Genomic DNA, 46,932 nt, shown 5'->3' on the forward strand with positions numbered 1-46,932 from the left:
CCCAGCCTCGACGCGTCAAACGGCATCATGCGAAAAATCGCAGGCTTGCTGTCGCCCGCCAGATCTAAAACAAAAACCGCCATGAAAACAACCCGGTCGCTACTGTGCATGGGGTTGTTTTCAAGGTTTGGGGTTGGACGGCTCCGGACTCACGCGGCGCAGACGATCACGCCGTACCAGCCGAGCCCGCGATAGGTCTCGTAGCCGGGCGTCGCATGGAAGGCGATCATCGTGCCTGAGCGGTCCTGGTAGAAGCCGGAGCGCTGGCCGTTGAGCGACAGCGAGATGCGCTCGCTCAAAATGCCCTGGCCGTCGGAGGCGGCGATGACGCGAAAATGCGAGTCGACCAGCAGCACGCGGGCCTTGTCGGCGTCGCCGACGCGCACGCCTTGCACGATGGCGCGCGCCTGCGGCTCCCAGTCGAAATGGATGGCGAGCACGCCGACCGGCGCGCCGTTGGCCTGGCCGCCGGCGCGGACGCTGGCGCAATAGGTTGCGACCTGGGCGTTGCCGAGCAGCGGCTGGTTCTCGATGTCGCCGGCGACATAGTCGTCGCCGGAGCGCAGGGTCTTCGCCTCGCGAAACCATTTGGTGTGGGCGACGTTCTGGCCGACCACACGAAAACGATCCGCGCGGCCGTTGGCGATGACGTTGCCGTCGAGGTCGCAGAGCCAGAGGTCGAGATAGACGGTATAGGCGCCGAGGATGACGCCGAGGCGCTGCGAGGCGTAGGTGACCGCCGCCGGCGCAGGCGAGGCCGCGCAATCGACCATGGCGGAATCGGTCGCCCACCAGCGCACGTCGCAGGTGCGCTCATAGAGGTTGCGGTCGATCAGCTCGACCGCGTTGAGCGACAGATCCATCATGCGCTCGCCGCGCGACCGCTGGCTCATGCGGTCGATCGAGGCGACGAGATCGCCGGTGCGCTTCGTCAGCTGCGTCTCGAGCTCGCGCGCGATCGTCTCGACCTGCTGGCCGACGCCGCGTACCTCCTGCGCCACCACCGCGAAGCCCGCGCCCTGCGCGCCGGCGCGCGAGCTTTCGATCAGCGCGTTCAGCGCCAGCATCTTCATCTGGTTGGTGATCTGCTGGATCGACTTGGTCTTGTCGACCGCGATCTGGTTGACCTCCGCGGTCAGGCGATTGATCAGCGCGGAAATGTCGGAATCGTCGTCGACGGGTTCGGTGGTGGTCGGCTTGGTTTTCAGACCCAGCGCAGCAGACATCGGGTAACTTCCCTTGGCAATGAGGCCTGATCTGCAACGAACCCGGAACAATCAAATCACAGACCGAATACGAGTCTTTTTCTAGGATTCAACCTAACGCCTGCTTAATTTGCTGTTCGGCGGAATGCCCAAATGATAGTCACTCCCGCCAGTTAGGCAGCCGTCCACCGCTTTGTGCGCCCCGGCCGTTGCAAATCCCGAAGGTTTGCCGGCCAATCGCTGTCAGCCCAGCCGCCGGACGTCCGTATTTGTCCGGGACCTCCAGTTCCAACAGTCAGCCTCTCGTCATGACGCCGCCCGCCACCGTCTTGCCCGTCGAAATGCCCCAGGCCTTCCTGGGCGTGGCGCGTTCGCTTACCGACAAGCTCTGGCGCAACCGGCTGGATGCGCGTGGGGCCGCCACGGCGCTTGCCATCGTGCAGCGTCACCAGCTGCCGGAACTGCTGGCGCGGGTGCTTGCGGGGCGCGGCGTCGACATCGACGCGGTGCCCGACTTCCTCGATCCGACCATCCGCAAGCTTATGCCCGACCCGTTCACTGTCACGGAAATGGAGGCCGCGTCGAAGCGCATTGCCGATGCCGCCGTGAAGGGCGAGACGGTCGCGATCTTCGGCGATTACGACGTCGACGGCGCGACCTCGGCGGCGCTGCTCGCCTGGCATCTTCGCCATTGCGGGCTCGACCCGCTGATCCACATTCCCGACCGCATCTTTGAAGGCTACGGTCCCAACGTCGAAGCCGTGCGCGGGCTGGCCGCCAAGGGCGCCACGCTGCTCGTCACCGTCGATTGCGGCACCACCAGCATCGAGCCGCTGGCCGAGGCAAAACGCCTCGGCATGTCCGTCGTCGTGATCGATCATCATCAGGCCGGCACGGAGTTGCCGGAGGTCGACGCGCTGGTCAATCCGAACCGGCTCGACGATCTCTCCGGCCTCGGCCATCTCGCCGCCGTCGGCCTTGTGCTGGTGACCCTGGTCGCGGTCAATCGCGAGCTGCGCCAGCGCGGCTTCTGGAACGCTGAGATGCCCGAGCCCGATCTGCTCGGTATGCTGCATCACGTCGCGCTCGGCACCGTCGCGGACGTCGCGCCGCTGGTCGGCCTGAACCGCGCCTTCGTCGCAAAGGGGCTGATCGCGATGCGGCGGCGCGACCATGTCGGCCACACCGCGCTGATGGACGTGGCGCGGCTCAACGGCCCGCCGGAGGCCTGGCATCTCGGCTTCATGCTGGGCCCGCGCGTCAATGCCGGCGGCCGTATCGGCCGTGCCGATCTCGGCGTTCGGCTTTTGCTCGAGGGCGATAGCGTTGAGGCCGCGCGGATTGCGGCCGAGCTTGACCGTCTCAACGGCGAACGCCGAATCATCGAGCAGGCGGCAGAAGCGCAGGCCGAAGCCGAGGCGCTCGCCTCGATCGGGCTGGAAGACAAGCTCGGCGTCATCGTCACCGCGTCCGAAGGCTGGCATCCCGGCGTGGTCGGCCTGGTCGCCGCGCGCCTGAAAGAGAAGTTCTCGCGGCCCGCGTTTGCGATTGCGCTCGAACCCGGCGGCATCGGCACCGGCTCGGGCCGCTCGATCGCCGGCGTCGATCTCGGCAAGGCGGTGCGGCAGGCGGTCACCGACGGCATTCTGCTCAAGGGCGGTGGCCACGCGATGGCCGCGGGCGTCACGCTGCGGAAAGAGAAGCTGGCCCAATTCCGCGCCTATCTGGAGAACGCGCTGGCTCAGGACGTCGCCGAGGCGCGCCATGTCAACGAGCTCTACATCGACGGCGCGATCTCGGCGCGCGCGGTGACGACGGAGCTTGCGGCCACGCTCAATCGCGCAGGTCCCTTCGGCAGCGGCAATCCGGAAGCCGTGCTGGCGCTGCCAGCGCATCAGCTTGTCTTTGCCGACGAGGTGGGACAGGCGCATTTGAGGCTGCGCTTCAAGTCGGGGGACGGTGCCATCGTCAACGGCATCGCGTTCCGCTCGGTCGGGCAAAAGCTTGGCAACGCGCTTCTCGCCAATCGCGGCCAGCAGCTGAATGTCGCCGGCTCCCTGTCGGTCGATCGCTATCAGGGTGCCGAACGCGTGCAGTTTCGCGTCATCGACGTCGCACTACCGGACCAGGGGCCGTCCGTGATCAGGTAGCGACCTCAAACAACAGACTTCAAACAACAAAAAGAAAGGGAGTGAATATGGCAGGGCAGGTTGAGGGCAAGGTTGCGCTGGTGACAGGTGGCGCATCCGGTATTGGTGAAGCCATCGTCGAGCTGTTCGCGCGCGAGGGCGCCACCGTCATTGCGACAGATATCGATGAGCTCAGAGGCCCTGAGCTCGTCAAGCGCATCACAAAAGCCGGCGGCAAGGCGATCTTCCTGGAGCAGGACGTCACCAGCGAGGAGCGCTGGATCGAGATCGTCGCAGAGGTCGCGAAGCACTACGGCCGGCTCGACATCCTGGTCTCCAATGCCGGCATCGGCATTGCCGTGCCTTCGATCACCGACATGACGCTCTCTGACTGGCGCAAGCAGAACGCGATCAATCTCGATGGCGTGTTTCTCTCGGTCAAGCATTGCCTGCCCTTGATGCGCAAGACCGGCGGTGGCTCGATCGTCATGATGTCCTCGCTCGCGGGCCTGCGCGGCGCGCCGGGGCTGTCGGCCTATTCGGCAACCAAGGGCGGCGTGCGGCTGTTTGCCAAATCGATCGCGATGGAGTGTGCGGCCGCCTCCGACGGCATCCGTGTCAACTCCGTGCATCCCGGCATCATCGACACGCCGATCTGGGGCAAGATCCCGACCGGGGCGACGGGCGCAGGCCAGAACGCGCCGATCGATCCGGAGGAGCGCGCCAAGGTCGCAACCCCGCTTGGCCGCGCCGGACAGGCTGCGGAGATCGCATCCGGCGTGCTGTATCTGGCGTCAGATGCTTCGCGTTACGTCACCGGCAGCGAGCTCGTGATCGATGGCGGCATGAATGCCGGCGGGGTGCCGCGGCGGGCGTGAGACGCGCAGGGCAGGGTGGCGGCCGCAGGGGCTGACGCGCAGGCGTCCGCCCTGTAAAACGCTGCCGTCTCCTGCCCGAAAGAGGTCTCCTTCGCCATGGCGCACAGCCTTCACGCCTCCTCACCCGCGGCCGTCCGCTCGAACCGGCCCGACCTCGCGACCGATGCGATCCGCACTGCGCGCGAGGATCTTGCCGCCTGTTTCCGGATGGCCGCGCGCAATGGTTTCGAGGAGGGCATCTGCAACCACTTCTCGGCCGTGGTGCCCGGCCATGACGATCTCTTCCTGGTCAACCCCTACGGCTACGCCTTTCGCGAGCTGACCGCATCAAAACTCCTGATCTGCGACTTCCACGGCCACGTGCTTGATGGCGAAGGCGAGCCCGAGGCGACAGCGTTCTACATCCATGCCGAGATGCACAAGCGCCTGCCGCGCGCCAAGGTCGCCTTCCACACCCACATGCCTTACGCCACGGCGCTGTCGATGACCGAGGGCGATCCCCTGATCTGGGCCGGGCAGACCGCGCTAAAATTCTACGGTCGCACCGCAGTCGACCGCGATTATAACGGTCTCGCGCTCGACAACCGCGAAGGCGCGCGCATCGCGTCGGCCGTGGGTGATGCCGACATCGTCTTCATGAAGCATCACGGCGTGATGGTTCTGGCGCCGACGATCGCGGAAGCCTGGGATGATCTCTACTATCTCGAACGCGCCGCCGAGGTGCAGGTGCTGGCGATGTCGACGGGACGGAAGGTGCTGCCGGTCGATCCCGCGATCGCAGCCGAAACCTACAAGCAGATGCGCGAAGGCGATTCCGAATCCGCGCGGCTCCATCTCGCCGCGATCCGCCGGCAGCTCGATGCGGAAGAGCCGCAGTACCGGCACTGAGGCCGTCTACGATCCCTGCCGCAACTTCGCCAGCACCTTCAGCCCGCCGTAACCGTCGGCGGGCGTGATTCCGGCGCGCTGCTGAAAATCCTTGATCGCCTTCATGGTGTCGTTGCCGACGCGGCCGTCGGTGCCGCCGGTATCAAAGCCAGCCCTGGTCAGCCGCGTCTGCATCTCCTGCACCTCGGCGAGCGTCAGCACGCGCTCGGAGCCGGGGAAGGGCTGAATGAACGGCGGCGCGCCCAGGCAGCGGTCGCCGAGATGGCAGATCGCGAGCGCATAGTTCATGGAAGGGTTGTAGCTCTTCACCGCGTTGAAATTCGGCCCGAGCAGGAACGTCGGGCCGCCCGCAACCGGTGTCCAGATCTGCGCGGATGCGTTCGGTTGTGGAAAGGCCTGGCCGTCAGCGCGGGTGACGCCCGCCGCCTGCCACGCCGCATAGGTCCTGCTGCCGCTCATTTCGCCGGGGCTGCGGACCTCGTAGCCCCAATGCTCGCCGCGGTGCCATTTGCCCCGATTGACGAGATATTTTGCGGTCGAGCCAAGTGCGTCGTCGGGCTTGCCGAACGGGGAAACCTTGCCGTCGCCGTCATAATCGATGCCGACATTGAGCCAGACCTCCGGCATCCATTGCGAATGCCCCATCGCTCCGGCCCAGGATCCCTGCATCTCCTCCGGCGTGCTCCAGCCCTTGTCGACGATGCGGAGCGCGTTGATCAGCTCGGTCTCCCAATAGGCCTTGCGGCGCGGCTCGTTCCAGGCGAGCGCGGCGAGCGAGGGAAACACGGGCGTCATGTGATTCTGCTGCACCAGCGGATCGCCGTAGGCGGACTCCACGCCCCACAGCGCCAGCAGCGTGCCGCGCTCGACGCCGAAATCGCGTTCGATGCGCGCGAGCAGCGCCTCGTTGTTCTTGAGCGCGATCTTGCCGTTGATGATGCGCCAGTCGGAGACGCGGCGGTTGATGTATTGCCAGACCTGCTCGTGGAATTCGGGCTGGTTGCGCATCTGCTTGAACACGGTCATGTCGGGCTCGACCCGCGCCATCGCGCGCTGCCAGGTCGCAGCCGAAATGCCCTTGGCCATAGCACGCGCGCGAAAACCCTCGCGCCATTCGTCGAAGCCGGGCGGCGACGCGAAGACGCCTGTCGGGACTGCGAGCAGAGCGGCTGCGCCAAGCGTGGATTGGAGGAGCGCGCGGCGGCTGTGATGGGCCGAGGAATCAGCTTGTTTCATGGATGCATAGTAGCGGGAAACAAGGCTGCTGTGAGCAGGTTCCTGGAACAGGAGGAACAGGCTTCAGACGTCACGTTCCCAGGAACAAAGTGTCGCACTCCCGCATTCCCTCCGCACACATTGGAGGAGGATGAGATGAGGAAGTATCTGTTTGCCGCTGCCATGGTCACGGCCATTGCGGCCCCCGCGTTCGCAGATGAAGTCGGCGTTCATGTCGGCCCGGTCGGCGCCGGTGTGACTGTTGGACAGTCCCCCGAGTATCGCGAGCGGGATCGCGATCGTGACCGCACCACGGTGATCAAGGAGCGTGAGCCTGCTGACCGCACCACTGTGATCAAGAAGGAAGATGAGTTCGGCAACCGCAGCAAGACCGTGATTCATCACGACAACGACTGACGGAATAGGGGCCCCGGCTGATCGCCAGGGCCCGCCTTCCCAGAGAATTCGGGGTGGAATGAAGATACGCGCGCATGCGGAAAGCCACGTCGTCGAACTCGATGACGGATCGCAATGGCAGATTTTCCCCGGCGATCTCGCAACTACGTTGAGCTGGAAGCCCGAAACCGATCTGCGCCTGGAGCCGAGCGGCGACCGGGTGAGTTCGCATGTGCTGGTCAATGCCGCCGACGGCAGCCGCGTGCGCGTGATCGCCGCGAGCGAGACCTGGCCGGATGGCGAAGTTAAGAAAGTGTTGAAGGGCGGATAGGCCAGCCTCCGAAATCCCCAACTTTGAGCCAGTTCTTTTACGGTCGGTTCGCTTCCATCTGCGCATCATGCGCACATGCGGGAGCTGTTCGACATCATCCGAGCCAATCCCTGGCCCTTTGGCGCAGGGCTGTTGGTCGTGGTCATGATGATCATCGCAGAAAATTTCGGTCGCGGCATTCAGGGGGACGGCGACTTCGGCTTCGGCGATTCCGGAGATGGTGACGGCGGCGACGGAGGAGGCGATTAGGCCTCGTCCTGCAGATCGGCTGCGATGCCCGCAAGCCAACGGCGGACAGTGACTTCAGCCTTGCCGTCGAGCCCTGTCACCAGGCGCTTCTCCAGTTCGAGCACGCGATCCCGGCAAGCCTTGAGCAGCGTCGCGCCGCGCGGCGTCAGCGTCCATTGCTGGATGCGGCCGTGAACGGGATGCGGTGTCATCAGGATCGCGCCGTCGCGCTCGAGGTTGCGGATGATGACGCCGACGGTCTGCGGCGTCAGGAAGGTGAGGCGGGCGACGTCGGCGCCTGAGAGTCCCGGATAGGCGTTCAGCATGGTCAGCACGGCGAATTGCGGCGAGGTCACCCCCAGATCAGCCAGCGTGCGTTCCATCTTCAGCCGCACCGCGGCGTGGGCCTGACGCAAGAGATAGCCGAGATAGCCTTGCTCGCCGCGCTTGCCTTCGCCGGGGGCGGGCACGCGCACCGTAGCCTCCTGCCTGGATACCCTTTGCTCCAGTTTCGATTTCGTGATGCTCGCCGACTTGCGCATAATGTAAGAGCTCTTATAAGATGTAAGCAGTCTTACAATAACACGAGGTGAGCGGCGATGTCACACGCCCGCAGCGAGTACGAGGATTTCAAGAAGATTGCGCCGGACGCCTATGAGCTGGTGCTTGCACTGGGTCAGGTTGCGGCCAAGGCCGGCCTCGACAAGCAGCTTCTGGAGCTGGTCAAGCTGCGTGCCTCGCAGATCAACGGCTGCGCCTTCTGTGTGCAGCATCATATCCTTCTCTCGGAGCGGCTCGGCCTGCCCGCGGACAAGCTCCATCTGGTCGCGATCTGGCGCGAGGCGCCGATCTTCTCGGCGCGGGAGCGTGCAGCACTAGCCTGGGCCGAGGCATTGACCCTGCTTCCCGACGGTTTCGGCGACGAGGTCTATGCAGAGGTGCAGCGTGAATTCTCCGAGACCGAGTTGATGTACCTGACGTCAGCAATCGCCTCGATCAACGTCTGGAACCGGTTTGGTGCGGCCTATCGCTGGACGCCGGCGAAGCGGCCGGTCGCGGCGAATGCGGCGGCATCCTGATTGCAACGAAGGGAGATTGTCATGACTGCAATGAATTTGGCCACCATGCCGCACCCTGTGCCATTGCGCTCGATGGCGCTGGCCGTCGTCGGCGGGCTCGTCTGCGCGATTGCGATCGGCAAGGTGCTGCCGGCGACGATGGACACCGTATCAGGCGCACTCGCACCGCTCTGCGCCACCGCCGCGGAAAGCTCGCCGCTCGACAAGGTCGAGCCGATCGGCTCCTACGCATTGCCCAACGTACCGGGCAAGCGCGTCACCATCGTGCGCGTGTTCTACGGTCCTGGCGGGTTTTCGCGACCGCATCGGCATGCAGGCTCGGTGACGGCCTACATCACCAAGGGCGAGATCCGTTCCCAGCTCGGGGGCGGCCCGGTCGAGACGTTCGGTGTCGGCCAGTCCTTCTTCGAGCCGCCCGGCGCGACGCATCTGGTCTCTGCCAACGCCAGCACCACGGAGCCGGCCGAACTGATCGCCGTGTTCGTGGCGGACGAGGGCGCGCAACTGACGACGTTTCTGGAGTGAGTTGCAGCCGGATCGAGCTATGCTCCATCCGGGCTACGCCTCAAATCGTCCTCATCCTCCGTAGGACGCAGGATCCGGATTGTCCGACGGGTTCTCGAACGATTTCTTCAGCGAGGCCGGCATCGGGACGTGGAAGTTGAGGCCGCGCGGTGGCACCGGCTCCATGAACCATCTGTTGTAGATCTTCTCGATGTCGGGGCTCTTGTAGAGCTTTGCCGTGGCACGATCGACCACCGCCTTGAAGGGCGTGTCGTCCTTGCGCAGCATGATGCCATAGGGCTCCGGATCCGAGAATGCGCCGTTGCTGATGGCGTAGAGCGACGGGTCCTTTGACGAGGCGATCATCGCGGCAAGCTGGATGTCGTCCATGACGAAGGCTTGTGCGCGGTCGGTCTCGACCATCAGGAACGCTTCGGGGACGTCCTTGGCATTCATCACGGTGATGCCGAGCGAGCGGGCCGCGTTGGCCTTGTTGAGCTGGGTGATGTTGGTCGTGCCCGCGACCGAGACGACAGCCTTGCCCTTGAGGTCATCGACCTGGTCGAGCTTCAGCGCCTTCTTGGAGACGAAGCGGCTCGCCGTGAGGAAATGCGTGTTGGTGAACCACACCTGCTTCTGGCGATCGGCATTGTTGGTCGTCGAGCCGCATTCGAGGTCGATGGTCCCGTTCGCCATCAGCGGAATACGGGTGGACGATGTGACGATGTTTTCAACGACCTCGAGCTTGTCCAGCTTGAGCTCGGCTTTGATCTCATCGACGATCTTCATGCAGATGTCGACGGCATAGCCGACGATCTTCTGCTTGTCGTCGATGAAGCTGAAGGGCACGGCACTGTCGCGTATCCCGAGGGTGATCGCGCCGGTGTCCTTGATCTTCTTCAGCGTGCCGCTCAATTCCTCCGCATGAACCGGTACGGCAAATGCGACGGCGAGTATGGCCGCCGTGGTCAGATAGCGCATGAACTTCCCCTTCATCCTGTTTGGCTGCGGGGGGCCAAGCAAGTCTGGGGCCAGAGATGGTCAGGTCATGCGGGGCGAGTCCGGATTTCGGTCCGGCCAACCCAGGTGCCTGTCATTGGCGTGTCATCAACACACTTGGGCGAACGCCATTGGCGGCGTGAGCGGCCTCAGTTCTCTTCGCTGCTCGATCCCTCGCGCTGATCGGGCTTAACCACATCCTCGGGCAGCGCGTGTGCGACGGGCTGCGGGCTGCTCGCGATCTCCGGGCCGACCTCGCGGCCGCGGGCGCGGATGAGGCGCTCATAGGCCGAGACCAGCGTAACGTAGGGGCTGACCCAGATCCAGCCGTCGCGGGTGAACACCTGGACGTCGAAATGCAGGTGCATCGACGTGCCCGCAGGATGGTCGAGATAGTTCGAGATCACGCCGATCTTCTCGCCTTCGGTGACGATGCGGCCATTGAGCACTCCGTCGGCGTTCAACGCCTGCGGGTTCATGTGCATATAGCGGAAGCGGATGTGCTCGGTGCGGCTGTTGACCTCGAGCGTCGCGGCCTGGTCCTTTGATGCACGGATCACCACGGCGTCGCGCACGGCAACGACGCCGCGCTGCTTGGGATCACAGGGCTCGCGGCCGTCACCGGGCTGTGGGCAGTCGGCGGCGCGGATGTCCTCGCCCTGATGGCCGTAGCCGCCGCCGCACTGCCAGACCTCGAAGCTGCGGGACTCGCAGAAATTGTCGCGCCAGGGATAGGCGGTCGGACCCTCATTGTCGCGTTTGGCGTAGGACTGCGAATGCACGAAGGCGGGCGCCTTGTCGAGCGGAAAGCGGATCTGCGCATAGGCCATCGGGTCGGGATGGCCGCCCTGCTTGCGATAGCCGGTGTTCGGGATGATGTCGCCGCTCGGCCGGTAGCTGAAATCCGTCGAACGTGCGGCCGGGCGATCGAGCAGATCAGAGGCGACGTCCATCAGCGGCCGCGTGCGCTGGCCGCCGGCGACGTGCAGCGCCTTCAGGAAACGCTCGGCAACGGGGTAGGCCTCCTTGCAGGCGAGCCGCCGCGGCTTCGCGACGCTGTCCAGGCACTGGATCGACACCACATAGGCGGCGCCGAAGCGCGTGAAGGCGTAGCGCACGTAACCTTCGCGGATGAATTTGCGCAGGTCCGGGTAGATTGCCGCCAGCGGCTTCACCGGCTCGCCCTTGCCGCCGGCGGGATCGGCGATGTCGTAGACGAGCGCCGATCCGGTGATCTGGATCTCGACCGGCTTTGCGAAGGTGCGCGACGGCATGCCGTCGCCGGCGCCGGGCTCTAACGAGAAACTTGCGCTGTAGCCGGCAGGTCCGGCGTCGAACATGTCAGCGGGACTGAAATCGGCCTGGTAGCGCGGCAGCGCCAGCGGAGCCTGTGCGCCGCTGCGTTGCCCCTCGAGATAGGCGGCGGCATCGAACGGCAGCAGCACGGGAACGGGGCTGCGGGCAATGCCGGTGAAGAATTGCGAGGAGACCGCGTTGAGCTGCACCAGCGCCGGCATTGCGCGCGGATCGAAGCGCGGCACCGAACGGCGCGACACGAAGATGAAATCGCCGGCGACTTGCGGGCGGTTATTGATCTCGGTGCGGAGCTGGTCGAGCGCTGCGCGCCAATCGACGCGCAGGGCTGTGAGTGAGGGGCTGCGGAATTCGTCCGCAGCAAGCGGCGTTGCGAAGGGGGGCGACAGCGACGCCAGAAAAAGCGAGACGAAGCGGAAAGCCTTCCTACCCAATGTCTCGCCCCCCGGCGGCACCTGTTCCGATCCTCGATCCCTTGCCTAGTCCTTGGCGCGCTCGGAGTAGGAGCCGTCTTCGGTCATGACCACGATACGGGTGCCGACGGCGATGTGCGGCGGCACGGTGGTGCGCAGGCCGTTGGAGAGCACCGCCGGCTTGTAGGAGGACGAGGCTGTCTGGCCCTTGGTCACGGGCTCGGTCTCGACCACTTCCAGCGTCACGCGCTGCGGCAACGCGATCGACACCACGTTGACGTCGTGCGTCGACAGCTTGACCGTCATGCTCTCCTGGAGATAGGCCGCCGCGTCGCCGATCACGTCCTTGGACACCTGGACCTGATCATAGGTTTCCGGGTTCATGAAGTGGTAGCCGTCACCATCTTCATAGAGGTAGGTGAAGTTACGCTCTTCGATCGTGGCCTTTTCGACCTGATCGGTGGTCTTGTAGCGCTCGGAGATCTTTACCCCGTCCGAGATTCGGCGCATTTCGATCTGGCTGACCGGAGTGCCCTTGCCGGGATGGATGTTCTCGGCGGTCACGACGACATAGAGCTTGCCGTCTTGCTCGATCACGTTGCCTTTGCGAATAGAACTGGCGATGACTCTCAAAGCTATATTTCCTGCTTGCTTGGCCCGGCTCAGGCCAGGACGTGGTCAAATCGATGGGGGACTTGGGGCCTCAAATCAGACCTCGGCGCCCGTTTCGGGCCGCAACATACGCATTTTGTCGTTGAATGCCAGCATTTTGCTGGCTCAAGGGGCGGTCGGTTGATGGCTGGGGACAAGCCGATTTCGCCGTTCTGGACGCCCGGGCGGCACCTCGACCGGCGGCCGTTCCTCCAGGCGAGGGGGGCCATTACCGGGGCTCTCAGGGGCTTTTTCGCCGAGCAGGGCTTTGTCGAGGTCGAAACCTCGGTCCTCCAGGTCTCCCCGGGCAATGAGACCCATCTGCACGCCCCCCGGACCGAGCTCATCCGGCCCGATGGCAGCCGGGCCAGCCGTTACCTGCGAACCTCGCCAGAATTCGCCTGCAAGAAGCTGCTGGCGGCCGGCGAGGAGCGGATTTTCGAGTTCGCCCGGGTGTTCCGCGACCGCGAGCGCGGCGACCTGCATCTGCCCGAATTCACCATGCTGGAATGGTACCGGGCGGGCGCCCCCTATGATGCCATCATGGCCGACACCGTGGTGGTTATCGCCCGCGCCGCGCAGGCGACCGGAATCGGGACCTTCGCGTTCCGGGGCCGGACCGCCGACCCCTTCGCCGAGCCGGAGCTGCTGACCGTCGCGGGTGCCTTCGAGCGCTTCGCCGGCATCGACCTGCTGTCGACAATCTCGGGCAACGAGGGTAACCGTGCCGCGCTCGCCCAGGCGGCGGCCGGCAAGGTCCGCGTCGCCGAGGACGACACCTGGTCGGACATCTTCAGCAAGGTTCTAGTCGAACATGTCGAGCCGCATCTGGGGCAGGGGCGTTTGACCATTCTGTTCGAATACCCATCTCCAGAGGCGGCATTGGCGCGGGTCAAGGCGGACGATCCCAGAACCGCGGAACGGTTCGAGGTCTATGCCTGCGGCGTCGAGCTCGCCAACGGATTTGGCGAACTCACCGACGCCGAGGAACAACGCAAGCGCTTCACGGAATCCATGGCGGAGAAGCAGCGCCGTTACGGCGAGGCCTATCCGCTGGACGAAGACTTTTTGGCCGCGGTCGCCCAAATGCCGGAGGCGAGCGGTGTCGCACTCGGCTTCGACCGGCTGGTGATGCTGGCGAGCGGCGCAACACGAATTGATCAGGTGGTGTGGACACCGCCTGCAAATGAAACGTTAAGTGAAAAATGACGAAGACCAATCTTGCACGGACATTGCGCGAGCCAGCCGAACTCGTGGCCGCCGACCTCGCGCCTGCGACGGCGCTGCCGGCGCTTGAACGCGTCGCCGCGCGCTATGCGGTGGCGATCACGCCGGCGCTGGTCGAGCTGATCGACAAATCGGATCCTGATGACCCGATCGCGCGGCAGTTCGTTCCGACTGCCGCCGAGCTCGATATGCGACCGGGCGAGAGCGCCGATCCGATCGGCGACCACCCGCATTCGCCGGTATCAGGCATCGTGCATCGTTATCCCGATCGCGTGTTGTTCAAGCTCGTTCACGTCTGCGCGGTCTATTGCCGCTTCTGCTTCCGCCGCGAGATGGTCGGACCAGGCAGGGAGAACTCGCTCTCGGACAGCGCCTATCGCGCCGCGATCGATTACATCCGCGCGCATAGCGAGATCTGGGAGGTGATCCTGACTGGCGGCGATCCGCTGATGCTGTCGCCGCGCCGGCTGAGCGAGATCATGGCCGATCTCGCCGGCATCGATCACGTCAAGATCATCCGCCTTCATACCCGCGTGCCCGTGGCCGACCCCGCACGGATCAGCGACGACATGGTCGCGGCGCTGAAGGTCGAGGGCGCGACCACATGGGTGGCACTGCATGCCAACCATGCGCGCGAGCTGGCGGGACCGGCCCGCGCCGCCTGCGCGCGGCTGGTCGATGCCGGCATTCCCATGGTGAGCCAATCCGTGCTGCTGCGCGGCGTCAATGACGACGTCACCGCCCTGTCGGATTTGATGCGAGCTTTCGTCGAATGCCGGATCAAGCCCTATTACCTGCATCACGGCGATCTCGCGCCAGGCACGGCGCATCTGCGCACGACCCTGGCGCAGGGGCAGGAGTTGATGCGGCAATTACGGGGGCGGGTGTCAGGGCTGTGTCAGCCTGACTACGTCATCGACATACCCGGCGGCGCCGGCAAGTCGCCGGTCGGGCCGAATTATGTGTTGGCGGAGCAAAATACCGCGGCCGATGCACGTGATGCAGCCCCGGAAACGCGCTATCGTATCGTCGACTATTGTGGCGATGTTCATCTCTATCCGCCCGAGACGTAGGCGGTCAGAGAACGCCGGTTTGAGGAATGGAGGAACGGATATGAAGAAGATCATGGTGGCAGCATCGCTCGTGGTCTTGCTCGGTGGCGCGGCGATTGCGCAGACCGGGACCAAGGGATCATCGACGTCAGGCGGCGCCACGTCGGGAACGTTGCCGCAGGCGCCGATCGGTCATCGCCAGCCGCGCGCCGGCGACGTGCCGAACGAGAAGAATCTGAGCGATCCGAACAATCCCGTGAACAAGGAAGACGCTCAGCTCGACAAGAAGATCAAGAGCATCTGCCGCGGCTGCTAGGCCGCAACTGCTGCGCGGTGGGCAGGACGCGAACAGCATCGCCCCGCCCACCTGTTGCCCCGCTTAAGCGGAGCGCTCGTGCAGTCCAGCGCGCGCGGCGTTACGCCGGATCTCGACCGCATCGGCGAGCTGCCCGAGCACGGTTGCCGTCGTTGCCCAATCAATGCATCCGTCGGTGATGCTCTGGCCGTAGGTCAGCGGCTTGCCCGGCACCACGTCCTGGCGGCCGGCGACGAGATTGCTCTCGATCATCACGCCCATGATGCGGTTCTCGCCGCCCGAGATCTGGCCGGCGATATCGGCCGTGACCAGCGGCTGGTTCTCCGGATTCTTGCTCGAATTGGCGTGGCTCGCATCCACCATCACCAGCGGCGCGACGCCGGATTTCGCCAGATCGTTGCAGGCCGACGCGACACTTGCAGCATCGTAGTTCGGCTTGGCACCGCCGCGCAGGATGATGTGGCAGTCCTCGTTGCCCGCGGTCGAGGCGATCGCGGAGCGGCCGAGCTTCGTCACCGCCATGAAATGATGCGGATGCGAGGCCGACTTCACCGCGTCGGCTGCGATGCGCACATTGCCATCGGTACCGTTCTTGAACCCGACCGGGCAGGACAGCCCCGAGGCCAGCTCGCGATGGATCTGGCTCTCGGTCGTGCGCGCGCCGATCGCAGCCCAGGACACGAGATCGGCGATGTATTGCGGCGTCGTCATGTCCAGAAATTCTGCGCCGGCGGGCAGGCCCAGATTGTTGATGGCCGAGAGCACGTTGCGTGCGAGCCGCAGGCCCTTGTTGATGTCGAAGCTGCCGTCCAGATCCGGGTCGTTGATCAGGCCCTTCCAGCCGACCGTGGTGCGCGGCTTCTCGAAATAGACCCGCATCACGATCTCGAGCTGGTCGGAGAGCTCTTCGCGCAAGGCGGCGAGGCGCTCGGCATATTCGAGCGCGGCTTTGGGATCATGCACCGAGCAGGGGCCGACCACCACCAGCAGGCGATCGTCCTGGCCGTTGAGGATGGCATGGATGGCGTTGCGCGCCGCCATCACCACACGGGTGGCCGTGAGGGTGCGCGGGACCTCCCGCATCACGTCCTCAGGCGTGCTCAGCTCTTTCAGTTCGCGGATACGAAGATCGTCGGTCGTGCTCAGCACGGCGGGCTCCTGTCATTTTGAGAACCTGCCGGCCAATAAAAAAGCCGCCAGGTCTGGCGGCTGTTCGGACGTTTGCTTCAATATTTCAGATTGAGCGCGATCCTCCTGCCGCCAGCGAGCTGTCGTAGCTAAAGTACCAATAGAAGCTGGTGGCGACGGTGATCATGGTCGGTCATATAGCGCGCCGTTGGCGGGTTGTCACCCCCCAAAACGGCGCAGAGCGCGACGAGGCGCCTCAGGTGTTGCTTTTGCGCGCCGCCAGGGCCATGCCGATCAGGGTGGCGCCGCCAAACAACAGGTTGATGCCGACCAGCACGCCGATGGCCCATTCCGCCGTGCTCGGCAGTCCCGTGATCACCATGAATGAGATCGCGATGTCGACAAGGCCCGAGATCAGCAGCCACGACCAGCGGCCGCTCAGCTCGCGGCGGTGCTCCAGCGCATACATGATGGTGGTGACGCCCTCGGCGAGGAAGTAGGCGCCGAGCACGATGGTCAGCGTCAGCACGGCCTGCATCGGGCGGGCCAACAGCAGCATGCCGGCGAGCACGGCCAGCGCCGCAGAGATCAGCGACCACCAGAAGCCCGGCGTGGCGCGCGCCCAATAGGTCACGATCAATCCGCCGATGCCGCTGACCAGGAACATCCAGCCGAGAAAGATCGTGATGGCGAGGCTTGCGAGCGGCGGCAGGATCAGCGCGGCGATGCCGAGAACGGCGAGCAAAATGCCTTCGAACAGAAAGGCCTTCCAATGCGCCTTCACCGCCTGGCTCATCGCGGATTGCAGCCGTGAAAACTCTTCGGGCGATGTCATCGGCAAGCTCCGGATCGAAGGATGTGAGCACAATCTAGTACGCACACGCCACGCTTGCCATCCCGCGGATCAACCGCCGCCGTGCGCTGACGAAAAACCCTCGCCACTGGTGCGGATGCGGTTGCGGCCGAGAACGTAGATCGCGGTCGTGACGACCAGCAGCGCAAGGCCGAGCAGGATCGAGACGAAGCCGATCGGGATCAGGGCCAGCGTCAAATTGCGCTCGGGGTTGATCAGCCAGTGGTGGATCGAGGTCAGCACGAAGGCGAGGCCGAGGAAGCCGACGCCGCCGCCGGCAAGCCACAGCGCCCACATCCGGCGCAGCTGGCTGAGCCGCTCCCGCGCGATATCGGTGCGGGGCGCGTGGTGGCGCGCCACGCGCCGCACCAGGCGCATGGCGAAGGCGATCGAGCTGAAGCCGATCAGCAGGCTTGCGCCGCCCAGCCACATCCGGATTGTCGGATCGAGATCCGGCATGCGCTGGAGCGTGAGCAGTGGGAAGTCGAACGCCGAGTGCAGTGCGAGCGGGCCTGCGAAAATCAGGAGCCGGCTGGAGAGACGGGCCCAGTCGCGGTGATGGCGGTTTGCGCCCAGCGCCGTGCCGGCGCGTGCGATCGTGAGATAGGCGCCTGCGATGATGCCGAGCGCGCCGTGGAACGGCACGGTGAGAACGCTGCGCAGCGCCGCCAGCGACCGCCACATCTCGGCGTGCTGGACCAGATAGGCGAGGTTTTCGTAAGCCGCGAAGCCGAGGCCGACGGCGGCGCCATAGACCACGGTGTCCATGGGGTTGGCGAAGGTCCGCCGCTTGGTCGAGGAGATCAGCACGATGGCGATCACCTTCACGGCTTCCTCGGGCAGCGCGACGCCGAAGACCGAATGCATGGCGAGCGCCGCCCAGGGATTGTCGGGCGCCGCGACCATCTTGGCGAATGGGGCCCGGGCGAGACCCAGCAGCGAGATGCTGGCCGCGCCAAGCAGGAACGCGGTCCAGACCTGGGCCGGCGGCCCGGGGCGCTCCTCGGCGGCAATGACAAGCCACAGCATCAGCAGCGCCGGGGCGATGGCGGCCGTTCCGATGACGGTGGGTAACGCTTCAATCAGATACATCGGCGCCGAAAATAGGTTCCCTTGGTCCGCTTATCTACGTGTCCCGACGCGACCATCTGTCATGCGCCTGCTGTCCGGTTGCTTAACAAGCGCGACAGCTGGCGTTCATCAGGACCGCTAAGTGTAGAATACGAGCGCAATCAATTGCATGACAGAGCCACCTCGTCGTCGACTGTAACGGGCTGCGCGCCTGTCAGGGAATCGCGATCGATAAGTCAGATCAAGGCAATGTGCAGGTTTCTTCGATTGACGATGCACGTGCGCTGGCGGCGAGTCCAGAGGCGGGATGAGCCTCGTTCGGACAACGCGCGGGCCAGCTGGACCGCCTAATCACGCTTCGTTGTGCGTCCGCGGGGCGGCGACGCCATTCGTCGGGCTCGCACCTGCTCGAGCTCCCAGATGGCGCGTATGAGGCACGTGCCAAGGCACGAGACGATGAGCAGCATCAGGAAGGCCTGGTCGGCGGGAAGGATATGGATCATGGCGTTGACTAAGCAACGCGCATGCCATGCGTTCCCGGGAAGGCCTGCGCGCTGCGCAACGGCGTCTCACACCGGGCCCTGCTTGCTCCGGTTCGAATCGCCAGTGCCCGCAAGCAGGGCCCGCGCCCCTTCCGCCCTCAATGGGTGGTGAACGGCGGTGGAGCGTCGGGCCTGATGTCGAAGGCCCCAAGGTGGAATTCCTCGCCGACGGCCTCGTCTGGCTCGGAATGGTGGGCGAGCAGCGTGAAGGCGGCTTGCGGGTACTGCTTCCAGATATCGAGATCGCCGGCCGTAATCGTGAGCCAGCCGAACGTGTAGATGTAGCGTCCGGGCTCCGTGACCCGGCCGACCCTGTCCCAGGTGATCTTATCAACTCTGATCTTCTCGACTGCCATCCGGTCCCCCGATCGCAAGTCTGCAAATGGAAAGTCTGCAAATGAAGCCCGGCACGCGGCACGGACCCGCAAAAGCTGATCCCGCAATGGGGCCGAGATAGGGCAGCAATACGGATTGGTTTGGCCGGCTTCAGGCCGGCTGCGGCGCGGCCTGGCGCACAACCAGGCGGACGAGGTCGTCCCGCTGCTGCTTGTCGGTGAACTTCACTGCAAAGCCATTGTCGAACTTGCGGATGACGCGTCCAACGCATGCGCCGACCGCAAGCGGGGTCCCGATCGGCGGGTCGTATTCGCAGGAGATCGCGACGCCGGCCGTGGAGACGTCGATGATGAAGCAGGGATGGGTGCTGCCGTCGGCAACCGTCAGGAATGTGTGCGCGGCCTGCGGAACGAAGCGCGCGTCACGGCGCAGCTCCTGGATGCTGTCGTCCTTCTGCTTCTTTTCGAGCCAGGTCAGCTTTTCCGACATCCAGGCGCGGCGGGCCCGGGTCATGTCGAGCTCCATCAGGAAGCCCGATTTCAGCGTCGCGCTGATGGTGCACTGGAATTCGCCGAAATCCTGGAAGTAGGAGGTTACGCGCTCGCCGATCTTGCCGACGACCGGCACGTCCACGATCATGCGGAAGGGCGAGACGCGCTTGGTGCGGCAGGCGAAGTTTCGCAGCTTGCCATCGCAATCGTACCAGCGATGCAGCGAATAGCTGCCGCTCACGTGCACTTCCACTGCACGCTGCCTGAGGAACTCTGCGACGGACATGGGTGCCAGATCGTGCTTCTGATTGTTTCCGTAATTCCACGGTAGCGATCAAATTCTAAGCAAATGATACCGGCACTCAGGAGCAGGGGTAAATTTCCGGTAAATGGGCAGGTCGGTAATGTGACGGGGCAAGCGGCAAAACGTCCCGGTTGTCGGGCGGGCGCATTCACAACCATGTCATTGCGACCGCGGCCGCTTCAGCCGTTCCGGCACTTGGCGATGATGCCGTCGGCGAGGCGGATGTCATCGAGGGTCCAGTTGCCGAGCAGCGTGATGATCGCCTCGCGCCGGTACTGGTGCCGCTCGTCCCTCGAGGTTTGCCGATAGTCGATGCCGTCCTGTCGTGCCAGCGCGCGCGACACGATCGCGATCTGTCGCAGCTTCGCCTGCTCCAAGGAGCTCATGTCTCACCGCGTGGCAACGCCACCTGCTGGGTCTGTGAATCGGGCGCTTTGAAACTAGCTCGACCGGCTTACGGAGACCTGACGCGGGTTTCTTCACCCGACCGAACGGCGGCGTTCAGGCAGGCCCGTGCAGCGCGAGCAAAGCCAGCGCACCAATGGCCAGGGCGAGCTTGATGACCTTCCAGGTCAGGCTGTCCCACCTGATCTCCAATCCGAGCCATTGCAATGCGCGCCGCATCGCGCGTGTCGCGAGCGCTTCGACGATGACGACTGCGAGGGCAATGCCGGCGATGAGAGACCAGGACGGTTCGGCCGGCGGCATCCATGCCGCGAGCCAGCCGGGAACGACGTCCCGCAACGACACGAGCAGCGCGAACCATCCGAACAGGGAGACGAAGCCCTTGACGATCTCGGGCCCGATCGCTCCCGGCTCGAACCGGATCCCGATCGTTGCGAGCGCGCTTTCGATGCGCTCGCCGTCAGTCAGGAAGATGAACGCCCCGAGGTAAAACGGCACGCGCGATTGCAAAGAGAACGCGATGATGGCTGACAGGACGGCGTAGCCATAGGCGTCGCGAAGAATGTCCCCGCCGCTCATGCGCGAGGGCTTCGTTGCCTTCGCGGCGTGGCGCTGCGGCACCGATCTGGCGCGCGCCATGTGCTCCAGCATTTTGGCGCGTCGGTCCGGCGAATACAGTGCCGTGCGCTGCATCCAGGCAGGGGCGTGGTCGCAGCCGGCGGGGCGCCGGACTGGCCGTGCGCAGGCGATTTGCGTTGCTCCATAGGCCGACCCCGGTCCTTCAAGACGTGACGCCATCGCGGTGGGCGAGGCGGTTCCTTCGGACATTGGTCGGAGGTGAGGGCCAGGGAGGTTCATGCCGGGCGGGCGGATTCTGCCGGCGCATCGCCCGGCTGCCCGGTTTCCCGAGCGATCAAGGCCGGCCCCGCGCGGACTCACTTCAATAGATTGCCACGACGCGCCGTGTTGTGGCTAAGTGCGAACGCGGATGCTGCAAGATCAAAAAGCTGTCCGAAATCCAGACCTCGGATGTCAGGACGACCGTGGTTCAAAAACTCGAATTCCTGCCTAGACTTGAGTCGTTGCGCGGCCTGGCTGCGGTTTCTGTCGTCGGCTACCATGCGTGCGGACGCTTCACCGACACCTATGTCACAGGCATGGCGCCGGTGGTGCTGTTCTTCGTGCTGAGCGGCTTTGTGCTGTCGCGCTCGCTGGCTCGGAACGACGACATCGCGGTATTCCTGCGTCACAGGATTCTGCGGCTGTTTCCAGCTGCGATTGCGGTCGTATTGCTGCTGGTCGCGCTGCACGAGGCATTCGGGTTCTATCTGGGCTTCGGGCCCGATTTTTCGCCCTTCAACGTGATGTTGAACGCCCTGATGATCCGGCACGACATCAATGGGCCGATGTGGTCGATGACGGTGGAGTGCTTCGCAACACCGGTCATCATTCTGGCTTTCCTGGGTGGCCGGCGGTTTGGCTTGCGCGTCCTGATGGCGGCGATCGCGGTGCTATTCGGGCTGTCGTTCATCGGTTCATATGCGCACCTGCTCGGCGGCTACACGAACCTCGCGCCCTTGTACGCTTTTGTGCTTGGCGTGGCGCTGCACTTCTCGGGACGCCGCCTCGTGGAAGGTATCGGCGGTCGACAGATGGTGGTCGCTGTTGTGGCTGGTGTCCTGTTCCTCTATTGCGGTCTGCAGAAGCAAACCGCGCCGATCATCCTGCTCGAAGCCTGTTCATCCGGGTTGCTGGTTGCGCTGATCGCGTTTGGGGATCGGCAGCGCGGCTTTCGTTGGCTGGATCAGCCGGTGATCGGCTTCTACGGCAGGATATCCTACAGCTTCTATCTCTTCCACATGATCGGCTTGAGCGTTGCGGTCCGCATCAGCGCCATCGATGGCTGGCCCATGCTGTCGATCCTGTTGAGCATTGTCATCGGGGTGCTGTTGACCACGCCGATGGCGTGGATATCCCGGCGGTTCATCGAAGAGCCGTTCATCGCGATAAGCCGAAAATGGCGCGACCGGCGACGTGAGGTTTTGACGACGACCTGAAGACGAATTTCTGGCCCGCCGGATGACGTTCCTGTTGAAGTCCCGCTGCAGTTGCGCTTGAGTAGCTACGGGTTCGGGGGGACTGTTTTTATGTGTATTTTTGTGTCTGCGGCGCCTCGCGCTGCGGTGTCTGATGTCGCGATAGATCATCGTTCGAGCAGGCTGGACGAGGCCTGCGTCTTGTCATGGACATGACCGTCATCTCTGGCTGCCTGTCTCCGCGAAAAGCAGGCATCCTCGATCACGCCGACCGTGTCGCCACGGACCGCGTCGCCTGGCGCGAGAAGAACAGCTTTTTTCACGACGAGGATGAACGCTATCTCCGGTTCTTGATCCCGGCGGGAAGTCGCGTCCTCGAGATCGGATGCGGCGTCGGCGACACGCTCGCGAGCCTCGCGCCATCACATGGCGTCGGAATAGATTTTTGCCGCAAGCACATCGGGATCGCGCGGCAGCGCCACCCCGATCTCAATTTCGTCGAAGGCGATGCCGAGGACCCCGCGACGCTGGAAGCGCTGCAAGGTCCGTTCGACTATATCCTCGTGCTCGATACGATCGGTTCGCTGGAGGATTGCCAGAAGTTCATCGCCCAGCTGCATCCGCTGTGCACGCGGGATACGCGACTGGTGATCGGTTACTTCTCGCATCTCTGGTACCCCGTGCTGAAATTCGCCGAGCTCCTCGGCCTGCGGATGCCGCAGCCGGATCAGAACGTGCTGTCGCCGTCCGACTTGCGCAGCCTGGCGAGGCTTGCGGATTTCGATCCGGTGAAGTCCGAGCAACGCGTGCTCTCGCCGGTACGGATGTTCGGGCTCGGGCGCTTCCTCAATCGTTTCGTCAGCGTGCTGCCGGGAATCCGCCAGGTGGCGCTGCGGCACTATATGGTCGCGCGCTCGAGCCGCAGGGCAAAGGAGGAGTTTTGCTCGGCTACTGTCGTCGTCCCCGCGCGTAACGAGCGCGGCAATATCGAGCCGGCTGTCCTGCGAATGCCCGACTTCTGCGGCGACATCGAGATCATCTTCATCGAAGGCCACAGCCAGGACGGCACCTTCGAGGAGATGGAGCGGGTCAAGCAGGCGTATCCTGCCAGGGACATCAAGGTGATGCGCCAGCCGGGCAAGGGCAAAGCCGACGCCGTTTTCACCGCGTTCGACGCGGCGCGCGGTGACTTGCTGATCATTCTTGACGCCGACCTGACCATGCCGCCGGAGCAGATTCCGAAATTCGTCGAGGCGCTGCTGTCGGGCAAGGGCGAGTTCGTCAACGGCTCGCGTCTGGTCTATCCGATGGACGACGGCGCGATGCGTTTCCTCAACCTGATCGCCAACAAGATCTTTTCCTATCTATTCTCCTGGCTGCTCAATCAGCGCTATACGGATACGCTGTGCGGCACCAAGGTTCTGCGCCGCAGCGACTATCAGCGCCTGAAAGCCGGCAAGGCCTATTTCGGCGATTTCGATCCGTTCGGCGATTTCGACCTGATCTTCGGCGCCTCGAAGCTCAATCTGAAATCGGTGGACCTTCCGATCCGCTACGCCGCGCGCACCTATGGCGAGACCCAGATATCGAGGTTTCGCCATGGCTGGATGTTGCTGAAGATGGTGGCTTTCGCCTTTCTCAAGATCAAGGCGATCTAGGCCGTGGAAGCCACGGTTCGATGACGATGATGTCAGCCGATTGCGGTTTTCCTGACACGCGCGCGAGCGGGAGGGTCAGAACATCGCTGATTCTCGTCGTGCCGTCATTGTATCTGGCGGCGACGTTGCTCTATTCGGCCTGGCAGGCGGTCTGGGGCGTCCAGGTCGATCCGGAATCGGCCTACACCATGAACGGGCTGGTAGCGGCCGCCGGCTATGGTTCGCTGAAGTTCGATCATCCGGGAACGACGACGACGCTGCTCGTCGAGCTGGTCATCAGGGGCTGGGCCTTGGTCGCCCGGCCCGATGATATCGTCGCGTTCGGGCTCAAGCACTACGATGCGATCACATGCGCGGCGCGGACGTGCGAAGCGCTGGTGCTCTCGGGTGCGTTGCTGGCGGGCGGGCTCATCGTCGGCCGGACAACGCGCAGCGCCATTGCCGCGATGCTGTTTCAGGCGGGAGCGTTCGTTCATCCCGATGCGTTTCACTTTCAGACGGTGCTCGCTCCGGAAAGCCTCATGGTCGGGATCGCGCTGTTCGGCATGGCGATCGTGCTCAAGGCTGCGCTCGACGAGCGTCCGCCGTCGACAAGCCTCGGTGTCGTATCAGGATTGATTTTCGCGCTCGGGTTCGCGACCAAATATCTCTATCTGCCGCAGGCGCTGTTCGCCGTGTGCCTGCTCAGAAATAGGCGGGCGTTCGTCGCCGCCTTGATCACCGGGGCGATCGGCTTCGTTGGCTTCAGTCTGATCTTCAATCCCGGCACGATCACGCGCGGGTTCGGATGGCTGGTGCAGATCGCAACCCACAAGGGCCATTACGGCGAGGGCGAGACCGGATTCATCGACTTCGCGACGTTCTGGTCGAACATGCGCGAGATCATCGCGGCCGTGCCGCTCGCGGCGGGCACCTACGTCGCAGCCGCCGCTGCGGCGCTCGCCTGGTGCATCAAGACGCGGGACTGGCGCGATCCGGTCACACTGACGCTCAGTGCCGCCGTCGTGGTCTTTGCGGCGTACCTCGTGGCGACGTCGAAGCACTTCGCGCTGCATTACATGATGGCATCGTGGGCCCTGATGGGCGGTGTCCTTGTCCTGGTCGTGGTGCAGATCAGGCGTCTGGTCCCGGCGATCCCGTCGGCAGCGCTGAGCCTGCTGGCGGGCGGTCTATGTGCCGTGACGGCTGCCGTGACGCTGATCGACGCCCGCGCTGTCGCGCTGCAAACCTCGCGCGCGAATGCGATCGGGGCGAGGCTCTCGCAGGCCGTGGTCGCGGCCGGTCCCGCGTGCGCCAACGTCTCCGGCATGTTCGTGGGCGCGCCGGAGAACGACATGAACCACGGTTGGGACATGACCTTGCAGCTCTGGGGCGACCAGGCGATGCGGGAGAGGTTCTCCGTTGCCTATGCGCGCGCCTTCACGGTCGCGCTGCTGGACCACAACACCTACACGCATGTCCTGAAGAACAATTTTCGCCCCACCAGCTACGCCAAGCTCGCCGCCGACTACCCCTGCATCATCGTGCGCTCACCGTGGGAGCTGAACGAGGACACGTCGATCGGACTGCTGGCGCTCCATCCGGACCATTGCGTGATCGAGGGGATCCACGTCTATACCGTCGGGCTCGCCTGCGCGAAGGTGCAGGGCAGCTTCCTGCGCGAACGGTGAGGGGACGGGGGCTGTGTGGCGCTCCCTAGCGGAGCCGCCGTTTTCTGCAACATCAATGAGTTAGCAATGATGTTGGGGAAGGCGACTTCTATTGCTTTGCCATAGCTTTCTTCGGGCTTCCCCAACCCTAACTCTGGCTTGTCAAAATAAAACCCCGGCAACCGTTTGAGCGGCTCCGGGGTCACGCGCTAGTGCCGCCTATGAGAGAGGCGATCATGAGTAAGAGTAAAGCTGGAGCGTTACGTGATCAAGAGGGTCGTCACACCCTCGCAATGCTGCGTTCAAAACCCGAACCAATTCACTACCGGATCAGGCGCGCGATTATGGCTGATCCTTCGCTCACATCGACGGCTAAATTGGTAGCGGACGCGTTGCTTATCACGTTCCGAAATAGCACGACTGGCCGGTGCAATCCCTCGCTAGCCAAGATCGCGTTGGCAATCGGTCGGTCGAGGCGAACCGTGATCAAAGCAATCGGGGAGCTCAAGGCTGGAGCTGATCCATGGCTAATTGTCCGAGGCACGCGGGGAGGTTCAAAGGACAACACCAACAACTACGAGTTCAGAATGAAAGGTACGGGTGCAGTTTGTTGCACCGGTGAAGAAGGACACGCCAGTGAAGAAAAGGCCGATAGGGGTGAAGCGGAATGCACGGAAGGGGTGAAGCCTACGGCCCACAAACTATCTGATGAACTATCCAGAACTATAGACGCAGATAATGTCGAAGAAGATGGGCCGGATCGCTCGCTACCGCGCACCCTGATGGGCGCGCTTCGCGATCCGGAGCCGCAGCGCGAGCGTCCCGAAGTTCTCCAGAACCGCATTGCGATGCGCCTGACGGGCGGCTGGAACATATTTGGCGACCTGCCTGAAACTGAGCGCGACCGTCTCACGGAACTTGAGCGGACTGGCGCACTCACGGATGAAGCACTCGGACTTGCAATTGCGGCAGCCCGGATGGGCAAAGCGTGACCGGGCGCGGCAACCAACCGTGGGTAAGCGGCGAAGCCCTGCTTGGTGGTGCGCCGGGCGGTCAGACGCGGGTCAGAATTGGCCGCCGTTACATAACGGTAGTCTCGGACGTAACGGACAAGTCCGTTACGTAACGGAAAGGAGATCGCCATGGGCCTCAGCAATGCCGCGCGACAGGCGCGCCATCGTGCCAAGCGGGCCGCAGAAATGGAGGCGTTACGTAACGGGGCGGCACCGTCGCAAGGTGCGGAGGTAAACGCGCTGCGCAAACGGGTTAGGGAGCTGGAGGCCGCACTCGGCGCCAAGCCCAAGCCAGCCATGACGTTGGACATGATCTCGACCAAGACGGGCCGCGAGCAGGCCGAGATATTCATGCGCCAGCAGGAGAAGCGGTTCGAGGGGGAAATCAGGCGGCGGGTCCAAGCCGAGGTCGCGGCGTGGATGGAGCAGATGCTGCCGGAATACAAGAAGCGGCTGGAAGAATCAGACCGCGTGATCAAGACACGCAAGGGCTTCATGAAGAAGGCGTTGTTCAACAAATTCCGGTTCGCCATTCATGAGGACACCTACAGCCACAGGTCCGCGAAAGAGCGCGCCGAGCTGTGCCAGTGGCTGGAGGAGCATGAGACGGTGCTGGTTGCCGAAGACGAGAAGCCGACAACGCTCCCAACGCTGGAGGAACTGATGCGGAACCGGGAAGCAATCCGGCGAGCCAACAGCGAGCGGAGCAAGGCAGCGCACGCGAGGGCAAAGGCGGAGCGGGAGGCGGAGAAGCGAGAAGCGGACAACTCGGCATTATAAAGGGCCGACGCAGACGCGCTACGACGGCAATAAGCCGCGCCCGATCAGCAGCGTCAGGCTCATGCGCGTCCCAAACTTTCCATGCGCGTACATAGGATGAGGGCGCGCATGAAGTCGCGGCTTGACCTTCCACGTTGGGATGATTCTAATCGCGCAGCATAGAGTAACGGGCCATGGCACCTGAAAGTACAGGTTGGAAACAGGCAGGCCGGTTTCGGCCGGGGCAATCTGGAAATTTGGCCGGTAGGCCGCGCGGGGCTCGTAATGCGACCACCCTTGCATGCGAAGCCTTGCTCGATGGCGAAGCGCAACGGTTGACCGCGAAGTGCATCCAAATGGCGCTGGAAGGCGATCCAGTCGCCTTAAAACTTTGCTTCGACCGAATATACCCGCCCCGCAAGGGCCGCACGGTAACCTTTCCTTTGCGTGCTATCGACTGCGCACAGGACACGGCCGACGCATTGTCCGATATTGCAGCTGCCGTGGCGTCAGGCCAAATTTCGCCAGAAGAGGGGAGCGCAATTTCGGCTGTGCTCGGCCACGCGGCGCGGGCCTATGAGGTTTCCCGAGCCACGCCCGGACATGAAATTAGACAATACACGGACGCGGAGCTTCACGGCATCATCGAGCGCGAGGAACAGCGTCGCGCGCGGGAGGAAACGAGATTACTCACTGACGGGCGGTAGCCGTTCGCTAGGATTTCGTCGCTCGCCCGGTTGCCGCATCGTCGCCTACAGGGCGAGGCGGCCCTGATCCTCGGACCAATCGATGATCTCGAAGAACATTCCTCGATTGAGCATTTCGGCTTCCAGATTGCCGGCGTGTTGCTTCCAATCGGCAGTTTCCCGAACCCGAAAGCGAGGAGCTTCCTCGGCGGCTTTCTGCGCATCGTCGGACGCCAGCGCGCCGCGCACGCTTTCGTACATCATGGTGAGGCTGTCGTTTGTGAACGCGCGATAGTCCATTCACGGCCCAAAAAAAGGCCGTCGCCGGGTTGAGATCAGCGACGGCGCCAATGTGTGAGTTGTTAGTTTTAATTGCGCTGGTCGGACAAGATGATGGAGCGCCGAGGTTAACGCTGCGTAATCGACCGCCGAACCAACCACTGGCGCCGTTCAAAGAGCCGTAAGATGGAAGCGGCGATTCCATTTTCTATATCGCAGGTTGCGAGCATCCTCCATCAAACGGCACAAGATATGTTCTTCAAATGAAAGAAGCCGCCAACTGAGGCGGCGTTACTTTTCAGTGGGCGAACAAGAGGACAGTTACGGCGGCGACAGTGAACGTCCCGGCCGCGATAGCAAACACCCGAAATAGCAGGTCACCGCTCATCAACCAGCTTTGTTCCGGGGCGGCAATCTGTCTATGCAGATTGTGCCAAAACCGGGAAACTTCGGTAGTATATGACAGCGTGTTCCGACCGTGAATACACCTCATGGTCGTCCAGAACAAAACAGGCCGTTTGTCATTTCAAGCTAGGCCACTGTCGCCGGAAACAGGCCAGCGCCTCCCGGTGGGTGCTGTCCTAATTAGGACACGCGGAACTCTGAATTAGGACACGGTGTTTTGTGACAGTGGTGTGTCAATGAGCCGCGCGCGTACTGAGTAAGCGCGGCTACGAGAGCCTCAATCCTGCCAGCCCCGGATTGGGGCTTTTTCGTTTGCCGGCACAGGCAATGGAACACCGTGTTTCAACGGACTCCACAACGGTGCAGAAATAAGTAGAAATATGCAGGCCGGGGCTGGCATTTCATCCCGAACAATCATTTTGCCCGGTAAGGGGCTGCCGTGAGGTGGTCCCTTTCGATTCCGACACCCGCGTACTGGCGGATTAGGGCACTGGGAAATTTACGGGTGACCAAGCAAAAACGCCGCCCGCTTAAATGTTGCGCGAGCGGCGGCTTTCCAGCCCCGGTGGGTTTGACGCAAAACTCCGGTGAGGATGATAGTGCACAAGTTGTGCCAAGGTTTTGTGTCGCGTTCTGTGACAGTGCTAACCGACATGAAGAGAGGCCGCCAACTGGGGCGGCCTAGAAGCTCCCCACCCATCTGGTGGTCTAGGCCACGAAAGGGCGGGGAGCTGTTGCGCCGGTCCCCCCGTCGCACAATCAGGCTAGAAACGTCATATGACGGTCATGTGAAGTTGTCGGCACTGTCCACTATTAATGCCGAACGGCCTTCATCGAAGGTTGGATCGTGAGGCGATAAGCAACGTAGTCGTCGTTGCCGTTGAAGGTCTCCAAGACCTCTCTACAGGCTGGGCAGCGGTATTCGCCACCACTGTTAGGGAGGGACGTAAGCTCCAGTCGGCGAAAGCCGGCGCCGCACTCGGGACAAGTCACGTCACTCTTTTTCATACGCCACTCCCCGGGGAAAACGGCGAGAGTTTATAGGAAAAATTAACGCTGAGCCATCGGTTGGTGTTCGTCCAATGGAACGCAACTTTTGGCTTAGAGAACGAAACTAGGCCACTACACCAATCAAATTAGGCCGCTGAGGTCGGAAACGGGCCAGCGCCCGGCTCGGCATAGGAACGAAGCGCGTATCCGAACACAGCGCGAACCGTTGGCGTGCCTCATTTGGGTTTACCCAACTGAGTCATCGCGCTGAGACGGAAAATCTGTCTCATTTGGGTTGACTTACGAATTATGAGACGTCATTGTCTCATGGTCTAGAACCTAGCGAGACATGACCATGACCAAGCAGCACCTTGTCGGCTACGCCCGCGTCTCCAGCACCGACCAGAGCCTCGACGTGCAGGAGAAAGCACTTCTCGCGGCAGGATGCGACATCATCCGGGCCGAGAAGCGCAGTGGCACGACCAAGGAAGGGCGCGACGAACTCAACCTAGCGCTCTCCATCCTGCGCACCGGCGACGTGTTGATGGTCACGCGGATCGACCGGCTCGCGCGCAGCATCGGCGACTTGCAGGACATCGTCAGGGCGGTAAAGGCCAAGGGCGCGTCACTCAGGGCGATAGAGCAGCCAATCGACACCAGCACGGCTGCGGGCAAGTGCTTCCTCGATATGCTCGGGGTGTTCGCCGAGTTTGAAACCAACCTTCGCCGCGAGCGCCAGCTTGAAGGGATCGCGAGCGCCAAGGCGCGCGGCGTCTACAAGGGGCGCAAGGCGAGCATCGATGCCGGGAAGATCAAGAAGATGAAGGCCGACGGTGTGGGGCCGTCCGCGATTGCAAAGACGTTGAAGATCGGCCGAGCTTCGGTGTATCGCGCACTGGCGGAGTGAGCCGCACTAGTGTGCAGTCCACGGAGCTTTTTTCCGGCACCTAGGGGGAGGGAAAATTTCTCGGGAAAGCATGCTTATTTTCGGCAAAACCCCTCACAAAGCCGCCGAAAGCTGATCGATCATGCGCCTTAGCCGAAGGTCGCATGAACCGTGTCATGTCGGCTTTTAGAGGCGAACCCGAAGGCAATCCAGCATCGCGTCTACCGCTGCTTTTGACCCGAACCGAACTTCGGTCGGCTTTCAACGCCCCGCGAACTCCGGGGGGATCACGGCTCCGACGGTGTCCCATAACGGCCGAAATGTGGCCCTTGCCGCACTCGCCTATTTCTTTCCCCTTCTCCGCCCAGCTTAGAGCGCGTTTCGTATCCACGATTGCCGCAAGCGCCCCTAGTGCTGAAGAGAGTTCGTTGCGTCCGGTGGAGCAAGCGATGCGTACCGAATTGTCCTTTCAGCGCAAGCTGCGCCGCATGCTTGTTGCTGTCGCCATCGTTGGCCCCGTGGCGCTGACGCCCGAAATGAGTGCGGCCGAAGGCTTGTTTGATTTCTTTTTCGGTGGCGGCCAGAAGCAACAGCAGCAGACCTCGTCTTTCAACAACAATCCGCAATCACCACCGCAGCGGCCGGTCGTCGTAAGCGCGGGACCTGCCTTCTGCGTGCGCAGTTGCGACGGCAAATATTTTCCGCTGATGCGCGGCGCGGCCTCGCCGGCGCAGATGTGCCAAGCCTTCTGTCCGGCAAGTCCGACCAAAGTTTTCTTCGGCTCCAGCATCGACAGAGCCTATGCCACAACCGGCGAACGATACGCCGATAGCGAAAACGCCTTTGCCTATCGGAAGGCGCTGCGAGCCGATTGCACCTGCAACGGCCACAATCCCGCCGGTCTTGCGTCAGTCGATATCGCGATGGACGGCTCGTTACGCTCGGGCGACGCGGTCGCTACCGCTGACGGGCTCGTCGCCTATTCCGGCATACGGGTCGGCAACGACCAGAACCCAGATTTCACGCCGTTAGCGTCTTCCGAGTTGACTCGCACGCCGCTTCCGGCGACGACCATCACGCCGAAGCCGGTGCCCGCGCGCGACTAGCGCGTATATGCGGGCTGATGTTGCAATCAATCTCCGACGATCACCCCTCTTGCAGAGCTTCTCGTTGACGTCCGCTTTTTGAGGCACAACGGACTAGATTTGCTCAGGTTGAGTTTTTCGCATTTTGACCCGTTGCAGACCTCGCGGAGAGTTGGCATTGTTGTGCGATGTTCAACTACCTGCTTGCCAATATGCGCACATGGTCGCTCTCACTGGCGGTCTATTGCATGACTTTCACGGGCGCGACCGCCTGCACCATCGTGGTAGCACGTAGCATCATGTTCGAGCAGGTCCCGGCGGACGTCGATGCGTCCGAGATCATCGAGGCAACAATCCATGATCGTACGCACTTCATCGACGCGCGAGGTCTGCAAGGCGAGCTGTTGAACGCACGTGTTGATCGCGTGATCAAGGGATCAATCAAGACAGACACCGTGAAGATACTTTTGTATGAAGGCTGCCCCCGCGCTAGCGGGGGGCGCGGCATCATTCTCGGTAATCTTCAGAGCGATCCGTTACTCGGTCTCGTGCTGATACCGAAGGATCACTTAGTCCGCTGATGGCCCGGTGGCGAAGTTCGGTGTGGCCCGGATATGGTCTGCTGATCGGCGCAGACCGGAAGTGACGCTGCGCCATTTAAACCGGCGCTGTTGACCCCGAGCGGACGTCGTTGCCTCGCGAGACCTGCACCGCGTCGGGACAGTTCTGTCGCCAATAGTGGAGCAATCAAGAGCCAAGTTTCAAGCCGAGCCATCCGCGGCTGGGGTCTGTCGCGCCGCTTTCTCTTGCGCGAGAGTTGCTTCCAGCCGCGAGTTGTTTTCCTGGAGGCGCTGGTTGTTTTCCAGCAGACGCCGACTGGTGAGGAGGAGGATGTAGTAGCCGAATTGCTGATTACTTTGAAAGTAGATTTCAAGCAACCTTTCATAAGTTATAGTCAGGACTTGTCCGTCTTCTATGCACTCGACCGTTCCGGTTCGTCGGTTATCGGGCGCAAGGAAGCCAAGTTCTCCCATGAGACGCCCTGGCGGAATCTCGACGCCGATTTCTTTGACGAGAAACTTCCCGGTGACGGTGAGAAACATTTCGGCCGCCGCATCACCCTTCCTAAATAATCGGTCGCCATGGCGATATCTGCGTTCGGTCATGAACGGTTTGAGCCATTCCATCGACATGTCACCTTGCATCGCGTTACGTGCCTTCTTAACGAGCCTGAGCAGTTGACGGAGACGAACGGCATTGACCGGCAGCAACAGCAGATAAAGCAGAAAGGTGGCGACGCTTCCGGAAAGCGCGCCAGAGGTTGCGAAGAATGCACAGCCGACCATATTCGCGACCCGCAGCGGCACCATTCTCTGCATCAGCAAGGTAGCGACAAGGAAGATTGCGCCGACCAAGGCAAACATGTTGGCGAGCGTGATGTTGGCCAACACAATTTCCAGCAGCCGATCAAACAGTGCGTCGTAGGTGATGTTGTTGGGATCAAGCCCCATTTGAACGAGAATCTTTGCAATCCTGAGATTATCTGCCGCCGTATCAAGGATGCGGTTTAGTACCGTGGAAAGATCTGCACTGATGGGCTCCATCGGATCATCTCTCACAAAGCGGTCAGTATCCCCCGAATATATCCCGGATATTGATGATCGAGGGGCGATATTGAAGGCGCTTTTTGTTGCAGCGCATGAGTCCGAAATTGGCCCTTCGCGACCGTCCAGGCGGCGCCTGGCCATGTCCGAAGTTGAGGGTAGACAAGACGTGACTGCACACGCCCGAAATCGGCGCTGATGACCCATCTGAGACATCGCGCCTAATTGCGTCTGAGGCCGGTTGGGGGCCATTTCTCACCGCGCCCCCTTCTCCAAAGTGCTAGGCTCTAGGCACTGGACGAGACCTGCTCTCAGGGGGCGCATGCAACGGCGCAAGTTCATCATGGCGCTCGGTGGCGCAGCGGCGACTTGGCCGTTTGTCGCGCGTGCGCAGCAGGCGGCGAAGCGCATGCGGCGGATCGGGGCTCTCATAGGATTCGCGGAGGATGATCCGGCCACCCAACGCCGTGTTGCCGCTTTCTTGAAGGTGCTCGCCGATTTGGGCTGGACGCCGGATCGCGACGTCACAATCGACTTTCGTTATGGAGCGGGAGACGCCGACAGAAACCGAGCCTTCGCGAAGGAATTGGTTGGCCTCAACCCCGATGTAATCCTGACTACCTCCACATCCGCCACTGCGGCCATGCAGCGCGAAACGAGCATTATCCCGGTGGTCTTTGTGACCGTTTCCGATCCGGTCGGTAGTGGCTTCGTGGCCAGCCTACCCCGACCCGGCGGCAATATTACCGGCTTTATCAATGTCGAGGGTTCGATTGGGGGAAAATGGCTTGAGCTCCTGAAAGAGGTAGCTCCTCGCACAAAGCGGGCTGGACTCATGTTCAATCCGGCGATTGCTACCTATTTTGACTATTACTGGAAGCCATTCGAAGCTGCGGCAAGGGCCGCCGGCGTGACGCCGATCCCACTGCCGGTTGGCAACGTTGCCGACATCGAGCAGGCGTTCGCAACAAGGGATCGAGACGACGGCCTCGTTCTGATGAGCGATGCCTTTTTAACCGTAAATCGGGTCCTGATTAACGAAAAGGCGCTGCAGTTTCGTGTCCCGGTGGTTGCCGGCATCTCTCAAAGCGGTTCCCTGATTTCTTATGCGCCAGATATCGAGGACCTCTTTCGACGCTCCGCATCCTACGTGGATAAGATACTTCGCGGTGCCTCGCCCGCCGATCTGCCGGTGCAGTTGCCGACCAAATTCCAACTGATCATCAACCTCAATACCGCAAAGGCGCTCGATCTCACCGTGCCACCGACGCTGCTCGCCAGCGCCGACGAGGTGATCGAATAGAGATGTTGATTTGCTGCGGCGCATGAGTCTCTTCTTGGCCCTTCGGCGAAGTGGCAGCATCGCTCCACAAGGTCCGCTTATTGAGGCATGGCGGACAAGATTTGCTCAGGTTGAGTTCTTCGCATTTTGACCCATTGCAGACCTCGCGGAGAGTTGTCATCTTCACGCAATGGTCAGCAACTGGCTCGTCGACATGCGCACATGGGCGGTCTGTTTGGGGGCTTATTACGCCGCCTGCACCGGCGCAGTTGCCTGTATGGGACCAAGCTTCGAAAGAGGCATCATATTCGAGCACGTCCCAACCGACATCGATGCACCGATTATAGTCGAGGCGACGCTGTCTGACAGGAGGGAAGTGGGCGATGCAGCCGGTAATCAGATTGTGGTTATGAACGTCCATGTTGATCGGGTTATCAAGGGCGCAATCGACGCCAGGACGTTTAGGATAGTTGTTTACGGAACAGACTGTACACGAGCGAGCGTCGGGCAAGGCATCGTTCTCGGCGATCTCGTAGATGTTCCTCCGCACGGACTTATGTTGAGTGCAAGGGACGGGTCCAACCCCCGAACGTGGTCCAAGGAATTTTTGCAAAAGCAGTTGGACATTTGGAATGCAGCCCGCAACGACAAATGATCTTGCAGAGCTGTGAACATTGCCAACGTCCTTGACGGGCGAAATTTGATGTCGGCTTGTGGCCCTTTTGAGACCTGCCGACTGTCTCTAAGAATGTCTGCTATCAGGGGATGGGCGGAAGAATTTGTTGATGTGACCGACTGAACACCGAGCGCAGCTTGCTCAGGACTATATCGCAGGCGTTCGCGAACTGATCGAAACTCCGTTGCCCCTAAGCATGCTTCAACCGCACGACCCCGGAGGGATCGGGCAACCCCAAAGGGGGAGGGAAAAACTCCCCTGCAAGCATGCTTATTTTCGGCAACGCTCCTGACGAAGTCGCCCGACGCCCGTCATTGCCGAATGAACACTGTGGCAAGCGGGGGTCGGCGACGAAAGCGCCGCTGCGTAAACGTTGCTTGCGAGTTGGGCTTGTAATGCTTGGCGCCCCTTCACCGGGGGAGGAAAACCGTTCGCGAAAAGAATGCTTTTGTGGCGGTTGGGGCAGGCGGACATGGTAGCCCACCCGCCTTTCCGTTGTGCCCGGCCAGTCATCCACCGCAATCCGTAGCGGCTTGCCTGATCCGCGCGGACCGGTGATCCTTCGCCCATGGGCACCAAGTCGCGCGAGAGGATTTACGGCGCATCTGTCCGGGCTGCGGCAGAGCGGGCGGCGGAAGCGCGCAAGCAGGCCGACCGGCTCGCCGTCGAAGCGTGGAACGCGCGCATGCTCGGCTTTCAGGGGCCGGCGCAGCCATCGCCGACACTAGGTGATGCGCTCAATGCGGGGTACACCTACCTCGAAGTGCACTGCCTTGGCTGCGACACCAACCAGACTATCCCGCTGGACATCGTGCGGCGACCAAAGGCTACGCCGATCCATGAGCTAGAGCGTTACATGCGGTGCAAGGACTGCTCGCAGGTTCGGGGCTATCCGTACAAGCGCAGCCATCTGGTGGCGTTGCGGCCAACCAAAATCTCGGCGAGCGATCCGCCATCGACGTGGTGGCCGGGAGAGCGATGATTTGGGGAGCAACAATGAGACAATTGAATAGGGCAGCTCTCATAATCTTGCTGTGTGTTCAACCGATGGCGGCAAGAGCCGAAGCCGTCAGCGTGCCCGACGATGGGTCGGTGACTGTTGATAAGCCGATCCAACAGATCACTGCCCATTATCGCCTCAACACGCAGGACGCCGAGCTTGCCAAAAGAGCCGCAGCGGCCTTTACATATGTTGGCATGTGTCGCGGTGTTGGCGTTTCTGATGCAATGGGAGCTATCTCGCTCATCATGGGTGCAGACCCTGACGTGCCTTATCAAGCGGCGGCTCTCGCCATCCTCGGCGTTTACACGCGCTCTGCGTTTGGACGCGACAGTTCGGCAGCGTGCGCGAAGGTCCATGATGACGCTACCAAGCAATAGATTTCATCGGCGCTGCTCGGCACGCAGCACTTCTGGGAGCGACCCGGCCACAACGACGTGGCCGGGGAAACGGTAAGGCTATAGATGTCGATCCTAAACGAAGACGGTTCATCCTCTACAGATGGATTAGATGAATTTTTTCGCGCGGTTGAGCCGACGATTAGCGACGCAGAGGACTACCTAAAAGTCGCTCGCGGTACCGTCGCCAACATCCGTCAGGACAGCGATTTTCTCGCTGTCGTCAAGATGCATGCGACCATCGAGCCGCTGTTGGGCGATGCGCTCGAACAATCTGTGACGAGAGCACTAAGGCATCCGAAGGTGAACTTCCCCGGTGGCGAGGCGTTGGCAGAATTCGTCGTCGGCGCAAACTTAGAGTCCAAGATTAGGCTTGCATTGAAGTCGGAGATTATTAGCGACGACAATGCTAAGTTCATACGTGCGCTTGCGCGCGTAAGAAATCATTACGCGCATGATGTCGGCAATATGCAGAAGAACATCCATGATGCTGCGAGCGATGCTGACAAGCAAGGAGACGGCCTATCCATACTGCGCGACCTGATGTCGAGTTCGTCGGGCACGAAGCAGAAGATCACGTCGAAACTAGCGTTCGTCTACTTGAAGCCATTCATGTTCCTTCGATTTGCAAGCTTGCTTGCCAACCTCCTGCACGGAATTCGACCTCCACCGGCCTTGTCTGGCTTGATGGGGGGACTATTGGGCTTGCAGAGCGATGCCAGCGAGCCAGATAATACCTGATGTGCAACCTCTACAGCATCACCACCAACCAAGCGGCGATCATCAACCTGTTTCGCGTCGTCAACCGCTACGTCGGCAATCTCGCGCCGATGCCCGGCGTCTTCCCCGACTATCCCGCGCCGGTCATCCGCAACAGTGACACAGGCACCGAGCTTGCAATGATGCGCTGGGGCATGCCGCCACCACCGCGTACAGGCGGCCCGCCGGTCGCCAACATCCGCAACACGTCATCGCCGCATTGGCGCGGTTGGCTCAAGCCGGAGAACCGTTGCCTTGTCCCAGCCAACAGCTTCGCCGAGTACGCGCCCGAGCCGAACCCGGAGACCAAGAAAAAGGACGTGGTATGGTTCGCCCTCAATGAGGATCGGCGGCTGTTCGCCTTCGCGGGCATCTGGACAACGTTCAACGGCGACCGCGGCACCAAGTCAAAGCCGGTGCCGGGGCCACATCAGGTCTACGGCTTCCTGACGACCGTAGCGAATGCGGTGGTGGAGCCGATCCACCCCAAGGCCATGCCGGTGATCCTGACGACAGATGAGGAGCGCGACGTATGGATGCGTGCACCGTGGGATGAGGCGAGGGCGTTGCAGCGGCCACTGCCGGATGATGCGCTGAGGATCGTGATGCGCGGCGCAGAAAAGGAAGATCGGGCGGCCGCATAAAGAGGAGCCCTGTAGGGAGCCCTTCGCGCAGCTGGGAAAGCATGCTTGGCGTGGCTCCACCGGGGGAGGGAAAATCCCGGATGAAAGCATGCTACTTTTCGCAAATGCCTCTCACAATTGCCGTCACCCGTACCCTCGCAGCGAGCGACGGGTTCAACCCCGAGAAAATCCATTCTCGTTAAGCAACCAAGCCCTCTCCGGATCGATCCTCACGCTCGCTTCGACCGAAACCCCGAAAATGCCCAACCAAGGGCGGCACCTACGATCAACACAAACAACGGCACCGCAAGTGCAATTGCAAGCGCCATCCCAAGCGCTCTCCATGGTCGCGCAGGACTAAGGACGATCCCTGCCTTGCTGTACAGCTTATCGCTCAACGCTGTTTCAGAACGGTCCCGATATTCTGGATAGAGCCGCCGAAAGTCGGGGAGCTTGTACCAACAGTTTGGAGTTGCCGTGTATGTATTCCATGGCCGATCAGGGGCGGTGTAATCCGCGCCTGATTTTCCGCGAGCCTCACGACAATCGACCGGCAACATCAGGGTACCGACTTGGCTAAAATCGAGCGACGCTTTCTCAAATTCCTCTTTCACATCTTGGTATGAGACGACGGCCACGCCCATCGCGAATAGCGCCGATAGAATAATCCATACTCTGAAAAAACCTCGGCCAAAATTCATTTGCGTTTACGCTCGGCTAAACAGCTACAGGGCTCGGCTATTGCTCTAGATCGCTTCCCCTACATCCGTCGCGGTTTCCGCAATCGGCAGAACCTCCGGCAAGACATAGCCAGCCTTCGCAATTTTCTGCAACGCGCTGATTGGCACCATGTGCTTGTTGTCTCGCGCCGAATATCTCGCCGCCTGCTTCACCAATCCGAAGTCACCATAGTACACTTCCGTCCAGTCGCCGTTTGCATCTATCTTGAGACAAAGAAGCATATCAGCGTCGCCACGAAACCCGATTTGCGACGCTGCATAATTTGCCTTCACTTGCACCTTCTTGCCCTCTGGCGTGACGGCGTCGTAACCGTTCGCTCCGCGCGGTGCTTGTTGCAGATTGTAGGCTTCAACCGCGATAAACTCTCCGTAGTCACCTAAAAGATTGCCAAGCCCGGCCCATCTAAAATTGGGAGCCAACGATTTCAACGTGCGCTGCGACGCAAATAGCGATGCAAGCACGCCTTTCATCGCTTCTAGGCGTTGTTCCTTAGTGATCATGTTACCACCCCTCGCGGGGCCATCTTTTCCATGCAAGCTCACCTGATAGCGGAGCGGCGTTCCGTAACAAGCCTGCTACAAGCGCGCTGCGCAGGTTGTCGGCAAAACGAGTTCCGTTAGCTACATCGGGGATGTGAGAACGCGATACCGCCGGCCGGCTTTTGTGTATCAGCGGCTACATCGGCGAACGATACCTAAGAGCAAGCGAGATCGCAGACGCTACTGTTGGCGCGAGTGCTTCTAACCCCTGTGATCTTAGTCCCGCAAACCCTCCAAAAAAGCTGCGTTGACGTAATACACTAGGCCTTCTCCTAGGCGGTCTCGTTCGGCCTCTAGTCGCTTGTAATCATAGTCGCGGTTGTAGATGAAAACTGGCCTGCCACGTGCATCCGGAATACCGAGGAAGCCGTACCACAAGAGCAAATCAACATTTGGTGTGGTTCGAGTTCGCCCGCTCGCTTGCGAACAATCTCCGTCACTTGCGCAGGCGTCAAGCGCTGGCCTTCGCCGATGAAGTCATAGAAAATGCTTTCTGACAGCCCGGAAACATCCCTCACTTCGAGCCCGAAATCCGTCACAAGATAAAGGGAGTGCTTCTCAAGCGCCGTCTTCACATCGGCAACAGTGATCACAGGATGACCCCGATTGACGGCGATGGATAAAGCCTTCTCGGCGAGATCGATGAGAAATCTCGGACGCATCAACGACGCGCCAATCATTACGTCAACAGCGGTGCGCTTGTCGTCCATGATGGGATTGATAGCGTTCCACGCCTCCTCCTCTTTCCCTTCGGGAACAGCTGCTATTACTCGCTGGTGGATCAAGTTGCTCAGTTGCTCGGCATCGGACCAATCGACCTTGATTGGATCGAACTTCCCTCGGTCTGCCGTATTCTCGACCAGCCGTTCATAAACATCGCCGCGCAAAAACAGGAGATACTCGAATTCCAAGTCCTTCCTTGCGAGTTCGCGTTGGACCTTATTCATGACGTTGATCAGATGCTGCACCGTCTTAATGTCATGCTCCTCGACCCGCGTTGCTGGCCACCCCTTGTCGACGTTGTCGAACAGGAGATTGATGGTTTTGTAACCATCGGCAAGTTGCGCCACCGAGTCTCTGAGCTTCGATATTTCATGCTCAAAGAGGACGTTCGTAATAGTTTCCTTAGCTGTACTAGCGTTCGGAGTGCCCTGTATGGTTTTGATTACGAGTTCTACCGCCGTTTCTAACCGGGAAGTGAAATCACCATACACGTGCTCGCTTCCCATCTTGAAGCGCTGCTCGACACTCTCAATCAGCTTCAATTGGGTCAGATTGTATTTCGCCTTCGGAAGAAGCGCCTCCCGTAGCGAGTAAATGATTTCCATGTAGATGATGTATTGCCAAAACGCCTCTATGGAATGATCAAAAAATCCGGCTGCCTTTACGTCCACTAGGCTTTGCCGGAGTTCGGAAAGACGATGAGACACCGGCATAAGGGGAACAACGAGGTTACGCTTGTCGGCCTGCTTCTTTTCTAACGTCGCGTAGAAAATTGCAGTCTTACCGGACCCCTTTCTTCCTACGACAATCCCTCCCTTTGCACGAGATGCGGCAGTGAATTGTGCCGTGTGGACAAAATACTGATCTAACCGTGTAGCTTCATGTTCGGCTGCCGACTTTCCTAGGTCCACCTGTTCAAGCAAAGTTGGGCTCCGCTTTCGTGGAGGCGGCTTGCTTCTTTGATTGAGGACGAGGGTCTGCTGACAGTATTCTTCTACTTCATTTGTGGTCTCTAGCTTGCCACGAGCGGTCGAAATGAACTCCCTGAAATCGACAGGAGCCGGAACGTCGTTAAACTGAATAAGAAGCGCTTCGATGCCTAAGCCGTGAGCCATCCCTGCGAGTGTGGATGCAAGCAGATTGTGTTTTACATCGCCCTCGATGTTGGGTGCGATCAACGGCAGAATTAGTCCGGTCGATGCCGACACTTCCGCGAAGGCGTCGTTGATCGACATGAAATTAGTGTCAGTTGGATCGAATTGACGCTGCTCAACCTTAGAGTTGGAAATTGCGGAGGAGATATACTCAATGAAGTTCGTTCGCTTGAATGCACCTAAGAAAAACAGCGGCTGATTGTAATTTCTTGGCTTTGGGGCAATGGGCCGCCAATCATTTAGATCGATCTTCTCGATTTTTGCCGCGAGATCCTTGTAGTTTTGATACCTGATCTGACCGGTCGTCGCGAAGAGGCCAGTAAGGTCCACATTTTCCTTCGATCCCTTCAAGGTGAAGTCAACGGTTGGGACAACTGGCTTTCCCGATCCAACGCAATACCCGATTTCATAATAGACGTTGAAATTGGGTATCGTTACGTCGGCAAGCAGGAAATCGCTCGTATCGATCTTTTCGCGAATGAGTTTGTCGAGCCTGTATCCGAACGTATTCAAGTGCGGCCAAGGCGTCACATGGATGCCCCGTACTTCGCGCACAGCTTCATCGGCTGTCGTCAAAATCGGTTCGGATGATGGATAGGCAAAGAACGCGCTCTTGGACATGACAGGCTTTCAGCTACCGATAGTTGTAGCTTACACGCGCTAGGATGGTTGGGAAGAATGACGAGAGAACTTGTCCACGCGTTTGGCCAAGACTGTCAGCCAAGGGTGTGCCCCCTAAACGTGCGGCCCACTTGCTAGAAACCGAACGAGCTAGCGTGAGGACGAATGGCGTAATTTTTACGGCCTCAGACGAATATTTACGCTTGGCATTTTTATCAGGGGTGCATGCTTGAAGAAGAACATCCATAAATAGAATAGCTAGTTATTACAGTGCCTTAAAGGCCGTCTCGTAATGGGAAACGCTTAGCCAAGCTTGTGGAAAACTCGGCAAGCTACCGATTGGAGCGGCCCAAGCACCAATACTATGACGTGGTGAGTTGCATTCCGTTGCAATGGGCGAGCTTGAGCGATGAAGGAACCGGGATCATCACTGCCCATCGGCTATAGCCGGTGCGTTCTCCACCGAGAAGAAGCGGCCGAATATGTTGGCGTCAGTCCACGCCTCTTTGATGTGATGGTCGCCGACGGCCGGATGCCGAGGGCCGTGCGACTTTCGGAGAGGCGCTACGGTTGGATACAGCGCGAGCTTGATGCGGCGGTTGCCACGTTGCCGCGTAAGGAAGACTTCGATGACCACACCAGTGGCATCCACGTGAGCGAAGCGGAAAGAAAGGCACTGGAGAAATTCGATGCAGCCCGTCAAGCCGCCAAGGCGGAAAAATCTCCTGCCGAACATTGACGCCGTCATTGACCGGCGGAAGGGGCAAGAGACCGTGCGGTACTACCACCGTATCGGTAAGGGAAAGCGCACGCCGCTGGTGGGGTTACCTTATAGTCCAGAGTTCTTGGCTTCGTATCAAGACGCGGTTGAAGGTCGAACTGGCATCGCGATGCCAGCGCTAACGCGACGCAATACCGAGGTGCGGACGGTCTCGACGCTTATTGCGCACTATCGCGCCAACAACGAACAGTTCAAACGCAATCGGACTTACACAACACAGCGGGGGTATAGCTCACGTTTGCGCGCCATGAACCGGGATTACGGCGAGTGTCCGCTGATCGGTTTAACCCGCGAGCGTATTCGAGATTTTCTCGACGACTTCGATGATCGACCCGGATCGGGGCTCGACACCCACAAGAAATTCAAAATCCTGATCAAGCACGCCAACGACATCGGATGGATGAATACCGATCCGATGGTAGGGCTCAAGCGGCCAAAGGGTGGTTCGATCCGTCCATGGACCGAAGACGAGGTTGAGCAATTCAAGGCGCGATGGCCGCTCGGCAGCCGCCAACATTTGGCGTTCTGCTTGTTTGAATTTCTGGGACAGCGTCGCAGCGACGTTCATCGAATGTTGTGGAGCGATATCAATCCGCGCACCGGTGGCATCAAGGTGGTCCAGCAAAAGACCGAGGCCAAACTAGAAATCCCAATCCACGAGGATTTGCTGTACGTGCTTGATGATGCTCACGCGCGGCGAGGCAGGGTGGTTGGCCTAAACGATCCGATCATTAGGACGGATGCAGGTGCTGGATTTACGGTCGCGGGGATTTCAGATTGGTTGCGAGATGCAATCACGGCAGCGGGGCTGCCCCTAGATTGCAAGCCCCACGGGCTTCGTCACTTGGCGGGCGTCCGCTTGGCGGAAGCCCAGTGCTCAGATGAAGAAATGATGGCGGTGCTCGGCCATCGCTCAGCAACAAGCCTGCGCATCTACACCAAGGGTGCGGAACAGAGGCGGCTTGCCCGAAACGCCATCACCAAACTTGAACAGAACCGGCACAACGCTTCCCCAACACGCGGTTTTATATTTGGGGAATTGCCAAAAAAGGAAGGAAACACAGCCATGTAGGGAAGCTGGTGGCGCTCCCTAGCGGAATCGAACCGCTCTCTCCACCGTGAAAGGGTGGCGTCCTAACCGATAGACGAAGGGAGCAAACGCAAGGCCAGACCGCATTCGCGACAGGCCCGCTGGCCGTCCGAATAGTGCCCGGCGGCTTGCAGCGGGCGAACGTATAGTGGCCTTTGGGCCGGTGGGCAAGCCGTTCCGGAACGCTCTTTTGGAACCGGTGGATAGCCGGCTCCGGTATCATTCGGGGGACGATTTCAACTGTTTCTTAGGGTTGCCTGGGCTAGCCCTGATACGGGAGAGATTTTTCGCCAATGCCACAGCCCAAGAAGCGCGCAGCCCGCAAGCTGCTGTCGCAGCACGCCTGGATCACGCTCGAGGGCGGATTCGCGGCGCGGCATTGCCTGGTCCAGGACATCTCGTCCTCGGGCGCCAAGATCACGATGGACGAGGATGCGAGCCAGCTCCCGGGCGTGATCCGGATGGCGTTTGCGCGCGATGCCCGGACCGGGCGGAGCTGCCAGGTGGTCTGGCGCCGCGGCAAATCGGCCGGCATCAAGTTCCTCTGACGGCCACCGGATAGCGCCTGGCCCGGGTCCGGGCTACAAGGCGTCGATGCGCGCAACCATCCTCGTCCTGATCTCTCTCGCGACCACCTCCGCAGCCGGGGCCGAGACCTTGCGCTTGCCGCCGAGCGAGCAGCCGCAGTCGGGCAAGGCCTTGCCGTTGAGGGGCGCCACCGGGTCTGCCAGGGCCAATGGCTGCGCCTCCTATGGCCGGGGCTTCACTTGGGTTGAGGCGACCGGGACCTGCGTGAAGATCGGCGGCTCGGTCAGGGTCGACGGCACGGTCGGGCGGTGAGAGGCGGATGTCGCCGGACCTGTTGCGACTCGATCTCCTCGTCCCCGCGCTGATGTATTGCGCGCTGCTGTGGTGGGTCGGACGCGGGCTGTCCTGGACCGCAAGGCTCGCCACGGCGGTGGTCACGCTCGTGCTGATCGTCGGCGTTTTGCTGGTCGGGCGGGGCTGGCACTAGGGCGCCCAAACAAAACGCGAAAACAACCCCATGCACAGTAGAACCGAGGCGCGGGCTGTTTGCGCGCTCGCAGCGATTTCGCGCGCGCTTACCACATCTTAAGCCGCGTCAGCGGTCACGACATCGGCGGGGCCACGTGCTGGGCAAATCCGGGCCGCTTGCCGAGCTCGGCGAGCCACCGCGTCAGGTTCGGCTGCACCGGGCGGGTGATCCCCTCGACGCCCAGCCAGCGCCGCGCGTAGGCGCCAACAGCGATATCGGCGAGCGTGAACTGGTCGCCCTCCATGAACGGCCGCGTCGAGAGCAGCCGGTCGGCGATCGCCCAGACCTCGGCGGCCGCATCGGCATCCTTCTGCACCTGCACCATGTCGCGCTCGGCCGGCGCCGTGCGCACGATGCCCCAGAACACCGGGCGGTCGACCGGCTGCACCATCGACAGCGTCCAGTCGAGCCAGCGGTCGACGCCGGCGCGCAGCTTTGGCGCCTCCGGATAGATCGGCGTGCCGCGCCCATGCGCCATGCAGAGATAGCGCATGATCGAATTGGATTCCCACAAGCTGAAGTCGCCCTCGACCAGTGTCGGGACGCGCGCATTGGGGTTCATCGCGAGATAGTCGGCCTCGCGGGTCTTGCCGTGCTGCATGCCGGCGTCGATGCGCTCGTAGGGCAAAGCGAGCTCGGTCAGGCACCACAGCACCTTCTGCACGTTGACCGAATTGGCGCGGCCCCAGATCGTCAGCTTTTGGTCCGGCATAAAATCCTCCCGCGCGTCTTTCGTTGTCGTAGCCCGGATGGAGCGAAGCGCAATCCGGGGTGCTTCGGCTGCGGCCGGTCCCGGATTACGCTTCGCTCCATCCGGGCTACAAGGCCACTGCGCGCGGGTGATAGCGGAATTTTCGCCAGTGAGCGATGCGCGATTGCCGCGAGCCCCTCATGCAAAAAGCTTCGCCTGCATGCAAAAAGCCCCGCCCGAGGCGGAGCTTTCATTGCAGAGTCGATCAGACGATCAATGGCCGAAGAACAGCCACAGCAGAATGATCACCGGAATAGGCACGCCCAGCATCCACAGCAATAATCCTCGTCCCATTGTTTCCTCCTCCAATCGCATTGTCGGGGAGTGAACGCGGGGTGCGAGGGCTTTGTTCCTATCGCGGGAGCCTTACCAGTGGCCGATATTCGGCATCGACGCCCACGGCTCGGCCGGCGCCTTCGGCTCGCCCTTCTGCAGGATCTCGATCGAGTGCAGATCGGGCGAGCGGACGAAGGCCATGTTGCCGTCGCGCGGCGGCCGGTTGATGGTGACGCCGGCCTTTTGCAGCTGCGCGCAGGTGGCGTAGATGTCGTCGACCTCATAGGCGAGATGGCCGAAGAAGCGGTCCTCGCCATACTTCTCCTCGTCCCAATTCCAGGTGAGCTCGACCAGCGGCGCGCCGCGCGTCTTGGGCTGATCCTTCAGCGCATCGAGGTCGTCGGCCGAGCACAGGAACACGAGCGTAAAACGCCCCTTGTCGTTCTCGATGCGCCGCACCTCCTTCAGCCCCAGCGCATCCTGGTAAAACTTCAGCGCGACATCGAGATTGCGCACGCGCAGCATGGTGTGGAGGTATCGCATGGTTGTTGCTCCCTTGGACAATCGGAGGGTTTTGCTTTCGGCCGGGACGGCGGGGGAGAGATAGCAGGAAAGTGGGGGAAGGGGCAGGGGGCAGGGGCAAATGTGCGTGAGGGCACCAACTGCTTGACGCTTTATTTTGAACGGGCCCTCTATCCAGGCGAATTCTGTTGCTGGGATAGGATTCTGAAGATAACTCAAGGTTGAGTAGTGAAACGCGTCCTACCGGTGCAACCGAATGAACGATGGCCAATCTTTGGGAGAGGAATTCGAGGCGCTTGTTTATCAAATTTACCAAGCGCTGGGTTATAAGCGGATTGCTCCGCTGGGCCGATCAGATCGCGGATACGACTTCAAGGTCACTTCTCCCGAGGGCAAACTAGTCATCGTCGATGTGAAGCTCTACCGCACACGGGTGATTTCCCGCGAACTAGTTGTCCGGGCAGCGATGGCACTGGAAAACCAGCGCCTGGCCGTGGCCGCTTCCGAGGCCGTTCTAGTGATTGGAAGCACGCTAAATATTCCGATTGTGAACACCGGCCGCACCATCGTTATAGACATGACGAAGCTACGCGAGATGGCCGCCAAGTTCCCTATGTTGGCAACGCATCTCGATTCGATCGCACGGCAAATATCGCCCATGCCGGTAGGTAATGACACTGATATCCTGGCTGCTCGGATATGCGGTCTGTCGCTCTGATAATTTCGCGAAAGGGTGCCGACAAGAATGCTAGCGCTGTGATGCGTGGTGCTCTGAGAGAAACCGGTAAGCTGATGTTGAGCCTGAGCTTGGACGACGTCCATAAAATGCTTGAGATGAAAGATCGAGGCGACGACCCCAACACCCTTTTGTTCGAGCTGTTGGATGAGATGTTGATGAAGCTCGAACGTTGATTGAATTACGGTGACAGCACTG

The 46,932-nt window shown here is 61.3% G+C and carries 53 protein-coding genes and 1 tRNA gene; 32 read left to right on the forward strand and 22 right to left on the reverse strand.

All coding sequences use genetic code 11. The annotated features are described in order from the left end of the window. Positions 1-149: 149 nt before the first annotated feature. Positions 150-1,226: a methyl-accepting chemotaxis protein gene (locus FXB40_RS44555; protein WP_148778583.1), complete on the reverse strand. Its 1,077-nt coding sequence runs from the start codon at positions 1,224-1,226 to the stop codon at positions 150-152. 287 nt (positions 1,227-1,513) lie between these two features. On the opposite strand from FXB40_RS44555, the gene recJ reads away from it, so the two are divergent. The 3 genes from recJ to FXB40_RS44570 all read left to right on the forward strand — a co-directional run bounded on the left by recJ (position 1,514) and on the right by FXB40_RS44570 (position 5,100). After that, the gene (gene recJ, locus FXB40_RS44560; RefSeq protein ID WP_148778584.1) at positions 1,514-3,355 is read left to right on the forward strand and encodes a single-stranded-DNA-specific exonuclease RecJ; all 1,842 of its coding nucleotides are present in this window, start codon (positions 1,514-1,516) and stop codon (positions 3,353-3,355) included. 47 nt (positions 3,356-3,402) lie between these two features. Continuing rightward, positions 3,403-4,212 (forward strand): SDR family NAD(P)-dependent oxidoreductase, encoded by an 810-nt coding sequence (locus FXB40_RS44565; protein ID WP_187437561.1) that lies wholly within the window; start codon positions 3,403-3,405, stop codon positions 4,210-4,212. A gap of 96 nt (positions 4,213-4,308) precedes the next feature. Then, positions 4,309-5,100 carry an aldolase gene (locus FXB40_RS44570; RefSeq protein ID WP_148778586.1) on the forward strand — a complete coding sequence of 264 codons (792 nt, stop codon included), beginning with the start codon at positions 4,309-4,311 and terminating at the stop codon, positions 5,098-5,100. Positions 5,101-5,106: 6 nt separating this feature from the next. On the opposite strand, the gene FXB40_RS44575 is transcribed toward FXB40_RS44570, so the two are convergent. Further along, a complete protein-coding gene (locus FXB40_RS44575; RefSeq protein WP_148778587.1) occupies positions 5,107-6,336 on the reverse strand; it encodes a lytic murein transglycosylase in 1,230 nt (409 codons plus the stop codon). Positions 6,337-6,471: 135 nt separating this feature from the next. Between FXB40_RS44575 and FXB40_RS44580 the strand changes: the two genes are divergently transcribed. From FXB40_RS44580 to FXB40_RS48530, 3 genes are all read left to right on the forward strand, one after another. Further along, positions 6,472-6,732, forward strand: coding sequence for a hypothetical protein (locus FXB40_RS44580; RefSeq protein ID WP_148778588.1), 261 nt, complete (start codon positions 6,472-6,474; stop codon positions 6,730-6,732). 58 nt (positions 6,733-6,790) lie between these two features. After that, the gene (locus tag FXB40_RS44585) at positions 6,791-7,042 is read left to right on the forward strand and encodes a hypothetical protein (RefSeq protein ID WP_148778589.1); all 252 of its coding nucleotides are present in this window, start codon (positions 6,791-6,793) and stop codon (positions 7,040-7,042) included. A 75-nt stretch (positions 7,043-7,117) separates the two neighbouring features. Next, entirely contained in the window at positions 7,118-7,291 is a 174-nt protein-coding gene (locus tag FXB40_RS48530) for a hypothetical protein (RefSeq protein ID WP_187437562.1), read from the forward strand. Here FXB40_RS48530 and FXB40_RS44590 read toward each other — a convergent pair. After that, positions 7,288-7,812, reverse strand: coding sequence for a MarR family winged helix-turn-helix transcriptional regulator (locus tag FXB40_RS44590; protein ID WP_430648190.1), 525 nt, complete (start codon positions 7,810-7,812; stop codon positions 7,288-7,290). The genes FXB40_RS48530 and FXB40_RS44590 overlap by 4 nt on opposite strands. 57 nt (positions 7,813-7,869) lie before the next feature. Here FXB40_RS44590 and FXB40_RS44595 point away from each other — a divergent pair, with 57 nt between their 5' ends. Then, positions 7,870-8,349: a carboxymuconolactone decarboxylase family protein gene (locus FXB40_RS44595; protein WP_148778591.1), complete on the forward strand. Its 480-nt coding sequence runs from the start codon at positions 7,870-7,872 to the stop codon at positions 8,347-8,349. Positions 8,350-8,370: 21 nt separating this feature from the next. After that, a complete protein-coding gene (locus FXB40_RS44600) occupies positions 8,371-8,874 on the forward strand; it encodes a cupin domain-containing protein (RefSeq protein WP_148778592.1) in 504 nt (167 codons plus the stop codon). A 51-nt stretch (positions 8,875-8,925) separates the two neighbouring features. Here the strand turns inward: FXB40_RS44600 and FXB40_RS44605 are convergent, their stop codons facing one another. The 3 genes from FXB40_RS44605 to efp all read right to left on the reverse strand — a co-directional run bounded on the left by FXB40_RS44605 (position 8,926) and on the right by efp (position 12,212). Beyond that, positions 8,926-9,834, reverse strand: coding sequence for an amino acid ABC transporter substrate-binding protein (locus FXB40_RS44605; RefSeq protein ID WP_148778593.1), 909 nt, complete (start codon positions 9,832-9,834; stop codon positions 8,926-8,928). Between the two features lie 167 nt (positions 9,835-10,001). After that, a complete protein-coding gene (locus tag FXB40_RS44610; protein WP_148778594.1) occupies positions 10,002-11,621 on the reverse strand; it encodes a M23 family metallopeptidase in 1,620 nt (539 codons plus the stop codon). 24 nt (positions 11,622-11,645) lie between these two features. Further along, positions 11,646-12,212: an elongation factor P gene (gene efp, locus FXB40_RS44615; RefSeq protein ID WP_148753881.1), complete on the reverse strand. Its 567-nt coding sequence runs from the start codon at positions 12,210-12,212 to the stop codon at positions 11,646-11,648. Positions 12,213-12,374: 162 nt separating this feature from the next. Between efp and epmA the strand changes: the two genes are divergently transcribed. From epmA to FXB40_RS44630, 3 genes are read left to right on the forward strand one after another with little or no spacing between them, the layout of a single operon-like run. Further along, on the forward strand, positions 12,375-13,439 hold the full coding sequence (gene epmA, locus FXB40_RS44620; RefSeq protein ID WP_148778595.1) for an EF-P lysine aminoacylase EpmA: 1,065 nt from the start codon (positions 12,375-12,377) through the stop codon (positions 13,437-13,439). Further along, entirely contained in the window at positions 13,436-14,530 is a 1,095-nt protein-coding gene (locus FXB40_RS44625; protein WP_148778596.1) for a lysine-2,3-aminomutase-like protein, read from the forward strand. Before epmA ends, FXB40_RS44625 begins: the two co-directional genes overlap by 4 nt. Positions 14,531-14,570: 40 nt before the next feature. Further along, the gene (locus FXB40_RS44630) at positions 14,571-14,825 is read left to right on the forward strand and encodes a hypothetical protein (RefSeq protein ID WP_148778597.1); all 255 of its coding nucleotides are present in this window, start codon (positions 14,571-14,573) and stop codon (positions 14,823-14,825) included. Between the two features lie 63 nt (positions 14,826-14,888). Here the strand turns inward: FXB40_RS44630 and FXB40_RS44635 are convergent, their stop codons facing one another. The 7 genes from FXB40_RS44635 to FXB40_RS44665 form a co-directional block, all read right to left on the reverse strand. Beyond that, positions 14,889-15,974, reverse strand: coding sequence for a 3-deoxy-7-phosphoheptulonate synthase (locus FXB40_RS44635; protein WP_148778598.1), 1,086 nt, complete (start codon positions 15,972-15,974; stop codon positions 14,889-14,891). A 235-nt stretch (positions 15,975-16,209) separates the two neighbouring features. Continuing rightward, positions 16,210-16,788, reverse strand: coding sequence for an HdeD family acid-resistance protein (locus FXB40_RS44640; RefSeq protein ID WP_148778599.1), 579 nt, complete (start codon positions 16,786-16,788; stop codon positions 16,210-16,212). A gap of 69 nt (positions 16,789-16,857) precedes the next feature. Beyond that, complete coding sequence (locus FXB40_RS44645; RefSeq protein WP_148778600.1) at positions 16,858-17,898, reverse strand: PrsW family glutamic-type intramembrane protease; 1,041 nt, start codon at positions 17,896-17,898, stop codon at positions 16,858-16,860. Between the two features lie 619 nt (positions 17,899-18,517). Beyond that, entirely contained in the window at positions 18,518-18,775 is a 258-nt protein-coding gene (locus FXB40_RS44650; RefSeq protein ID WP_148778601.1) for a hypothetical protein, read from the reverse strand. 130 nt (positions 18,776-18,905) lie between these two features. After that, positions 18,906-19,532, reverse strand: coding sequence for a PilZ domain-containing protein (locus tag FXB40_RS44655; RefSeq protein WP_148778602.1), 627 nt, complete (start codon positions 19,530-19,532; stop codon positions 18,906-18,908). 197 nt (positions 19,533-19,729) lie between these two features. Beyond that, entirely contained in the window at positions 19,730-19,936 is a 207-nt protein-coding gene (locus FXB40_RS44660) for a hypothetical protein (protein WP_148778603.1), read from the reverse strand. Between the two features lie 115 nt (positions 19,937-20,051). Continuing rightward, positions 20,052-20,594, reverse strand: a complete 543-nt coding sequence (locus tag FXB40_RS44665) for a hypothetical protein (protein WP_246208340.1) — start codon at positions 20,592-20,594, stop codon at positions 20,052-20,054. 404 nt (positions 20,595-20,998) lie between these two features. On the opposite strand from FXB40_RS44665, the gene FXB40_RS44670 reads away from it, so the two are divergent. The 6 genes from FXB40_RS44670 (at position 20,999) to FXB40_RS44695 (ending at position 27,777) form a co-directional block, all read left to right on the forward strand. Next, the gene (locus tag FXB40_RS44670) at positions 20,999-22,012 is read left to right on the forward strand and encodes an acyltransferase family protein (RefSeq protein WP_187437563.1); all 1,014 of its coding nucleotides are present in this window, start codon (positions 20,999-21,001) and stop codon (positions 22,010-22,012) included. Positions 22,013-22,203: 191 nt separating this feature from the next. Next, positions 22,204-23,649, forward strand: a complete 1,446-nt coding sequence (locus FXB40_RS44675) for a glycosyltransferase (protein WP_187437565.1) — start codon at positions 22,204-22,206, stop codon at positions 23,647-23,649. A 20-nt stretch (positions 23,650-23,669) separates the two neighbouring features. Further along, a complete protein-coding gene (locus FXB40_RS44680) occupies positions 23,670-25,319 on the forward strand; it encodes a hypothetical protein (RefSeq protein ID WP_148778606.1) in 1,650 nt (549 codons plus the stop codon). 215 nt (positions 25,320-25,534) lie between these two features. Continuing rightward, complete coding sequence (locus tag FXB40_RS44685; RefSeq protein ID WP_187437564.1) at positions 25,535-26,290, forward strand: helix-turn-helix domain-containing protein; 756 nt, start codon at positions 25,535-25,537, stop codon at positions 26,288-26,290. A gap of 150 nt (positions 26,291-26,440) precedes the next feature. Beyond that, on the forward strand, positions 26,441-27,091 hold the full coding sequence (locus FXB40_RS44690; protein ID WP_148778608.1) for a hypothetical protein: 651 nt from the start codon (positions 26,441-26,443) through the stop codon (positions 27,089-27,091). 173 nt (positions 27,092-27,264) lie between these two features. Continuing rightward, the gene (locus tag FXB40_RS44695; RefSeq protein WP_148778609.1) at positions 27,265-27,777 is read left to right on the forward strand and encodes a DUF5681 domain-containing protein; all 513 of its coding nucleotides are present in this window, start codon (positions 27,265-27,267) and stop codon (positions 27,775-27,777) included. A gap of 45 nt (positions 27,778-27,822) precedes the next feature. On the opposite strand, the gene FXB40_RS44700 is transcribed toward FXB40_RS44695, so the two are convergent. Then, positions 27,823-28,056 (reverse strand): hypothetical protein, encoded by a 234-nt coding sequence (locus FXB40_RS44700; RefSeq protein WP_148778610.1) that lies wholly within the window; start codon positions 28,054-28,056, stop codon positions 27,823-27,825. Positions 28,057-29,253: 1,197 nt separating this feature from the next. Continuing rightward, on the reverse strand, positions 29,254-29,448 hold the full coding sequence (locus FXB40_RS44705) for an MJ0042-type zinc finger domain-containing protein (protein WP_148778611.1): 195 nt from the start codon (positions 29,446-29,448) through the stop codon (positions 29,254-29,256). 337 nt (positions 29,449-29,785) lie between these two features. Here FXB40_RS44705 and FXB40_RS44710 point away from each other — a divergent pair, with 337 nt between their 5' ends. From FXB40_RS44710 to FXB40_RS44720, 3 genes are all read left to right on the forward strand, one after another. Then, entirely contained in the window at positions 29,786-30,337 is a 552-nt protein-coding gene (locus tag FXB40_RS44710; protein WP_148778612.1) for a recombinase family protein, read from the forward strand. Positions 30,338-30,765: 428 nt separating this feature from the next. Further along, entirely contained in the window at positions 30,766-31,422 is a 657-nt protein-coding gene (locus FXB40_RS44715; protein WP_187437566.1) for a DUF2865 domain-containing protein, read from the forward strand. 167 nt (positions 31,423-31,589) lie between these two features. Then, positions 31,590-31,982, forward strand: coding sequence for a hypothetical protein (locus FXB40_RS44720; protein WP_148778613.1), 393 nt, complete (start codon positions 31,590-31,592; stop codon positions 31,980-31,982). A gap of 180 nt (positions 31,983-32,162) precedes the next feature. Here FXB40_RS44720 and FXB40_RS44725 read toward each other — a convergent pair whose 3' ends face one another. After that, positions 32,163-33,005 (reverse strand): Crp/Fnr family transcriptional regulator, encoded by an 843-nt coding sequence (locus FXB40_RS44725; protein WP_148778614.1) that lies wholly within the window; start codon positions 33,003-33,005, stop codon positions 32,163-32,165. A 322-nt stretch (positions 33,006-33,327) separates the two neighbouring features. Between FXB40_RS44725 and FXB40_RS44730 the strand changes: the two genes are divergently transcribed. The 6 genes from FXB40_RS44730 (at position 33,328) to FXB40_RS44755 (ending at position 37,764) form a co-directional block, all read left to right on the forward strand. Then, positions 33,328-34,308, forward strand: coding sequence for an ABC transporter substrate-binding protein (locus tag FXB40_RS44730; protein ID WP_148778615.1), 981 nt, complete (start codon positions 33,328-33,330; stop codon positions 34,306-34,308). A 193-nt stretch (positions 34,309-34,501) separates the two neighbouring features. Then, positions 34,502-34,942: a hypothetical protein gene (locus tag FXB40_RS44735; protein ID WP_148778616.1), complete on the forward strand. Its 441-nt coding sequence runs from the start codon at positions 34,502-34,504 to the stop codon at positions 34,940-34,942. A 589-nt stretch (positions 34,943-35,531) separates the two neighbouring features. Beyond that, on the forward strand, positions 35,532-35,945 hold the full coding sequence (locus FXB40_RS44740; protein ID WP_148778617.1) for a hypothetical protein: 414 nt from the start codon (positions 35,532-35,534) through the stop codon (positions 35,943-35,945). Between the two features lie 14 nt (positions 35,946-35,959). Then, complete coding sequence (locus FXB40_RS44745) at positions 35,960-36,343, forward strand: hypothetical protein (protein WP_148778618.1); 384 nt, start codon at positions 35,960-35,962, stop codon at positions 36,341-36,343. Positions 36,344-36,427: 84 nt separating this feature from the next. Next, positions 36,428-37,102, forward strand: a complete 675-nt coding sequence (locus FXB40_RS44750) for a hypothetical protein (protein WP_148778619.1) — start codon at positions 36,428-36,430, stop codon at positions 37,100-37,102. After that, entirely contained in the window at positions 37,102-37,764 is a 663-nt protein-coding gene (locus FXB40_RS44755) for an SOS response-associated peptidase (protein WP_148778620.1), read from the forward strand. Before FXB40_RS44750 ends, FXB40_RS44755 begins: the two co-directional genes overlap by 1 nt. A gap of 209 nt (positions 37,765-37,973) precedes the next feature. Here the strand turns inward: FXB40_RS44755 and FXB40_RS44760 are convergent, their stop codons facing one another. From FXB40_RS44760 to FXB40_RS44770, 3 genes are all read right to left on the reverse strand, one after another. Then, on the reverse strand, positions 37,974-38,444 hold the full coding sequence (locus FXB40_RS44760) for a hypothetical protein (protein WP_148778621.1): 471 nt from the start codon (positions 38,442-38,444) through the stop codon (positions 37,974-37,976). Between the two features lie 45 nt (positions 38,445-38,489). Then, complete coding sequence (locus FXB40_RS44765) at positions 38,490-38,984, reverse strand: DUF6998 domain-containing protein (RefSeq protein WP_148778622.1); 495 nt, start codon at positions 38,982-38,984, stop codon at positions 38,490-38,492. Between the two features lie 332 nt (positions 38,985-39,316). Beyond that, positions 39,317-41,521 (reverse strand): P-loop ATPase, Sll1717 family, encoded by a 2,205-nt coding sequence (locus FXB40_RS44770; RefSeq protein ID WP_148778623.1) that lies wholly within the window; start codon positions 41,519-41,521, stop codon positions 39,317-39,319. A 409-nt stretch (positions 41,522-41,930) separates the two neighbouring features. On the opposite strand from FXB40_RS44770, the gene FXB40_RS49700 reads away from it, so the two are divergent. Together FXB40_RS49700 and FXB40_RS44780 are read left to right on the forward strand one after the other, a co-directional pair. Then, positions 41,931-42,260, forward strand: a complete 330-nt coding sequence (locus FXB40_RS49700) for a helix-turn-helix transcriptional regulator (protein ID WP_246208342.1) — start codon at positions 41,931-41,933, stop codon at positions 42,258-42,260. Continuing rightward, positions 42,211-43,374: a tyrosine-type recombinase/integrase gene (locus tag FXB40_RS44780; RefSeq protein ID WP_148778624.1), complete on the forward strand. Its 1,164-nt coding sequence runs from the start codon at positions 42,211-42,213 to the stop codon at positions 43,372-43,374. Before FXB40_RS49700 ends, FXB40_RS44780 begins: the two co-directional genes overlap by 50 nt. A gap of 9 nt (positions 43,375-43,383) precedes the next feature. Here the strand turns inward: FXB40_RS44780 and FXB40_RS44785 are convergent. Next, positions 43,384-43,458, reverse strand: a tRNA-Glu gene (locus FXB40_RS44785). 227 nt (positions 43,459-43,685) lie between these two features. Here FXB40_RS44785 and FXB40_RS44790 point away from each other — a divergent pair. The 3 genes from FXB40_RS44790 to FXB40_RS44800 are packed head-to-tail and all read left to right on the forward strand — an operon-like array spanning position 43,686 to position 44,407. Beyond that, on the forward strand, positions 43,686-43,940 hold the full coding sequence (locus FXB40_RS44790) for a PilZ domain-containing protein (RefSeq protein WP_148778625.1): 255 nt from the start codon (positions 43,686-43,688) through the stop codon (positions 43,938-43,940). A gap of 46 nt (positions 43,941-43,986) precedes the next feature. After that, complete coding sequence (locus tag FXB40_RS44795) at positions 43,987-44,232, forward strand: porin (protein WP_148778626.1); 246 nt, start codon at positions 43,987-43,989, stop codon at positions 44,230-44,232. A 7-nt stretch (positions 44,233-44,239) separates the two neighbouring features. Continuing rightward, entirely contained in the window at positions 44,240-44,407 is a 168-nt protein-coding gene (locus FXB40_RS44800; RefSeq protein WP_148778627.1) for a hypothetical protein, read from the forward strand. A 115-nt stretch (positions 44,408-44,522) separates the two neighbouring features. Here FXB40_RS44800 and FXB40_RS44805 read toward each other — a convergent pair whose 3' ends face one another. Together FXB40_RS44805 and FXB40_RS44810 are read right to left on the reverse strand one after the other, a co-directional pair. Then, entirely contained in the window at positions 44,523-45,161 is a 639-nt protein-coding gene (locus tag FXB40_RS44805; protein WP_148778629.1) for a glutathione S-transferase family protein, read from the reverse strand. A 405-nt stretch (positions 45,162-45,566) separates the two neighbouring features. Next, positions 45,567-46,019: a VOC family protein gene (locus FXB40_RS44810; RefSeq protein ID WP_148778631.1), complete on the reverse strand. Its 453-nt coding sequence runs from the start codon at positions 46,017-46,019 to the stop codon at positions 45,567-45,569. Between the two features lie 235 nt (positions 46,020-46,254). Here FXB40_RS44810 and FXB40_RS44815 point away from each other — a divergent pair, with 235 nt between their 5' ends. Beyond that, on the forward strand, positions 46,255-46,716 hold the full coding sequence (locus FXB40_RS44815) for a restriction endonuclease (RefSeq protein ID WP_148778632.1): 462 nt from the start codon (positions 46,255-46,257) through the stop codon (positions 46,714-46,716). The last annotated feature ends 216 nt before the right edge of the window (positions 46,717-46,932 follow it).

Origin of the sequence: Bradyrhizobium rifense (assembly GCF_008123425.1) — a bacterium.
GTDB lineage: Bacteria > Pseudomonadota > Alphaproteobacteria > Rhizobiales > Xanthobacteraceae > Bradyrhizobium > Bradyrhizobium rifense.

What these genes read in the sequence shown, in the direction of transcription:
- FXB40_RS44555 (WP_148778583.1), bottom strand. Translation starts at nt 1,226, where the DNA reads ATGTCTGCTGCGCTGGGTCTGAAAACCAAGCCGACCACCACCGAACCC.
- recJ (WP_148778584.1), top strand. Translation starts at nt 1,514, where the DNA reads ATGACGCCGCCCGCCACCGTCTTGCCCGTCGAAATGCCCCAGGCCTTC.
- FXB40_RS44565 (WP_187437561.1), top strand. Translation starts at nt 3,403, where the DNA reads ATGGCAGGGCAGGTTGAGGGCAAGGTTGCGCTGGTGACAGGTGGCGCA.
- FXB40_RS44570 (WP_148778586.1), top strand. Translation starts at nt 4,309, where the DNA reads ATGGCGCACAGCCTTCACGCCTCCTCACCCGCGGCCGTCCGCTCGAAC.
- FXB40_RS44575 (WP_148778587.1), bottom strand. Translation starts at nt 6,336, where the DNA reads ATGAAACAAGCTGATTCCTCGGCCCATCACAGCCGCCGCGCGCTCCTC.
- FXB40_RS44580 (WP_148778588.1), top strand. Translation starts at nt 6,472, where the DNA reads ATGAGGAAGTATCTGTTTGCCGCTGCCATGGTCACGGCCATTGCGGCC.
- FXB40_RS44585 (WP_148778589.1), top strand. Translation starts at nt 6,791, where the DNA reads ATGAAGATACGCGCGCATGCGGAAAGCCACGTCGTCGAACTCGATGAC.
- FXB40_RS48530 (WP_187437562.1), top strand. Translation starts at nt 7,118, where the DNA reads ATGCGGGAGCTGTTCGACATCATCCGAGCCAATCCCTGGCCCTTTGGC.
- FXB40_RS44590 (WP_430648190.1), bottom strand. Translation starts at nt 7,812, where the DNA reads ATGCGCAAGTCGGCGAGCATCACGAAATCGAAACTGGAGCAAAGGGTA.
- FXB40_RS44595 (WP_148778591.1), top strand. Translation starts at nt 7,870, where the DNA reads ATGTCACACGCCCGCAGCGAGTACGAGGATTTCAAGAAGATTGCGCCG.
- FXB40_RS44600 (WP_148778592.1), top strand. Translation starts at nt 8,371, where the DNA reads ATGACTGCAATGAATTTGGCCACCATGCCGCACCCTGTGCCATTGCGC.
- FXB40_RS44605 (WP_148778593.1), bottom strand. Translation starts at nt 9,834, where the DNA reads ATGCGCTATCTGACCACGGCGGCCATACTCGCCGTCGCATTTGCCGTA.
- epmA (WP_148778595.1), top strand. Translation starts at nt 12,375, where the DNA reads ATGGCTGGGGACAAGCCGATTTCGCCGTTCTGGACGCCCGGGCGGCAC.
- FXB40_RS44625 (WP_148778596.1), top strand. Translation starts at nt 13,436, where the DNA reads ATGACGAAGACCAATCTTGCACGGACATTGCGCGAGCCAGCCGAACTC.
- FXB40_RS44630 (WP_148778597.1), top strand. Translation starts at nt 14,571, where the DNA reads ATGAAGAAGATCATGGTGGCAGCATCGCTCGTGGTCTTGCTCGGTGGC.
- FXB40_RS44640 (WP_148778599.1), bottom strand. Translation starts at nt 16,788, where the DNA reads ATGACATCGCCCGAAGAGTTTTCACGGCTGCAATCCGCGATGAGCCAG.
- FXB40_RS44645 (WP_148778600.1), bottom strand. Translation starts at nt 17,898, where the DNA reads ATGTATCTGATTGAAGCGTTACCCACCGTCATCGGAACGGCCGCCATC.
- FXB40_RS44650 (WP_148778601.1), bottom strand. Translation starts at nt 18,775, where the DNA reads ATGGCAGTCGAGAAGATCAGAGTTGATAAGATCACCTGGGACAGGGTC.
- FXB40_RS44655 (WP_148778602.1), bottom strand. Translation starts at nt 19,532, where the DNA reads ATGTCCGTCGCAGAGTTCCTCAGGCAGCGTGCAGTGGAAGTGCACGTG.
- FXB40_RS44660 (WP_148778603.1), bottom strand. Translation starts at nt 19,936, where the DNA reads ATGAGCTCCTTGGAGCAGGCGAAGCTGCGACAGATCGCGATCGTGTCG.
- FXB40_RS44665 (WP_246208340.1), bottom strand. Translation starts at nt 20,594, where the DNA reads ATGGCGCGCGCCAGATCGGTGCCGCAGCGCCACGCCGCGAAGGCAACG.
- FXB40_RS44675 (WP_187437565.1), top strand. Translation starts at nt 22,204, where the DNA reads ATGACCGTCATCTCTGGCTGCCTGTCTCCGCGAAAAGCAGGCATCCTC.
- FXB40_RS44680 (WP_148778606.1), top strand. Translation starts at nt 23,670, where the DNA reads ATGACGATGATGTCAGCCGATTGCGGTTTTCCTGACACGCGCGCGAGC.
- FXB40_RS44685 (WP_187437564.1), top strand. Translation starts at nt 25,535, where the DNA reads ATGAGTAAGAGTAAAGCTGGAGCGTTACGTGATCAAGAGGGTCGTCAC.
- FXB40_RS44690 (WP_148778608.1), top strand. Translation starts at nt 26,441, where the DNA reads ATGGGCCTCAGCAATGCCGCGCGACAGGCGCGCCATCGTGCCAAGCGG.
- FXB40_RS44695 (WP_148778609.1), top strand. Translation starts at nt 27,265, where the DNA reads ATGGCACCTGAAAGTACAGGTTGGAAACAGGCAGGCCGGTTTCGGCCG.
- FXB40_RS44700 (WP_148778610.1), bottom strand. Translation starts at nt 28,056, where the DNA reads ATGGACTATCGCGCGTTCACAAACGACAGCCTCACCATGATGTACGAA.
- FXB40_RS44705 (WP_148778611.1), bottom strand. Translation starts at nt 29,448, where the DNA reads ATGAAAAAGAGTGACGTGACTTGTCCCGAGTGCGGCGCCGGCTTTCGC.
- FXB40_RS44710 (WP_148778612.1), top strand. Translation starts at nt 29,786, where the DNA reads ATGACCAAGCAGCACCTTGTCGGCTACGCCCGCGTCTCCAGCACCGAC.
- FXB40_RS44715 (WP_187437566.1), top strand. Translation starts at nt 30,766, where the DNA reads ATGCGTACCGAATTGTCCTTTCAGCGCAAGCTGCGCCGCATGCTTGTT.
- FXB40_RS44720 (WP_148778613.1), top strand. Translation starts at nt 31,590, where the DNA reads ATGTTCAACTACCTGCTTGCCAATATGCGCACATGGTCGCTCTCACTG.
- FXB40_RS44725 (WP_148778614.1), bottom strand. Translation starts at nt 33,005, where the DNA reads ATGGAGCCCATCAGTGCAGATCTTTCCACGGTACTAAACCGCATCCTT.
- FXB40_RS44730 (WP_148778615.1), top strand. Translation starts at nt 33,328, where the DNA reads ATGCAACGGCGCAAGTTCATCATGGCGCTCGGTGGCGCAGCGGCGACT.
- FXB40_RS44735 (WP_148778616.1), top strand. Translation starts at nt 34,502, where the DNA reads ATGCGCACATGGGCGGTCTGTTTGGGGGCTTATTACGCCGCCTGCACC.
- FXB40_RS44740 (WP_148778617.1), top strand. Translation starts at nt 35,532, where the DNA reads ATGGGCACCAAGTCGCGCGAGAGGATTTACGGCGCATCTGTCCGGGCT.
- FXB40_RS44745 (WP_148778618.1), top strand. Translation starts at nt 35,960, where the DNA reads ATGAGACAATTGAATAGGGCAGCTCTCATAATCTTGCTGTGTGTTCAA.
- FXB40_RS44750 (WP_148778619.1), top strand. Translation starts at nt 36,428, where the DNA reads ATGTCGATCCTAAACGAAGACGGTTCATCCTCTACAGATGGATTAGAT.
- FXB40_RS44755 (WP_148778620.1), top strand. Translation starts at nt 37,102, where the DNA reads ATGTGCAACCTCTACAGCATCACCACCAACCAAGCGGCGATCATCAAC.
- FXB40_RS44760 (WP_148778621.1), bottom strand. Translation starts at nt 38,444, where the DNA reads ATGAATTTTGGCCGAGGTTTTTTCAGAGTATGGATTATTCTATCGGCG.
- FXB40_RS44765 (WP_148778622.1), bottom strand. Translation starts at nt 38,984, where the DNA reads ATGATCACTAAGGAACAACGCCTAGAAGCGATGAAAGGCGTGCTTGCA.
- FXB40_RS44770 (WP_148778623.1), bottom strand. Translation starts at nt 41,521, where the DNA reads ATGTCCAAGAGCGCGTTCTTTGCCTATCCATCATCCGAACCGATTTTG.
- FXB40_RS49700 (WP_246208342.1), top strand. Translation starts at nt 41,931, where the DNA reads ATGAAGGAACCGGGATCATCACTGCCCATCGGCTATAGCCGGTGCGTT.
- FXB40_RS44780 (WP_148778624.1), top strand. Translation starts at nt 42,211, where the DNA reads ATGCAGCCCGTCAAGCCGCCAAGGCGGAAAAATCTCCTGCCGAACATT.
- FXB40_RS44790 (WP_148778625.1), top strand. Translation starts at nt 43,686, where the DNA reads ATGCCACAGCCCAAGAAGCGCGCAGCCCGCAAGCTGCTGTCGCAGCAC.
- FXB40_RS44795 (WP_148778626.1), top strand. Translation starts at nt 43,987, where the DNA reads ATGCGCGCAACCATCCTCGTCCTGATCTCTCTCGCGACCACCTCCGCA.
- FXB40_RS44800 (WP_148778627.1), top strand. Translation starts at nt 44,240, where the DNA reads ATGTCGCCGGACCTGTTGCGACTCGATCTCCTCGTCCCCGCGCTGATG.
- FXB40_RS44805 (WP_148778629.1), bottom strand. Translation starts at nt 45,161, where the DNA reads ATGCCGGACCAAAAGCTGACGATCTGGGGCCGCGCCAATTCGGTCAAC.
- FXB40_RS44810 (WP_148778631.1), bottom strand. Translation starts at nt 46,019, where the DNA reads ATGCGATACCTCCACACCATGCTGCGCGTGCGCAATCTCGATGTCGCG.
- FXB40_RS44815 (WP_148778632.1), top strand. Translation starts at nt 46,255, where the DNA reads ATGAACGATGGCCAATCTTTGGGAGAGGAATTCGAGGCGCTTGTTTAT.